This is a genomic window from Bifidobacterium sp. UTCIF-39 (assembly GCF_006408715.1).
Lineage (GTDB): Bacteria > Actinomycetota > Actinomycetes > Actinomycetales > Bifidobacteriaceae > Galliscardovia > Galliscardovia tissieri.
In genome coordinates, this window is the sequence record NZ_JEOG01000005.1 from 1 (window position 1) to 57,671 (window position 57,671).

47 protein-coding genes, 1 other RNA gene, 3 pseudogenes and 1 riboswitch (1 of these 52 running past the window's edge) are annotated in these 57,671 nt (G+C 61.0%); of the genes and pseudogenes, 37 read left to right on the plus strand and 14 right to left on the minus strand.

Annotation, left to right across the window (positions count from 1 at the left end; all coding sequences use genetic code 11):
- Together EP30_RS11055 and EP30_RS11060 are read right to left on the minus strand one after the other, a co-directional pair.
- Nucleotides 1–451 (minus strand): annotated as a pseudogene (locus EP30_RS11055) (phosphoesterase); the annotation flags it as partial.
- A 213-nt stretch (nucleotides 452–664) separates the two neighbouring features.
- On the minus strand, nucleotides 665–787 hold the full coding sequence (locus EP30_RS11060) for a hypothetical protein (protein WP_258185329.1): 123 nt from the start codon (nucleotides 785–787) through the stop codon (nucleotides 665–667).
- 597 nt (nucleotides 788–1,384) lie between these two features.
- Here EP30_RS11060 and EP30_RS02815 point away from each other — a divergent pair.
- Together EP30_RS02815 and EP30_RS11305 are read left to right on the plus strand one after the other, a co-directional pair.
- A complete protein-coding gene (locus EP30_RS02815; RefSeq protein WP_140555984.1) occupies nucleotides 1,385–1,963 on the plus strand; it encodes a hypothetical protein in 579 nt (192 codons plus the stop codon).
- Between the two features lie 321 nt (nucleotides 1,964–2,284).
- Nucleotides 2,285–2,395: pseudogene (locus EP30_RS11305) on the plus strand (lasso peptide biosynthesis protein); the annotation flags it as partial.
- 222 nt (nucleotides 2,396–2,617) lie between these two features.
- On the opposite strand, the gene EP30_RS02825 reads toward EP30_RS11305, so the two are convergent.
- The gene (locus EP30_RS02825; RefSeq protein ID WP_140556192.1) at nucleotides 2,618–3,466 is read right to left on the minus strand and encodes an aldo/keto reductase; all 849 of its coding nucleotides are present in this window, start codon (nucleotides 3,464–3,466) and stop codon (nucleotides 2,618–2,620) included.
- Between the two features lie 193 nt (nucleotides 3,467–3,659).
- On the opposite strand from EP30_RS02825, the gene hisD reads away from it, so the two are divergent.
- From hisD to priA, 6 genes are all read left to right on the plus strand, one after another.
- Nucleotides 3,660–5,057 carry a histidinol dehydrogenase gene (gene hisD / locus EP30_RS02830; protein WP_181160762.1) on the plus strand — a complete coding sequence of 466 codons (1,398 nt, stop codon included), beginning with the start codon at nucleotides 3,660–3,662 and terminating at the stop codon, nucleotides 5,055–5,057.
- The gene (locus EP30_RS02835) at nucleotides 5,054–6,208 is read left to right on the plus strand and encodes a histidinol-phosphate transaminase (protein ID WP_140555987.1); all 1,155 of its coding nucleotides are present in this window, start codon (nucleotides 5,054–5,056) and stop codon (nucleotides 6,206–6,208) included. The genes hisD and EP30_RS02835 overlap by 4 nt, the downstream gene beginning before the upstream one ends.
- Nucleotides 6,209–6,223: 15 nt before the next feature.
- Entirely contained in the window at nucleotides 6,224–6,826 is a 603-nt protein-coding gene (hisB, locus tag EP30_RS02840) for an imidazoleglycerol-phosphate dehydratase HisB (protein ID WP_094663355.1), read from the plus strand.
- The gene (locus EP30_RS02845) at nucleotides 6,823–7,449 is read left to right on the plus strand and encodes a hypothetical protein (RefSeq protein WP_140555989.1); all 627 of its coding nucleotides are present in this window, start codon (nucleotides 6,823–6,825) and stop codon (nucleotides 7,447–7,449) included. Before hisB ends, EP30_RS02845 begins: the two co-directional genes overlap by 4 nt.
- 78 nt (nucleotides 7,450–7,527) lie before the next feature.
- Nucleotides 7,528–8,172: an imidazole glycerol phosphate synthase subunit HisH gene (hisH, locus tag EP30_RS02850; protein WP_094663359.1), complete on the plus strand. Its 645-nt coding sequence runs from the start codon at nucleotides 7,528–7,530 to the stop codon at nucleotides 8,170–8,172.
- Nucleotides 8,173–8,212: 40 nt separating this feature from the next.
- The gene (priA, locus tag EP30_RS02855) at nucleotides 8,213–8,938 is read left to right on the plus strand and encodes a bifunctional 1-(5-phosphoribosyl)-5-((5-phosphoribosylamino)methylideneamino)imidazole-4-carboxamide isomerase/phosphoribosylanthranilate isomerase PriA (protein WP_094663361.1); all 726 of its coding nucleotides are present in this window, start codon (nucleotides 8,213–8,215) and stop codon (nucleotides 8,936–8,938) included.
- A gap of 160 nt (nucleotides 8,939–9,098) precedes the next feature.
- Here priA and EP30_RS02860 read toward each other — a convergent pair whose 3' ends face one another.
- Nucleotides 9,099–10,532, minus strand: coding sequence for a DUF2252 domain-containing protein (locus EP30_RS02860; protein ID WP_140555991.1), 1,434 nt, complete (start codon nucleotides 10,530–10,532; stop codon nucleotides 9,099–9,101).
- A gap of 224 nt (nucleotides 10,533–10,756) precedes the next feature.
- Here EP30_RS02860 and EP30_RS02865 point away from each other — a divergent pair, with 224 nt between their 5' ends.
- The 3 genes from EP30_RS02865 (at nucleotide 10,757) to EP30_RS02880 (ending at nucleotide 14,361) form a co-directional block, all read left to right on the plus strand.
- Nucleotides 10,757–11,518 carry an alpha/beta hydrolase gene (locus tag EP30_RS02865; protein WP_140555993.1) on the plus strand — a complete coding sequence of 254 codons (762 nt, stop codon included), beginning with the start codon at nucleotides 10,757–10,759 and terminating at the stop codon, nucleotides 11,516–11,518.
- 66 nt (nucleotides 11,519–11,584) lie between these two features.
- Nucleotides 11,585–12,922, plus strand: a complete 1,338-nt coding sequence (gene glnA / locus EP30_RS02870; protein WP_094663367.1) for a type I glutamate--ammonia ligase — start codon at nucleotides 11,585–11,587, stop codon at nucleotides 12,920–12,922.
- Between the two features lie 338 nt (nucleotides 12,923–13,260).
- On the plus strand, nucleotides 13,261–14,361 hold the full coding sequence (locus EP30_RS02880; RefSeq protein WP_181160763.1) for a formate/nitrite transporter family protein: 1,101 nt from the start codon (nucleotides 13,261–13,263) through the stop codon (nucleotides 14,359–14,361).
- A gap of 183 nt (nucleotides 14,362–14,544) precedes the next feature.
- Here the strand turns inward: EP30_RS02880 and hrpA are convergent, their stop codons facing one another.
- The gene (gene hrpA, locus EP30_RS02885; protein ID WP_140555997.1) at nucleotides 14,545–18,606 is read right to left on the minus strand and encodes an ATP-dependent RNA helicase HrpA; all 4,062 of its coding nucleotides are present in this window, start codon (nucleotides 18,604–18,606) and stop codon (nucleotides 14,545–14,547) included.
- Nucleotides 18,607–18,662: 56 nt separating this feature from the next.
- Nucleotides 18,663–19,286 (minus strand): class I SAM-dependent methyltransferase, encoded by a 624-nt coding sequence (locus EP30_RS02890; RefSeq protein ID WP_094663371.1) that lies wholly within the window; start codon nucleotides 19,284–19,286, stop codon nucleotides 18,663–18,665.
- Between the two features lie 276 nt (nucleotides 19,287–19,562).
- Between EP30_RS02890 and hflX the strand changes: the two genes are divergently transcribed.
- Both hflX and EP30_RS02900 read left to right on the plus strand, forming a co-directional pair.
- The gene (gene hflX / locus EP30_RS02895; protein ID WP_094663724.1) at nucleotides 19,563–21,035 is read left to right on the plus strand and encodes a GTPase HflX; all 1,473 of its coding nucleotides are present in this window, start codon (nucleotides 19,563–19,565) and stop codon (nucleotides 21,033–21,035) included.
- A gap of 220 nt (nucleotides 21,036–21,255) precedes the next feature.
- Nucleotides 21,256–22,218 carry an L-lactate dehydrogenase gene (locus tag EP30_RS02900; RefSeq protein ID WP_093960118.1) on the plus strand — a complete coding sequence of 321 codons (963 nt, stop codon included), beginning with the start codon at nucleotides 21,256–21,258 and terminating at the stop codon, nucleotides 22,216–22,218.
- 333 nt (nucleotides 22,219–22,551) lie between these two features.
- On the opposite strand, the gene lexA is transcribed toward EP30_RS02900, so the two are convergent.
- Nucleotides 22,552–23,283 carry a transcriptional repressor LexA gene (gene lexA, locus EP30_RS02905; protein ID WP_375137731.1) on the minus strand — a complete coding sequence of 244 codons (732 nt, stop codon included), beginning with the start codon at nucleotides 23,281–23,283 and terminating at the stop codon, nucleotides 22,552–22,554.
- Nucleotides 23,284–23,428: 145 nt separating this feature from the next.
- On the opposite strand from lexA, the gene EP30_RS02910 reads away from it, so the two are divergent.
- Both EP30_RS02910 and nrdR read left to right on the plus strand, forming a co-directional pair.
- Nucleotides 23,429–23,845 carry a LysM peptidoglycan-binding domain-containing protein gene (locus tag EP30_RS02910; protein ID WP_245819317.1) on the plus strand — a complete coding sequence of 139 codons (417 nt, stop codon included), beginning with the start codon at nucleotides 23,429–23,431 and terminating at the stop codon, nucleotides 23,843–23,845.
- 127 nt (nucleotides 23,846–23,972) lie between these two features.
- A complete protein-coding gene (gene nrdR / locus EP30_RS02915; RefSeq protein WP_094663373.1) occupies nucleotides 23,973–24,446 on the plus strand; it encodes a transcriptional regulator NrdR in 474 nt (157 codons plus the stop codon).
- Nucleotides 24,447–24,616: 170 nt separating this feature from the next.
- Here nrdR and serA read toward each other — a convergent pair whose 3' ends face one another.
- Together serA and EP30_RS02925 are read right to left on the minus strand one after the other, a co-directional pair.
- The gene (gene serA / locus EP30_RS02920) at nucleotides 24,617–25,813 is read right to left on the minus strand and encodes a phosphoglycerate dehydrogenase (protein ID WP_094663375.1); all 1,197 of its coding nucleotides are present in this window, start codon (nucleotides 25,811–25,813) and stop codon (nucleotides 24,617–24,619) included.
- Between the two features lie 9 nt (nucleotides 25,814–25,822).
- Nucleotides 25,823–28,102 (minus strand): AAA family ATPase, encoded by a 2,280-nt coding sequence (locus tag EP30_RS02925; protein WP_140555999.1) that lies wholly within the window; start codon nucleotides 28,100–28,102, stop codon nucleotides 25,823–25,825.
- A gap of 207 nt (nucleotides 28,103–28,309) precedes the next feature.
- Here EP30_RS02925 and mraZ point away from each other — a divergent pair, with 207 nt between their 5' ends.
- The 12 genes from mraZ (at nucleotide 28,310) to EP30_RS02985 (ending at nucleotide 42,867) form a co-directional block, all read left to right on the plus strand.
- Nucleotides 28,310–28,801, plus strand: a complete 492-nt coding sequence (gene mraZ, locus EP30_RS02930; RefSeq protein WP_094663379.1) for a division/cell wall cluster transcriptional repressor MraZ — start codon at nucleotides 28,310–28,312, stop codon at nucleotides 28,799–28,801.
- Nucleotides 28,802–28,806: 5 nt separating this feature from the next.
- Nucleotides 28,807–29,892 carry a 16S rRNA (cytosine(1402)-N(4))-methyltransferase RsmH gene (rsmH, locus tag EP30_RS02935; RefSeq protein WP_140556001.1) on the plus strand — a complete coding sequence of 362 codons (1,086 nt, stop codon included), beginning with the start codon at nucleotides 28,807–28,809 and terminating at the stop codon, nucleotides 29,890–29,892.
- Nucleotides 29,889–30,341 carry a hypothetical protein gene (locus EP30_RS02940; protein WP_140556003.1) on the plus strand — a complete coding sequence of 151 codons (453 nt, stop codon included), beginning with the start codon at nucleotides 29,889–29,891 and terminating at the stop codon, nucleotides 30,339–30,341. Before rsmH ends, EP30_RS02940 begins: the two co-directional genes overlap by 4 nt.
- Nucleotides 30,338–32,137 (plus strand): penicillin-binding protein 2, encoded by a 1,800-nt coding sequence (locus tag EP30_RS02945; protein ID WP_258185331.1) that lies wholly within the window; start codon nucleotides 30,338–30,340, stop codon nucleotides 32,135–32,137. Before EP30_RS02940 ends, EP30_RS02945 begins: the two co-directional genes overlap by 4 nt.
- Nucleotides 32,138–32,220: 83 nt before the next feature.
- Nucleotides 32,221–33,108, plus strand: coding sequence for a hypothetical protein (locus EP30_RS02950; RefSeq protein WP_094663385.1), 888 nt, complete (start codon nucleotides 32,221–32,223; stop codon nucleotides 33,106–33,108).
- Between the two features lie 99 nt (nucleotides 33,109–33,207).
- Entirely contained in the window at nucleotides 33,208–34,734 is a 1,527-nt protein-coding gene (gene murF, locus EP30_RS02955; RefSeq protein WP_140556005.1) for a UDP-N-acetylmuramoyl-tripeptide--D-alanyl-D-alanine ligase, read from the plus strand.
- Complete coding sequence (gene mraY / locus EP30_RS02960; RefSeq protein ID WP_140556007.1) at nucleotides 34,731–35,831, plus strand: phospho-N-acetylmuramoyl-pentapeptide-transferase; 1,101 nt, start codon at nucleotides 34,731–34,733, stop codon at nucleotides 35,829–35,831. Before murF ends, mraY begins: the two co-directional genes overlap by 4 nt.
- A gap of 205 nt (nucleotides 35,832–36,036) precedes the next feature.
- Nucleotides 36,037–37,434, plus strand: coding sequence for a UDP-N-acetylmuramoyl-L-alanine--D-glutamate ligase (murD, locus tag EP30_RS02965; RefSeq protein ID WP_258185347.1), 1,398 nt, complete (start codon nucleotides 36,037–36,039; stop codon nucleotides 37,432–37,434).
- On the plus strand, nucleotides 37,424–38,890 hold the full coding sequence (locus EP30_RS02970) for an FtsW/RodA/SpoVE family cell cycle protein (protein ID WP_181160764.1): 1,467 nt from the start codon (nucleotides 37,424–37,426) through the stop codon (nucleotides 38,888–38,890). Before murD ends, EP30_RS02970 begins: the two co-directional genes overlap by 11 nt.
- An 82-nt stretch (nucleotides 38,891–38,972) precedes the next feature.
- Nucleotides 38,973–40,148, plus strand: coding sequence for a glycosyltransferase (locus tag EP30_RS02975; protein ID WP_140556011.1), 1,176 nt, complete (start codon nucleotides 38,973–38,975; stop codon nucleotides 40,146–40,148).
- 122 nt (nucleotides 40,149–40,270) lie between these two features.
- On the plus strand, nucleotides 40,271–41,845 hold the full coding sequence (murC, locus tag EP30_RS02980; protein WP_140556013.1) for a UDP-N-acetylmuramate--L-alanine ligase: 1,575 nt from the start codon (nucleotides 40,271–40,273) through the stop codon (nucleotides 41,843–41,845).
- 17 nt (nucleotides 41,846–41,862) lie between these two features.
- A complete protein-coding gene (locus EP30_RS02985) occupies nucleotides 41,863–42,867 on the plus strand; it encodes a cell division protein FtsQ/DivIB (RefSeq protein ID WP_140556016.1) in 1,005 nt (334 codons plus the stop codon).
- A 77-nt stretch (nucleotides 42,868–42,944) separates the two neighbouring features.
- Here the strand turns inward: EP30_RS02985 and dtd are convergent, their stop codons facing one another.
- The 5 genes from dtd to EP30_RS03010 form a co-directional block, all read right to left on the minus strand.
- Nucleotides 42,945–43,418 carry a D-aminoacyl-tRNA deacylase gene (gene dtd, locus EP30_RS02990; RefSeq protein WP_140556203.1) on the minus strand — a complete coding sequence of 158 codons (474 nt, stop codon included), beginning with the start codon at nucleotides 43,416–43,418 and terminating at the stop codon, nucleotides 42,945–42,947.
- A 219-nt stretch (nucleotides 43,419–43,637) separates the two neighbouring features.
- Nucleotides 43,638–45,020, minus strand: a complete 1,383-nt coding sequence (locus tag EP30_RS02995) for a sugar porter family MFS transporter (protein WP_094663399.1) — start codon at nucleotides 45,018–45,020, stop codon at nucleotides 43,638–43,640.
- A gap of 266 nt (nucleotides 45,021–45,286) precedes the next feature.
- Nucleotides 45,287–45,683, minus strand: a transfer-messenger RNA (tmRNA) gene (ssrA, locus tag EP30_RS03000).
- A gap of 149 nt (nucleotides 45,684–45,832) precedes the next feature.
- Entirely contained in the window at nucleotides 45,833–46,747 is a 915-nt protein-coding gene (locus EP30_RS03005) for a carbohydrate kinase (RefSeq protein WP_140556018.1), read from the minus strand.
- A 104-nt stretch (nucleotides 46,748–46,851) separates the two neighbouring features.
- Complete coding sequence (locus EP30_RS03010) at nucleotides 46,852–48,063, minus strand: ROK family transcriptional regulator (RefSeq protein WP_140556020.1); 1,212 nt, start codon at nucleotides 48,061–48,063, stop codon at nucleotides 46,852–46,854.
- A gap of 316 nt (nucleotides 48,064–48,379) precedes the next feature.
- On the opposite strand from EP30_RS03010, the gene EP30_RS03015 reads away from it, so the two are divergent.
- From EP30_RS03015 to yidC, 10 genes and pseudogenes are all read left to right on the plus strand, one after another.
- Complete coding sequence (locus EP30_RS03015) at nucleotides 48,380–49,303, plus strand: NAD kinase (protein ID WP_140556022.1); 924 nt, start codon at nucleotides 48,380–48,382, stop codon at nucleotides 49,301–49,303.
- On the plus strand, nucleotides 49,303–51,009 hold the full coding sequence (recN, locus tag EP30_RS03020) for a DNA repair protein RecN (protein WP_140556024.1): 1,707 nt from the start codon (nucleotides 49,303–49,305) through the stop codon (nucleotides 51,007–51,009). Before EP30_RS03015 ends, recN begins: the two co-directional genes overlap by 1 nt.
- A 43-nt stretch (nucleotides 51,010–51,052) precedes the next feature.
- Nucleotides 51,053–51,195, plus strand: a riboswitch (TPP riboswitch).
- The gene (gene thiD, locus EP30_RS03025) at nucleotides 51,188–52,012 is read left to right on the plus strand and encodes a bifunctional hydroxymethylpyrimidine kinase/phosphomethylpyrimidine kinase (RefSeq protein WP_219846786.1); all 825 of its coding nucleotides are present in this window, start codon (nucleotides 51,188–51,190) and stop codon (nucleotides 52,010–52,012) included. Its footprint overlaps the riboswitch before it by 8 nt.
- 15 nt (nucleotides 52,013–52,027) lie before the next feature.
- A complete protein-coding gene (locus EP30_RS03030; RefSeq protein WP_258185332.1) occupies nucleotides 52,028–52,708 on the plus strand; it encodes an HAD family phosphatase in 681 nt (226 codons plus the stop codon).
- 89 nt (nucleotides 52,709–52,797) lie between these two features.
- A complete protein-coding gene (gene tenA, locus EP30_RS03035; protein ID WP_140556026.1) occupies nucleotides 52,798–53,508 on the plus strand; it encodes a thiaminase II in 711 nt (236 codons plus the stop codon).
- Nucleotides 53,509–53,717: 209 nt separating this feature from the next.
- Nucleotides 53,718–54,701 (plus strand): D-isomer specific 2-hydroxyacid dehydrogenase family protein, encoded by a 984-nt coding sequence (locus EP30_RS03040; RefSeq protein ID WP_140556029.1) that lies wholly within the window; start codon nucleotides 53,718–53,720, stop codon nucleotides 54,699–54,701.
- A 208-nt stretch (nucleotides 54,702–54,909) separates the two neighbouring features.
- Nucleotides 54,910–55,299 (plus strand): GntR family transcriptional regulator, encoded by a 390-nt coding sequence (locus EP30_RS03045; RefSeq protein WP_140556031.1) that lies wholly within the window; start codon nucleotides 54,910–54,912, stop codon nucleotides 55,297–55,299.
- Nucleotides 55,296–55,583, plus strand: a pseudogene (locus tag EP30_RS11270) (ATP-binding cassette domain-containing protein); the annotation flags it as partial. The gene EP30_RS03045 and the pseudogene EP30_RS11270, both read left to right, overlap by 4 nt.
- 498 nt (nucleotides 55,584–56,081) lie before the next feature.
- Nucleotides 56,082–56,561, plus strand: a complete 480-nt coding sequence (locus EP30_RS03055) for a hypothetical protein (protein ID WP_140556035.1) — start codon at nucleotides 56,082–56,084, stop codon at nucleotides 56,559–56,561.
- A gap of 204 nt (nucleotides 56,562–56,765) precedes the next feature.
- On the plus strand, nucleotides 56,766–57,671 hold the 5' portion of the coding sequence (yidC, locus tag EP30_RS03060) for a membrane protein insertase YidC (RefSeq protein ID WP_258185333.1). The gene runs 72 nt beyond the window's last position; only the first 906 of its 978 coding nucleotides appear in the window; the start codon lies at nucleotides 56,766–56,768; the stop codon falls past the right edge of the window.

Sequence of the window (57,671 nt, forward strand, 5' to 3'; positions counted from 1 at the left end):
TATCGTCTCCGAATGCGATGGCTGTGGTATCGTTCTCCTCGATCGATTCGAACAGATTACGGGCCGGAGTGTTATCCATCCACCAATCGTCATGGTTGCCGATCGCCGCATGCAGATGCCGACAGTGCAGTTGCCGCAGACAGTCCTTCAGATGCCCGACCGACGTACGGAATCCGATGTCGCCGAGAATCCATAGTTCATCATCCGGTCCGACTAGACTGTTGATGTTGTCGACGATCGCCAAGTCATGCGCGTCGGTGTCGGCCGCCTTGCGAAAGTTCGTGCGGGAATCATCAAGAATGGTTCGCCTTACCCACTCCTGTGCCTCCGCCAGTCCGTGAGTGTGCAGGATCTCTTTATAGTGCGTTCGATCAGGATCGAACCGTGTGTACCCGCGCAGGGCCGATACCAGAGGGTGGCCAAAATGCGTGTCCGTGGTGAAATACTTCATTGTGGTTCCTTTGTTGATTGTTATGAATTGATGATGTTCGATTCGGGGGGGGCGACCGGCGCGGTGATGGCCGGCGGAACACCAGTGTGCTATGGGTGCATCGAGCCAAACTGGGTGCATCGAGTCAAACGCTGATCGATGGTGGTGGAGTGCCGACGATTTGGTGCGGAACTACCGCCAACGTTAGAACATCGCCGAAAAGAAGATCAGAGATCAAAGTGCAGGAAACGGCACTGCATGTTTCAGCGTACGTTCAAGTGTCGGCAGCAGACCCTTCTGCTGTCGACGATTCTGCTGACGATATCCATCGCCCTTGAACGCAAGACTGTAAACCATGATGGGGCCACCATAGGCCCCGATGGAGAGTCCTGTCAAATTCGACCGTGCGGGTCACCCTGAAGGCAAGTGGTACCCGCTGCGCACTTGGTGGACAGCCTGACCCGAACTGCCCTTGCCCCCTCCCCGTCCCACCGTCCTTAGTGTGATCACACTACCGAAGATGATTGCCACAAAACGTTGCAATTTCAACACCCTCATTTTTTAGTGTGATCACGCTAAGGAGAGGCGGTGGTCGGAATGTGGGATGGTGGTCACATTCCGGATGAATTGCGGAAGAATTGGATTGCCGCCTGCTATACTAATGTCGGTTGATCGACGTCATCTGCGTTGGTGTGCGCGCGGAACCAGTCGACGATTCCGCTAATGATGTCCATCGTCCTTGAACGCAATAGTATGAACCATGATGGTGCCACCGTGCCACCATAGGCTTCGACGGAGAATCCCGCCAAATTCGACCGTGCGGGGTGCCACGACGACAAAACGGTCTGATTGATCCGAGTCCGAAACGTATCGCAAACAGTTGCGATATATCGTCGGAATCGTGTGTTCTTGCCGGAAGCTGTCCTCTGAAGATGGCAATATGCCGCGAGATGCTTGACCGGGGATTTGTTGGTCTCTATACTTGAAATATCGGCAACAATGCCGATGATATTCAAAGGAGAATATTATGTGTGGGTATCTCAGGAAGGCCGTAGCCAGTGTGGTGTCGGTTGTTTCCTGTTCTTCGGATTTGCCGGCATCGCAAATGCGAAGGATATGACAGGGGCGACCGCAGCAACTGTTCATGTGCAGGATTTCGGCAATTTGCCGTCTGCCGCAGAGGTTCAGAAGATTCAGGCCGCACTGCCTAATGGCGGATACGAGTATATCGGATCAATTGATGGATTCGATATCTACGCTCAGAAGGATCCTCAAGGCGAGTCATCTCTCCGGGCGTTGCCTGAAGGATGGACTCCTGATAATGGTGATGAGCCTCAAGCATATGGTGCTTGTACCGTCGCGGTCACTGCCGCCGTGTTTGGGCTAGGAGCTGCCGTGATCGGCCTTGCTGCTACAGCAGGCGGCTTGTGGGTGGCCGGTGTTTTCCTATCGCCTCAGGTGTTAGGACTTCTCGCAGGAGCGATGGGAAGCTATTCTGCAGTAGAAGCGATAATCGCAGAATTTGTTTGCTGATGCTTGGATGTGGTTCTGGGATTATTCTCAGAGCCACATAGTTTTATCTATTAAGGAGAAGACAAATGTGGGTATTGTTCCGTGTCGGTGAGGTGGCGTTAGCAATCGGTCTGATTTTAACGGTTATTACGTTGGTCTCAAAAGAAAGTGACCGCACGCAGATTTTTCGAATTGCCACTTTTATGTGTTACCTCACAGCAGGCGTTTTTATGTTAATAAGTCAACTTTTATCTTAATGCAATGTCTAAAACCATAATTGACATCTGTAGATGTCAATCTTGTGTGAAACTGTGTCATTTTTTTTAATCCGTCACTTGGTGTACCGGATTTGTAGTTGATCCTTTCCAGGCTCATGCTTGGGTCGAAGTGAGCGGACAACCTGTTGACGAAGATGAGGATATTGGGAAATATACCCTTGTTAAGAAAATCTAATACTTTTCTTATTGACATTATATTGGTAATTTGATTTATTGTTTCCCAATTAGATTGTAGTTTCAGCTTGCTAACATTGAAAAATATAAAACTCTTATGAAAGAGCTTTCCGTAGTGAAGCAGAATATGCTTCAATGAAGATTTCTATTAAATTAGGGGAGGGGGATAGGTCGTGTTCCCCTTGAGTTACGCTTATCCCCCGATTCGGAGTTGTTTGCGGAACTAGTCCTCCTCGTGCCAGTGCGGGTTCTGGCCGAAGGTGTAGCCTTCCGGATTATCCATCGCGGCGATGTCGCGCATGTCCTGATCGTCGAGTTCGAATCCGGTCAGATCGAGATTGGCGCGCTGGCGTTCGCGGTTCATCGACTTCGGGATCGCCACATCGCCCAGCTGCACGTGCCAGCGCAGGATCACGGCCACGGGGGAGACGCCGTGCTTCTCGGCGATGCGGACGATGTCCGGGTCGCGCAGCATCTGGTTGGCGCGGCCCAGCGGACTCCACGCCTCGGTGATGATGCCATGTGCGTCGTCGTAGGCGCGCTGCTCGTTCTGCTGGAAGAACGGATGCAGTTCCACCTGGTTGACGGAAGGTGTGACGCCCGTGGCGCGGATCAGCAGATCGATGTGGCCAGGCAGGAAGTTGCTGACGCCGATATGCTTTACGATGCCCTGCCGCTGCGCGTCGACCAGCGCCTGCCATGCCTCCACGAACTGGCCCTGTGACGGGTTCGGCCAGTGGATGAGATACAGATCGATGTAGTCGAGACCCATGCGTGCCACCGACTCCTCGATCGTGGCACGGGCCTGATCGTACTGATGATGACGTCCCGGTAGCTTCGACGTGACGATGATGTCCTCGCGCGGCACGTCGGATTCGCGGATCGCCTTGCCGACCACACCCTCGTTCTCATAGTTGAACGCCGAGTCGACCAGGCGATAGCCCACTTCGAGCGCCGACTTGATCGCGTCAACGCCCACGAAGCCGTTGACCTTGTACGTACCGAATCCGATGGCGGGAAGTTCCAGTCCGTCATGCGCCTTGCGTACGGGAATGGCCGGTGGTTCCATCAATGCCATGATCGCTCCTTAACTAATAGCGGTGACCTGCGGCGTGCCGATTTGTGTATCGGTACACCTCCGCTCTCCACTGTACGCCTGCCGATGATGCATTCCACGAACGGCGAACAGCGATGCCTCTCCGAACTGTGAGACAGACGGCGAAAAGCGGCGGGTTTCGTCACAGCCGGTTTCTACCATCAGGAACATGGCAGAGAATATTATGCGAATCATCGACCTTCGTGGTCAGAACCTGTCCCGTGCCGAACTGCTGGCCGCGATGCCGCGTGCCGCCATGGGCACATCCGAGGCCACCGATCTGGTGCGCCCTATCCTCGAGGACGTCAAGGAGCGCGGCGCGGCCGCCCTGCGTGACTTCGAGGAGAAGTTCGATCACGTGCGTCCCGCCAACCTGCGTGTGCCCAAGGAGGCCATGCAGGAGGCCGTCAAGACGCTTGATCCCGAAGTACGTGCCGCTATCGAGGAATCCGTGCGCCGCGCCCGCGCCGTGGCTGCCAATCAGGTCCCGAAGGACTTCCACACCGATCTCGCCCCCGGTGCCCGCGTGGCCGAACGCTGGATCCCGATCCAGCGTGTGGGCCTGTACGTGCCCGGCGGCAAGGCCGTCTACCCGAGCTCGGTGATCATGAACGCCGTGCCGGCACAGGCCGCTGGCGTCGAATCGCTCGCCATCGCCACCCCGCCGGCACGCGACAACAACGAGGGTCTGCCGAACAAGACCATCCTCGCCACCTGCGCCATCCTCGGCGTGGATGAGGTGTACGCCGTCGGCGGCGCCCAGGCCATCGCCATGTTCGCCTACGGTGCCAAGGGCTCCGAGCCGCAGGACGGCGACGTGCTGTGCGATCCGGTCGATAAGATCACCGGTCCGGGCAACATCTTCGTGGCCACCGCCAAGTCCCTCGTCTCCGCGTTCGTGGGCATCGACGCGGTCGCCGGCCCCACCGAGATCGGCATCATCGCCGACAAGGACGCCAACCCGAGCCTGCTGGCCGCCGATCTCATCGGTCAGGCCGAGCACGACGAGCTCGCCGGTTCCGTGCTGTTCACCGACTCCGAGGAGCTTGCCGCCAAGGTGCAGGAGAGCCTCAACTACCGCGTGCCTCGCACCGAACACGCCGAACGCGTGCACACGTCCCTGTCCGGCACCCAGTCCGCCATCGTGCTCACCGACGGACTCGACCAGTCCATCGACGCCGCCAACGCGTACGCCGCCGAACACCTCGAGATCCAGACCGCCAACGCGGACGAGGTCGTCAAGCGCATCAAGAACGCCGGTGCCATCTTCCGCGGACCGTACTCGCCGGTCCCGCTGGGCGACTATATGTCCGGCTCCAACCACGTGCTGCCCACCGGCGGCACCGCCCGCTTCGCCGCCGGCCTCGGCGTGCACACGTTCATGAAGCCGGTCGAGGTCATTGAATACGACGAGGAGGGCCTCAAGGAGCTTGCCGCGCGCATCAACGCCTTCGCCGTCTCCGAGGATCTGCCTGCCCACGGCGAATGCGTGCTCAGCCGCTTCGTCAAGGACCCGTACGACAAGGCGACCCTGGACGCTCAGGAAAAGGAGGCCGGCCTCAAATGAGCATTCCGGCAAACCTGCCACTGCGCAACGATCTCAAAGGGGAGGAGCCATATGGCGCTCCCCAGCTCGACGTTCCCGTCTGCCTCAACGTGAACGAGAACCCGTATCCGCCGGCACCGGACGTGGTCGACACCATCGCCGAACGCGTCCGTGAGATCGCCCCCACGCTCAACCGCTACCCGGACCGCGAGCACATCGCCCTGCGCAGGGCCTTCAGCGACTATCTCGTCAAGGAATCCGGCACCCGACTCGCCGTCGAACAGCTGTGGGCCGCCAACGGATCCAACGAGATCATGCTGCAGCTCTTCCAGGCGTTCGGCGGTCCCGGCCGCAAGGCGCTGAGCTTCACGCCCACCTATTCCATGTACCCGGAGTACGCGCGCGACACCTTCACCGAATGGGTCACCGTGCCGCGCAACGACGACTTCACCATCAACATGGACGCCGCCATCGAGGCGATCAAGACCGTCAAGCCCGCCATGGTGCTCGTCACCAGCCCCAACAACCCCACCGGCACGCCGTTGCCGATGGACCAGACCAAGGCCCTGCTTGCCGCATGCGAGCAGGCCGACGTCGACGGCGCGGACGAAGGCGTGCACCCGATCCTCGTGGTGGACGAGGCCTACGTGGAATTCCGCACGCCCGGCGTGCCCTCCGCCGTCAGCCTGGTCAACGAGCACCCGAATCTGGCCGTCAGCCGCACCATGAGCAAGGCGTTCGCCTACGCCGGTGCACGCGTCGGCTATATCGCCGCCGATCAGGGCATCATCGACTCCATGCGCATCGTGCGCATGCCGTACCACCTGAGTGCCGTCACCCAGGCCGCCGCCCTCGCCGCCCTTGAACACACCGACGAACAGCTCAGCACGGTCGCGCATCTGCGCGAGACCCGCGAGGCCACCGCCGAATGGCTCTCGTCGCTCACCTACAAGGGAAGCAACATCACCGTGGCACACTCGGAATCGAACTTCGTGTACTTCGGCACGTTCGACGACCGTGATTTCATCTTCAACGAGCTGCTCAAGCGCGGCGTCCTCATCCGCGACGTCGGCCCCGAAGGCTGGCTGCGCGTGTGCATGGGCACCGACGAGGAGATGGCCACGTTCCGCAGTGCGTTCCTGGAAGTGCTCGAATTGGCCCAGAAGGCCTGAAAGGAGTCACCAATCATGGCAAGAACCGCCACGATCAAGCGCGAGACCAGCGAATCCTGCATTGAACTGTCGCTGAATCTCGACGGCACGGGAAAGACGAACATCGACACCTCCGTGCCCTTCTACAACCACATGATGACCGCGCTCGGCAAGCACTCGCTCATCGACCTTGACATCAAGGCGCATGGCGACACCGACATCGATGTGCATCACACCGTCGAGGACACGGCCATCGTCTTCGGCGAGGCCCTGAAGCAGGCCCTCGGCGACAAGCGTGGCATTCGTCGTTTCGCCGACGCCACCGTGCCGCTCGACGAGGCCCTGGCCAAGGCCGTGATCGACATCTCCGGCCGTCCGTACGCCGTATGCACCGGCGAACCGGAAGGCTTTGAATACGCGATGATCGGTGGTCACTTCACCGGATCCATGGTCCGTCACGTCATGGAATCCATCGCATTCCACGCCGGACTGTGCCTGCACCTGCAGCTGATCGCCGGACGCGATCCGCACCACATCGCCGAAGCCGAATTCAAGGCCGTGGCCCGCGCGCTGCGCTTCGCCATCGAACCTGATCCGCGCATCCAGGGTCTGATCCCCAGCACCAAGGGGTCGCTATGACCGACAACAACGCCGACAAGAACAATGACCGCGATCCCGATTCGCTCAGCGAGGAAGAGATCAACGCCGCGTTGGCCGGATTCGAAGACGAACTCAACGATCTGGACAGCGGCCTTGGCAACTTCGACGACGAGCTTCAGGGGTTGCTGGGCAACAAGGCCAAGGCCGCGGTGCTCATCACCCAGCTGAGCGCTCCCGACCTGCTCGCCGCGTTCTGCCAGCTTTCCGACATCTCCGCGCACTGCGTGGGATCGGATCAGGGAGCCGTCGCCGTGCTGCGCAACGTGGACGGTGACGGTCCCGAGTCGGCGGCACGTGACCTGACCACCGTGGTCTCCGGACTGTCGGTGGTGCTGGCCGTCAACCGTGCCGACAAACTCGAAGCCACCTTGTGGGTGAACGGCAAACCGGGCAACAAGTTCGCGCCTCCCGTGCTGTTCATGTCCACGCCGTCGTTCGTGGAGGATCTGCTGATCGGCACGAGCAATATCGACGACGTTCGCGCCGCCGGATACCAGATCGCCGATTCCGGCGACTACGATCGTGCAGCCGCTCTGCAGGTGATCGCCAAGCATACGAAGTTCGGCCGCGGCGGTTCCACCCGGAACTCCAGCGTGAAGTGACGTTCCGCGCCTGTCTCGTACGAGCTCGCAATATGACGAACCGTGCGAGACGGGCCCGGCTAATCAGAAAGGCTTGAAATGACATCGGTAGTTGTCTTCGACTACGGATTCGGCAATGTCCGTTCCATGGTGCGCGCCCTGGCGAATCTCGACATCGACGTGACCCTGACCAGCGATTATCGACAGGCCATGGAGGCCGATGGTCTCGTGGTGCCCGGCGTGGGCGCGTTTGCGGCTTGCGTGGAGGGACTGAAGACCGTGGGCGGCGATCGCGTGGTGCATGAACGGCTCGAAGCCGGGCGTCCTGTGCTGGGCGTGTGCGTGGGCCTACAGGTCATGTTCGAAAGCGGAGTCGAAGGAGGAACGCCCGCCGACGGCCTCGGTTACGTCGGGGGAGTGGTGGAACCGCTTGACGCCGACGTGGTGCCGCACATGGGTTGGAACACCGTGGACGCCGCCGAGGGATCGACGCTGCTGCACGGTCTGGAGCATGAGCGTTTCTACTTCGTGCATTCCTACGCCGTGTCCCACCCCACACCGGATGGAAAGAATGCGTCCGTGATCGCCGGCGACCCCGACACCAAGTTCACATGGTGCGAATACGGTCGCAGCCGTTTCGTTGCGGCAGTGGAGAAAGGGGCGCTCAGCGCCACCCAGTTCCACCCCGAAAAGTCGGCCGATGCCGGGGCGCAGCTGCTGCGCAATTGGATCGCCACGTTCTGATTGACGATCGTGATCGTCTGATCATCTGAAAGGAAAAACCATGCTTACCCTTCTTCCCGCCGTCGATGTGCGTGACGGCAAGGCCGTGCGTCTGCGCCAGGGCGAATCCGGCTCGGAAACCGATTACGGCAGCCCGCTTGAAGCCGCCCGCACCTGGGTCGAATCCGGTGCGAAGTGGATTCACCTGGTGGATCTCGACGCCGCGTTCGGCACCGGTGACAACCGCGCGCAGCTGCGCGGCATCGTCGGCGAACTCGGCGACAAGGTGAACATCGAAATGAGCGGCGGCGTACGCGACGACGCCTCGCTCGACGCCGCCCTCGACGCGGGTGCCGCCCGCGTGAACATCGGCACCGCCGCACTCGAAAACCCCGAATGGACCGCCGAAGTCATCAAGAAGTACGGCGACCGCGTGGCCGTTGGACTTGACGTGCGCGGCCACACGCTGGCCGCCCGCGGCTGGGTCAAGGAAGGCGGCGACCTGTTCGAGACCATGAAGTTCCTCGACTCGGTCGGATGCTCCCGCTACGTGGTCACCGACGTGGCCCGCGACGGCATGATGAGCGGCCCGAACATCGACCTGCTGCGCGAGGTGGCCGAACGCACCGACGCCAAGGTGACCGCATCCGGCGGCATCTCCAGCCTCGACGATCTGCGCGCCATCAAGACGCTTGACGGACTGGGCGTGGACTCCGCCATCCTCGGCAAGTCCCTCTACGCCCGTGCCTTCACGCTGGAGGAGGCCCTCGAGGTCGCCAACGCCTAGTACATAACCGTACATAACCAGAAAACCGGATATACGAAACCGGGGTGGATGCGTGCTTCATGCAGGCATCCACCCCGGTTCATTCCCCGGATGGATCAGACCGGATTCGGAAACCGGTCTGCCGCGACTCCGTTATCGCATTGCTTTTGCGGCTTGTACGCTACTTCGCACAGGGCAGATGACCGGACCTGATCTGGTCCATGAACACCTTGTAGTCCTCTTCGTTCTGATCGGCGTACTGCTTGGCGAACGTGATGATCGCATCATCGAAGTTCGTCTCCTCGCCCATATAGCCATCGATGGCGATGGCGTCGCCGGTACGGGCATGCGCGTGCGCCAGCGCCCAGGCGCTCATGCGCGCGGTGTTGATGATGCCCTCCTTGCCGGCATTGTCCAGATCGATGGAACCCTTGCCATTCCACAACTGGCGTACGTAATAGTCCTTCCGAAGGCCATCACGCGTGGTCATGCTCGTCCAGCCGAGCAGCACATCGGCCGTGGTCTGGATCAGCTTCTGCCCCTGCACCACGCGCTCGCCGTGCGTCGCATATCGACTGACACCGACGAAGCGTTCCAGCACCGAGGCCTCCGCCTCCTTGATCTGCAGCACCAGGGCGTCGTCCACATCGCGACCGCTGAGCAGCAGCACCCATACGCGTGTGCCCACACTGCCCACGCCGACCACCTTGCGCGCCGCATCATGATAACGATGATAGGAATTCAGCACTCGCAGACGGTCATGATACAGGTTCTCGCGATATCCCTCGAACAGCGTCTTGATCGTTTCGTCGAGAGGGCCTTCGTGATCGTATCCCGTGAGCTTGTCGATCGGCACGAGTTCCGGTGGCATCCAGCGGAACTTCGGCTCACCGTTCCTCATATAGGCGAATTTCTGCGCGGCATGGTTGGAATCCTTGGCCACCGCCTTGACCACCGTACGGCGCAGCGTCTTGCTGGGCATGCCGTTGCGTTCGAAGTCCTGAATCGTTCTGGCCACGTCCAGATGCGCGTACCAGATATCGAGATTGTCCATCTGTGAGAATTCGTGAATCGCCTCATGATAGGCGCGAATGCATTCGGACACCGCACGCTTCCTTGTGTCGGTGTCGAATCCTCGATCTCGCGCGCAGATCTCGACGCTGGTGACCAGACGCTTCACATCCCACTCCCACGGGCCGGGCAGGGTCTCGTCGAAATCGTTCACGTCGAACACCAGATGCTGCGTGGGGGACATGAAGATGCCGAAGTTCGCGATATGCGCATCGCCCACGCACTGGACGGGGATGCCGCTGATCGGCGTCTTTACCAGATCAGAGGCCATGATCAACGCGGTGCCGCGATAGAACGTGAACGGCGAGACGCTCATTCGCGCATACCGCAACGGGATCAATTCCTGCACACGGGCTGCCGACTGCTCCTCCAGCAGTGCGATCTTTTCCTCACGACCGGGAACCACCGTCCATGCGGCATGCGATGAGCGCGGAGCGTTGCTACGGGCAGTCAGACCGGCGGCTCGCCGGTCCTCAGGGTTGTCGGCCTGTTGCCAGTCCAGGACTATCGGCGGTCGTGTCTGTGTGCCTGTCGAATCGGCCATTGCGGTACTATCCCCAATCTTCAACATCGAAACAGCGAAACAATTCCCCCACTACAATACGCGTCTGAACGGCATGATAATGACGGTTCGACGATCACTCCGGATTTTTCACGCCGATTACCCCGAATTTGCCCCTGATTCATCTTGTGATGTGATGAAACTCATAGTTGTTCTGATGAACAACGGCCGTTTTCCGCATCTCACGCTCGATATAGTGAATTGGTATGAGCGAAGAGCACAATGAAGTCAACGGTATGATCGGACGGGAGTCGACGGTGGTCCCTGGACGGTTCGGCGATCCGTTCGTCATCGACGACAGGCATGTACTGGTATCACGCGGTGACGGCAGAACGGTCCGGTCCCGTCCGCTGTTTCTCTGCCTGCACGGCTGGGGCGCCAACGAGGAGGACGCCGAGGACCTGATCCAGATGGTCACGCCGCTCAGCGATTACGTATCGCTGCGCGGACCGTACACGCTTGAGGAGCCCAAGGGCACATACATTCCCGGTGCCTACGCGTGGTTCCACGACAACATTCTCAGCGGCGACGATCTTGACTACGACGTCTATGCCGCGGCCAAGGCCATCGACGACTGGGTGACCACGCATGTGCCCGCCGATCGTGACGTCGTGCCATTCGGCTTTTCGCAGGGCGGCACGATCGCCGTGCACCTGCTGCGTCTCCACCCCGAACGCTATCGGGCCGCGGTCTCGTTCTCCGGCTATCTCGCCCCCGGACGCGTGCCAGGCACGGCTCCGGCCGACGATCGCCTTATCGAACTCGACCGTCCCGTGTACTACTGCTACGGCAAAAAGGAGTCCGTCGTCCCCAAATACGAACTCTACGCCTGCGCCGCATGGCTTGAGGAACATACGTGGCTCAACACCAAGAGCTACCGTGGTCTCGATCACGCGGTGAACCTCGACGAGTTCAACGACATCCGCGAATGGCTGATCACCAACGATCTCGCCTCCGGCGTCATGTGACGAAAAGCGACACGCGTGACGTTCTGTTAACGAGTCGCGAAACAAACCCGTGAAACCATGTCCGTTATGGACAGACAGCAAGAGTTTGCTTTGCGCACGGTCGAGGAACGCGACGTGCGCTTTATTCGTTTGTGGTTCACCGACGTTCTCGGTACCCTCAAATCAGTGGCCATCGCCCCCGCTGAACTCGAGGCCGCGTTCGAGGAAGGGCTTGGCTTCGACGGATCGGCCATCGAGGGTCTCACCCGTGTTTCCGAAGACGACATGATCGTCAAACCCGACCCTTCCACATTCCAGATCCTGCCCTGGCGTGGCGGTCCGCAGGGTACCGCCCGCATGTTCTGTGATGTGCTCACCCCCGAAGGCGAGCCCAGCATGGGCGATCCGCGCTACGTGCTCAAGCGCACCCTCGCCAAGGCCAAGGAAAAAGGCTTTACCTTCTACATCCACCCTGAGATCGAGTTCTACCTGTTCGAGCAGCAGGACGACTGGTCGCAGGCTCCCAAGCCCGTCGATGAAGGCGGCTATTTCGATCATGTGCCGCGCAGCCCCGGCATGGACTTCCGCCGCGCCACCGTGAACATGCTCGAACAGATGGGCATCTCCGTCGAGTATTCGCATCACGAGGCAGGCCCCGGCCAGAACGAGATCGATCTGCGCTATGCCGATGCGCTCACCATGGCCGACAACATCATGACCTTCCGCACCGTGGTCAAGGAGATCTCCCTTGAACGCGGTATCCACGCGAGCTTCATGCCCAAGCCGCTCGCCGACCACCCCGGTTCCGGCATGCACACGCACCTCAGCCTCTTCGAAGGCGACGCCAACGCCTTCTACGAGGCGGGCCAGGAGTTCAACATGTCGCTCACCGCCCGTCAGTTCGCCGCCGGTATTCTCCACCATGCGGCCGAAATCACCGCTGTGTGCGATCAGTTCGTCAACTCCTACAAGCGCCTTTGGGGCGGCAACGAGGCCCCCAGCTACATCTGCTGGGGCCACAACAACCGCTCCGCCCTCCTCCGCGTACCGCAGTACAAGCCCGGCAAGGGCAACTCCTCGCGTATGGAATTCCGCGCCCTCGACCCCGTCACCAACCCGTACCTCGCCTACTCGCTGCTCCTCGCCGCCGGCCTCGACGGCATCGAGAAGCAGATGACCCTTGGCGAGCCCACGAGCGACGACGTCTGGGAGCTCACCGACGAGGAACGTCAGGCCATGGGCATCCAGCCCCTCCCGGACTCCCTGGACACCGCCCTCAAGATCATGTCCAAGTCCGACTTCGTCGCCGACGTACTGGGCGAGCACGTCTTCCGCTACTTCCTGCGCAACAAGCGCAAGGAGTGGGACGACTACCGTATGCAGGTCACGCCCTATGAGCTGAAGCGGTATCTGCCCCGCCTGTAGCGTCTAGAGCAACCGGCCGAAAACTGTCCGGAAGCTGATCAGAAACTGCCCAACGCGTGCGGTATCGGTGCCGCAGAAGATGAAGGCGTACGCCGGTACGTCGATTCTTCTACAGTGCCGATAACGCTCCGTTGGGCAGTTTCTGTATGGGGTGTGGACGATAGATGGATTAGGGCTTTCGTGAATATATCGACCGTGTATAGCCTATATGCATAACCGGTAACTGTGGTGAACATCACGGCACCGGAAGTGGCACGGGGATGGTGTTCAGGCCTAGGGTGGATATGTTGCATAAGGAAGAAAAAACCCATTCACCTATGAGGATAGAGAGTCCCACCATGTCTTCTGATCAGACACCGGAAATCCAGGCACCGGCACAGCCGGCTCCGACCACCACTCCGGAAGCGGCCACCGCTGCGGCTGCTGCCGCCGCTACCGCCGCTGCCGCTGCAGCCACCGCGGCGGCCACCGCAGCCGACGCGGCGAACAGCGCCGCCACCACAGCGGCCACCGCCAGCGCGGCAAGCAGCACACCCCAGCCCGCCTCATCGCCACTGACCGCAGCCCCGAAACTCGACCCGCTGTTCCCCGGTAACATCTTCGTCAGCACCGTACTCGACGCGCTCAACAGCAAGAAGACCATGACCGGTAATCTGGTGAGCAAGTACATGCAGCGTGCCATCATGGCAGGCCTGTTCGTCGGCATCTTCTTCACCGCGTTCTTCACGGTCTCCGCCACATTCGCCGCCGCCGGCCCAGGCATGGCTCTGGCCGGCAAGGTGCTGGGCGCATGCACGTTCGGATGGGCGCTCGTGCTCATCTACTACACGAACTCGGAACTGCTCACCTCGAACATGATGATCGTGTCGATCGGCGTCTACCATCATCGCATCGGCGCACTGCGAAGCCTGTACATCCTCGGTCTGTGCCTGATCGGCAACCTGATCGGCGGATTCATCGTTGCGGTCCTCATGCGCGGATCAACCATCATCAGCGGTGACATCTTCACGGTCATGTCCACCGCCGTCGCCACCAAGACCGGATATCTGACGCAGGGATTGCCCGGCATCATCGACCTGTTCGTCCGTGGCATCTTCTGCAACTTCTGCATCAACATCGCCATGCTCATGTGCTACAACGGCAAGCTTGTCAACGACTTCACCAAGTGCATCATCATGATGGTCGCCGTGTTCGTGTTCGCCTACCTCGGATTCGAGCACTCCGTGGCCGACTCCGTGCTGTTCCTCATCATGGGACTGTTCGGCGTGGGCGATCCACTCATGGAGGTCGCCACAATCATCGTTGTGATACTCGGCAACTTCGTGGGCGGCGGTCTGCTCATCGGCATCAACTTCGCCGTGATGAACGACCAGCACCACCACGGTCATGGTCATGGCTTCGGTCACGGTCACGATCTCCACAACATCGGACGCCGCTGAGCCAGACCGTCATCCACGTGGAAGACCACGGTTCGTCGTTTTCGATGTCGTTGTCCACGTCGATCGAATAACGAACGGCCCTTTTCCAAGACCGCGTACCGACTACGCGTATCACGGAAAAGGGCCGTTCTCATACCCGTGCCGGGCATCTCATGCCAACCGACGGCCCCAATCGCTACCGCACTACTGCAGCGCCTTGGTGATGCGCTTGAGGCTCACCGGCTTGGGCGTGCCAAGCTCCTGCGCCCACAGGGACACATAAAACTCCTCAAGCATCCAGCGCGCATCGGTGGCCTTGCCCATCATCTCGTCATGACGGGGGCCGGCCGGCTGCTTACGCGCCTTGTCCAGCGCCTTGTCCACCAGCTGTTTCGCCTCGTCGGCCTGCCACGCCCAGTTCACATCACGCGACTTGTCTACCTTCGCCTTGTCCAGACGCAACAGATCCGCATGCAGATACCGTTCCATGGAACGCAACGCGTCCGGCGGCACACTGCCGATGAATCCCGGACACACCAGCGTGGCGATATGCTCGCGAATCGACTGCAGCACGGACAGCAACGGCAATGACGCCGGGCCCGACACCGCCTTGTCCACTTCGGCGTACCGACGCAGAATCGCGATCACATCGCGGGCCACCTGATAGACCGTATCCTCATACACCTGCATCACATCGCTCACCGCATCCGCCAGCTGCGCATCATCACGGACCGATCCCACATTCGGCAGCAGCCGTTTGACGGCGGCCAACTGCAGATCCTCCACAAGATCAGCCGTGGACGAATACGGGGCGGACGCCAGCATCAACGACTCAGAGCCCAGCCAACGCGAGGACACGCGCTCGGACGGCAGTCGCAACGCATCCAGCGCCGCGCTCCACAGCATCGACGACCGTGACACCGTGGTCGCACCCGCCTTGTGCAGCAGATTTGCCGACTGCACCACCTTGCCCTGATCGGCCGCGGCAGTGGCCTGCTTCCTCACCGTGGCACGCGCCGACTCCGCGGCCTCGGCCGCGAACCGCTGCTGCAGCTCCAGCAACGACTTGCCGGTGGCGATCACCTGCATGCGCTGCGAACGTCCGCGGCGCCCATGGCCGCCACGCCCACGACGATCCGGTATTGGCTTCTCCACGGCGAACGTCATCTTCAGATGCTTCGGCAGACGCTCCCACTGCTCGTCACCGAACACCTCGGGATGCAGCTGCGCGCCCACCACATGAATCGCCGCCTGCGTGAACACGTGTGCGAAATCAGGCCATGCCGGCACGCCGGTCGTCTCATCCACCGGAGCGGGGGAGGGATGACCCTGTTCGCCGGAACCCGGCAGCGCATCATACCGATCGTCGATCCACGCGCGGATCGCACGAGCCGTATCCGGAGCCGGCACGAACTGCACGCGCAACGCCTTGGGCAGCGACTTGATCGTCGTGACGATCAGCTCATCCAACAGGCCCGGCACGGTCCACGTGAACTGTTCCGGACTGATGCGCGACAGGAACTTCAACGGCACATGCACGGTCACGCCGTCATTGTCCGCGTTCGGATCATACACGTACGTGAGCTTCAGATCGATCGGCGTGCCATCCGAGCCGAGCGTATGCCAGCGATCCGGATAATCATCCAGACTCACCTCCTCGGCGGTCTGCAGACGCTCCACCTTCGACGGATCGAAATCCAGCAGCGTCGGATCCTCATCATGATGATGACGCCACCACGACCCAAGCTTCGCCATCGACGTGATATCCGCAGGCAGACGGGCATCATAGAAATCAACCAGATCCTCATCCGTCACACGATCCGCCATATGACGGGTACGACTCGACTCCTCGTCGGCGGCCTCCAGAACATCACGATTGTTGTCGATGAAATCGTCATACGGGAAGCGCTGCTGCACGTCACCGCCCACCAGACCCTCACGGATCAGGAAACCACGCGCCTCCACCGGATTGATCGACCCCCACAGCACCGTACGATCCTGCACGATCGGCAGGCCATACAGCAGCACCTTCGCGCTCGCCACCGCGGCGCCCTTCGACGCCGACCAGTGTGGTTCGGCATACGTGGTACGCGTCAGATTGCCAGCCAGCGGCTCCGCCCACGCCGGATCGATCGCTGCGGACGACCGCGCCCACAGACGTGACGTCTCCACCAATTCGGCCGCCATCACCCACTGGGGCGTCGACTTCGCCACCGCGGACGCGGGGAACAGCGCGAACCGGGTGCCACGCGAACCGAGATACTCGTTCCGCGACTGCTTCTGCGCACGCTTCATGGCCTTCGCACGAGCCGCACCATGCAAGCCGGCGAAATCCGACGCCTTCGGCTCACGGATCTGCTGCATGCCGATACTCGACAACAGGCCCGACAGCATGGCCTTATGAATGCCATCCGCATCCCACGAACAATTCAGCGAATGCGCCGCCTGCTGGTTGATCGGCAGCTGCCGTACCTCCAGCGGAGGACGCGACGACGGCTGCGGTTCACCCACATTAAACTTGAACTCGCGGCACATCTGCTCAAGCTGACGATACAGATCCTTCCACTGACGCATACGCGGGAAGCTCATGAACTCGGTCTTGCACAGTCGGCGCAACGCCGAATTCGACGGATCACCCTCCGCCTGGAAGAACCGATCCCAGATGTTCAGCGCCGTCAGAAAATCACTCGACGGATCCGCATACCGGTTATGAACGCGGTCCGCGTCCTCCCGCTTGTCCTCCGGGCGCTCACGCGGGTCCTGAAGGCTCAGGAACGCCACCACCACCAGAATCGCGGCCAGCGTGTTCGGCGTATCATTCGACGCCTGCACCACCATGCGCGCCAGACGCACATCGATCGGCAACCGCGCCAGCTGACGGCCGATGCGGGTAAGACGCGCGTCGCCCTGCTTGCGGGAGATGGCCCGCAGTTCCACCAGATCATTGAAGCCATTGGCCACCGACTTGGTATCCGGCGGATCGATGAACCCGAAGTTCGTCACATCCGATGCGGTATGCGCCACGCCCACCGACAGCATGTGCAACACCACTGACGCCAACGCCGTACGGAGGATCTCCGGCTCGGTGAACCGGGGACGCGTCTCATAATCCGTTCGCTCATACAGACGAATGGCAATGCCATCCGCGATACGACCGCATCGACCGGCACGCTGGTCCGCGCTCGCCTGGCTGATCGGCTCGATCGGCAGACGCTGCACCTTCGCAGCCTTCGAATACCGGGAGATACGCGCCATACCCGGGTCCACCACATAGCGGATACCCGGCACCGTCAACGACGTCTCAGCCACGTTCGTCGCCAGCACAATGCGCTGATGGGCATGGGCCTCGAACACGCGATGCTGCTCCTTCGACGACAGCCTGGCGAACAACGGCAGGATCTCGATCGCATCCGGTCGGCGCATATCAACCGCACGCTGGCCGAAATGACGACGCAACGCCGTCTCGAACTCATGGATGTCGCGCTCGCCCGCGGCAAACACCAGAATGTCACGAGGGCCACGCTCATGCGAGGAATGAATCACCAGCTCGGCGCAGGCGCGGGCCACCGCCGTGGGCATATCCATATCCGCATCATCGGACTCCTCGCCGGGCAGCACATCCTCGAATCCAGGCACATGACGCATCAATGCGGGAGCCGAACCCAGCGGCTCGTACACGATCTGCACCGGATACGTGCGGCCCGACACCTCGATCACCGGCACATCTGTATGCAGCACCTTCGCAAAATGCTCCTGGAACTTCACCGAGTCGATGGTCGCCGACGTGATGATCAGCTTCAGATCACGACGTTTCGGCAACAACGCCGTCAGATAGCCAAGGAGAAAGTCGATGTTCAGACTGCGCTCATGCGCCTCATCGATGATGATCGTATCGTAGGCCGACAGCTTCGGATCCCGCTGGATCTGCGCCAGCAGAATACCATCGGTCACCACGCGCAACCGGGTCTTCGGCGAGGACTCATCCGTGAACCGCACCTGAAAGCCGACCTCGTCGCCCAGACGCACCTGCATCTCCGACGCGATGCGCTCGGCCACGGTACGCGCGGCGATACGCCTCGGCTGCGTGTGCACGATCTGATGGCCATGACTGCCCCGGCCCATTTCCAGCAGTATCTTCGGCAACTGCGTGGTCTTGCCCGAACCCGTCTGACCGGAGACGATAACCACCTGATGGCAACGAACCGCCTCGGCGATCTCGTCCTTCGCGGCACTGACCGGCAGTTCGGCTGGATATTCGAATTTCACTTGACCCTATTCCCTTATCAATCCCTTATTCAAGTAACCACGACATTCCGCAGCGTCTACGCGCGCAGCACCTCGATGACACGATATCCCTTGGAGGATGCGTATTTGCCCACAGTGAACCCATCGCCCAACTGATCGGCCAGCCACGGGATCAACGAATCCGAACCCAGATTGCGCTGCACCACCAGATACGCCTCGCCGCCATGATTCAGCCGAGGCAGATACGTCATCAGCAGCTCATGCAGTGCCTCCTTGCCGATACGGATCGGGGGATTCGACCAGATCACATCGAAACCGGCATCGGACGGAAACTCCTCCGCAAACGCATCCGGCGTCACCGCATGCACGTTCTCGCATCCATTGCGCTTCGCATTGCCCGCGGTCAACTCCAGCGCGCGCTCATTCACATCGACAGCCCACACCGTGGATTCAGGCGACTCCAAAGCCAGAGACAAAGTAATTGGACCCCAGCCGCAACCCAGATCCAGAAACACGCCATGCTCCGGCGGCTCCGGTGCATGCCTGAGCAGCACCGACGTGCCCAGATCCAAACGGGAACCGGAAAACACGCCATGACTCGTCTCCACAACGACCTCGCGTCCACGAAGCGTCACCTGCAATTCACGACGAACATCCTGCGACGACGGCGTCGAGGAAAAATACTGCTCATTATCTGCCATGCCACTTACTCCTTGATTGCTTCCTGCCTGCGTCCACGGCCGCGGACCCATCCGTATCGATCACGCCGACAATTGCCCGCATCGACTGTTCGGCGACTGTTCGGCGACTGTCCGGTCGCACCAACGCCCCATGTCTTCTCACATGATGATAATAAGAAGCCGGAATAGAGCGTACAACGAGAGGTGCCAGTGGCCAACAGCGAAATAAACGGCAGAGAACAGCAAACGGAATACCACGATCAGGGGGAGGTCTCGGAACGATTCGCCGGGACGGCCATGGCGGATCGATCGACGGCAGGCACGCCGGATGTGCTGGCCGAACATTCCGAAGTACTGCAGGACACGACTAGGGACGCGTTCGGGCCGGGCAGTGAGGAATGGGCGGAACGCGAATCCCGCAATCAGCTCAAACACGTGGTCGGACTCGGCGAACTGCAGGACGTTACCGAAGTCGAATACCGACAGGTGCGTCTTGAACGCGTCGTACTCGTCGGCGTATGGTCCAGTCTGGAAACCACGCAGGCCAAAGCCGAGGAATCCCTGCGAGAGCTTGCCGCGCTCGCCGAAACCGCCGGCGCGCAGGTGATGGATGGCCTGCTGCAGCACAGATTGCGTCCCGATTCCGCCACCTATGTGGGCTCCGGCAAGGCCAAGGAGATCGCCGGCATCGTCGCCCAGCTCGACGCCGACACCATCGTTGTCGACGCCGATCTGCCGCCATCGCAGCGACGTGGCCTTGAGGACGTGGCCAAGGTGAAAGTGGTCGATCGCACCGCCGTGATTCTCGACATCTTCGCCCAGCACGCTACCAGCCGTGAAGGCAAGGCGCAGGTGGAGCTCGCCCAGCTTGAATACATGCTGCCCCGACTGCGCGGCTGGGGTGGATCGTTGTCCCGACAGGCCGGTGGACAGGCCGCCGGCCAGGCAGGCGGCATCGGCTCCCGAGGCCCCGGCGAAACCCAGATCGAAATGGACCGTCGCGTGATCCGTACGCGCATGGCCCGACTGCGGCGGCAGATCGCCCAGATGGCACCAGCCCGTGAGGTCAAGCGCGGCTCCCGGCGTCGTCACGAACTCCCGTCCGTGGCAGTGGTCGGCTACACCAACGCCGGCAAATCCTCGCTGACCAACCGTCTTACCGGATCTGCCGAGCTGGTCGAGAACGCACTGTTCGCCACCCTTGACACTGCGGTCCGTCGTGCCCGCTCGGTCAATGGCCGCCACTATACGTTCGTCGACACTGTCGGATTCGTCCGCCGTCTGCCCACGCAGCTTATCGAGGCGTTCAAATCCACGCTGGAAGAAGTGGGGGAGTCCGACGTCATCCTCCACGTCGTCGACGGATCCCATCCCGATCCCTTCTCCCAGATCGACGCCGTCAACGACGTTCTCGCCGACATTCCCGGTGCCGAGGATATTCCCCGTATTCTCGCGTTCAACAAGATCGACATGATCGACGATGTGGCCCGCGAACGTCTGCGCCAGCTCGAGCCCACCGCGTATCTCGTCTCAGCGGCCACCGGAGAAGGAGTCGACGCCCTCCGCGACGCCGTCGAGGCGCTTCTCCCCGTCCCTGACGTTCACGTCAGCGCACTGCTTCCCTACGATGCCGGTTCGCTCGTCTCCGAAGTCCGCGAACGCGGTATGGTCGACCATATCGACTACCGGCCCGACGGCGTATACGTCGAGGCCGATGTCGACAGGCGGCTCGCCTCCCGCATCGTGGATCGTGCCATCGACGACGAGTGAAGTGACGACGAGTGATGTTCCCAGTCCTGTTCGCGAGCAATTCCCGCCCCGACTCCCGATGTTGCAATCCCGCGCATGTTCGCGCTAACGGCATGATGTCGCGGCTTCGGGATTTGCGGGCATAACCGTGGCAACAATAGTCAGATGGTGACGTTATAGTAATCTCGAAGTTGGCTTGATTTGCCGATGTTTGGAGTTATTCAAAGAGAGGTGCCTTCTAATGGCAGAATCAACGATTCGTCCCACAAAGCTTGCGATCATTGGTGCCGGTGCCGTCGGTTCCACCATGGCCTTCGCCGCTGCTCAGCGCGGCATCGCCCGTGAGATCGTGCTGGAAGATATCGCCGCCAAGCGTGTCGAGGCTGAGGTGCTGGACATGCAGCACGGTTCGAGCTTCTATCCCACCGTCTCCATCAGCGGATCCGACGATGTCGAGATCTGCCGTGACGCAGACGTCGTCGTCATCACCGCCGGTGCCCGCCAGAAGCCCGGTCAGTCCCGTCTTGACCTCGCCGGCGCCACCATCAACATCATGAAGTCCATCATCCCCGGTGTCGTCAACGTGGCCCCCAACGCCATCTACATGCTCGTCACCAACCCCGTTGACATCGTCACCCACGTGTCCATGAAGCTCTCCGGCCTCCCCGCCAACCAGATCTTCGGTTCCGGCACCAACCTGGACTCCGCCCGTCTTCGCTTCCTCATCGCCCAGCAGACCGGCGTCAACGTCAAGAACGTCCACGCCTACATCGCCGGCGAGCACGGTGACTCCGAAGTCCCGCTCTGGGCCTCTGCCACCATCGGTGGCGTCCCCATGTGCGACTGGACCCCGCTCCCCGGCCACGAGCCCCTCGATGCCGCCAAGCGTGAGGAGATCCACCAGGAAGTCAAGAACGCCGCCTACCGCATCATCGAAGGCAAGGGCGCCACCAACTACGCCATCGCTATGTCCGGTGTCGACATCATCGAATCCATCCTCAAGGATTCCAACCGCATCCTCCCCGTCTCCTCCCTCCTCCACGACTTCCACGGCATCTCCGATGTCTGCATGTCCGTCCCCTCCGTCCTCAACCGTCAGGGCGTCAACACCCGCATCAACACCCCGCTCTCCGATCGTGAGCTCGCGGCCCTCAAGCGCTCTGCCGAGACGCTGAAGCAGACCGCCGCCCAGTTCGGCTTCTGATAAAAAACCGCCCCACGGAGTGTCATCTTCGTTGCAGAGAACTTGACGTACCTTTGTACGCCTGCGTTCTCTGTGTCTTGATGACACACTCGTGGGGCGGTTTTTTTGTGATCCGTCCCTATGGAGTGTCGTCTGTGTTGCGGAGGATCTGACGTACCTTTGTATGCGTTCTCTGCGTCTTGATGACACACTCGTGGGGCGGTTTTGTGGTTGAGGTCCCACGGGGTGTCATCTTCGTTGCAGAGAATGTAACGTTTGTACGTTTTTCGATTCCTGCGTTGGGTGGCACTCGCGTGGGGCGGATTGTTATGTGTGGTATGGCCTTGCAAGGTGTTAGATCTTGCGGAGGACTGTAACCACCTTACCCATGACCGTGGCGTTGGTGCCGTCAATGGGCGTGTATGCAGGATTATGCGGAATCAGCCAGATGTGGCCCTTGTCCTTGCGGAACGTCTTCACCGTGGCCTCTCCATCAAGCAGGGCGGCAACGATATCACCGTTCTCTGCCGTATGCTGTGAACGCACCACTACGAAATCCCCATCGCAGATGGCGGCATCCACCATGGAATCGCCATGGACCTCCAGCATGAACAGATTGCCATCTCCAGTCAAGCGCTTCGGCAGACGCATCACATCTTCAACATGCTGTTCGGCGGTAATGGGCACGCCGGCCGCTATACGTCCCACCAGCGGCACATCGCGGGACTGGGCAAGGGATTCCTCCCGCTCCTCAATGGCCTCCTGACTCGGGAAACGAACGATTGCTGATCCGTTCGGAGTTCGTTCGATCGTATCGCCATCCCAATCAGCCAGCAGCTCGATGGCACGACCCTTGTTCGCATTGATGCGAATATAGCCTTTTGACTCAAGGGCGTGAAGCTGGTGCTTCACTGACGAAGGGCTCTTCAGTCCAACGCTTTCGCCGATTTCACGAAACGAAGGGGCGAAACCCTTCTGAAGAATATGCTCGCGAATCGCCTCCAGCACACGTCGTTGCCTGTCGGTGAGATCCTCCCCGCCGAATACGGGACCGCCATCTTCCGGCGAAAAGGGTATGGTACGCACGTCGGACTCCTTTCAGTTGGTTCAACTGTACATCGAAATGTTCGAAATGCAAAACAGATGTTCTATGTCCGCTTGCATCGGTCGTACACATGTGGCACAATTGCAACTAACGTTCGATAGAACGTGTGTTCGAGAAAGGTGTGTCATGACGGATATGCATTTCACATTGGAGGCAAAGGGCCCGAATTCCAAGGCTTTGAGACGTCGGATGTCGCAGAAGGCGATAATGTCTTCGGTTGCGACGAATGTTCGATCGACCGCTGGTGATGTTCGATCGATCATGGCTTCCTGGGCACGCGTGGTGGTTGGCGTGCTGGCCATTGTCATATGCTGCCTGATGGTTTTGGCGCTGAACGGGCCGAGCAATGCGGACTCCAACGCCGAACCCATGGAAGTCACCAGCTATACCGTGGCTCCGGGAGATACCTTGTGGTCCTACGCCGAGCGGATCACGCCGAGAGGTGGGGATGTAAGCGAGACGGTGGATGAACTGAAACGGATCAATCATCTTGATACGTCGTCGCTGCGGGTGGGGCAGCGCATTGTGGTTCCGGTGCGATGACATGTCCTGCAACGATGAGGCGTCCATAGCGGCGGTAGCCGTCCGTAATGAGGACACGCAGTTCGATTTCGTCGATGGTTTGTGCAAGACACGCGGGTGGTGCGCCCCAACGTTTACTCTTGATGGTATGCATTGTCCTTTCTGTAAGAACCCGGATACCAAGGTCGTCGATACCCGTGTGGGGGAGGATGGCTACTCCATTCGACGTCGACGCGAATGCCCGAAATGTTCGCGTCGCTTTACCACAGTGGAAACAGCCACATTGATGGTGATCAAACGATCGGGGAACGTTGAACCGTTCAACCGTGACAAGGTGATCACCGGAGTGCGCAAGGCGTGCCAGGGGCGGCCCATCAAGGAAGAGGATCTCAAGCAGCTGGGCCAGAGAGTCGAAGAGGATCTTCGCGCCCGCGGACTTGCTCAGGTGCCTTCCGATGAAGTCGGCCGGGCGATACTCGGTCCGTTGCGTGATCTGGATGAAGTCGCCTATATGCGTTTTGCAAGCGTGTATCAGGAATTCAACAATCTCGAAGATTTCGAACGAGCAATCAAGGAACTGCGCGATCAGGAATCGAAGGAAGGGAACGAGTCCCACGACTGAATGAGGAACCGACAGATCGGTTGGCTGATATGGAATGAGCTTCACCGTGAAGCCCATAGTTCGTGAAAGTTCCGTTATCGCGATACGTGTAGATATACATGAAGGGTGTCCCCGGGCAGAGGGGGACACCCTTCATGTTGGTTGTCTCGCAAGGAACGAAATACGCGAATCTACAGCACGCGTACGCGAATCGTGCCCTGCAGATTCCGGAGCTTCTCCAGCGACTCGTCGCTCGGGCGGCTGGACACATCGGTGACTACGTAACCGAGCTCGTCCTCGGTGGCCAACGCCTGTGCGGTGATGTTGATGTTCTCCGCACCGAGTACATGATTCACATTGGCCAGTACGCCGGGCAGGTTGTCGTGCAGGTGGGCGATACGCACAGCACCCTGGCAGGGATTCATGTTCAACGTCGGCATATTGACCGACAGCGAAGTGACGCCATTGCTCCAGTAGTCAAGCAGCTTATGCGACACGAAGTGGCCGATGGCCTCCTGCGCCTCCAGCGTGGATCCGCCGATATGCGGGGTGAGGATTACGTTGTCCTCCTCGCTCAGCGGGGTGGAGAACGCATCGCCCGACTTCTTCGGCTCCACCGGGAACACATCCACTGCGGCACCGGCGATATGACCGGAGTCCATATGGCTCTTCAGCGCATCCAGATCGGCGACGAATCCACGGGACAGGTTGATGAATACCGCACCCGGCTTCATGCGGGCGAACTGAGCCTCACCGAAGAAATTGGTGTTCGACTTGCGGCCATCAACATGCAACGTCACCGCGTCGGACTGCTCCAGCAGCTCATCGAGGGTCTCCATACGCTCGGCATTGCCCAGCGCCAGCTTCTCCTCGATGTCGTAGAACACCACATGCATGCCCAGAGCCTCGGCGAGGACGGACACCTGCGAGCCGATGTTGCCATAGCCGATGATGCCCAGCGTCTTGCCGCGAACCTCGTGGGAACCGGCAGCGGACTTGTCCCACACGCCGCCACGCACATGATGCGAGTGGGCGGGCAGGCGGCGCATCAGCGAGATGATGTCCGAGATGACCAGCTCAACCACGGAGCGGGTGTTTGAATAGGGAGCATTGAACACGGCGATACCGTGCTTGCCCGCATACTTCAGATCCACCTGGTTGGTACCGATGGAGAAGCATCCCACGGCGGTCAGATTCGGCCTGGCGGCAAGCACCTTCTCGGTGACGCTCGTCTTGGAGCGAACACCGAGAAGATCCACACCATCAAGCGCTGCGATGAGTTCGTCCTCATCCATGGCACCTTTCGTGGTCACCACTTCGAAGCCGTGCTGTCGAAGATTCTCGGAAGCGAACGGATGAATGTTCTCGAGTAATAAGGCTTTAGGCATACAGCTACCCTACATCGGCAGGTGGTCCGCGTCATCCTGCGTCCGCACGATGACCAATTTCTGAGTCGGACGGGTCATCGCCACGTACAGATCGGACGCGGCGACCTGACGGGCCGGCGCATTGTCCTCGATCAGACCGGGCTGTACCACCACGACGGCGTCGAACTCGAGTCCCTTGACATCCTGCGGCGTACACAGGCTCACCTGCGAGTCCCATACCTTCTGACGACGCAGAATCTGGGCGCGATCCTCACCCAGACGCTGGCTGACAGACGACCACACGCGTTCGCCCAGAGCCGTGATAATTTCGGGGTCTGCGATCACGGCGATGCGTCCGGTGCCATCGGCGGACACGAACCGGGTGGCCAGATCAGCCGCGTAGTCGGCAGCCGTGTTCAGCATGTCATCGTCATCCTGGACCACGATGCGTTCCACGGAGTCCTTGATCTTACGAACCGCCTTGACGGTGGAGATATACAGTCCCTCCTGCTCGGCGAATCGGGAGGCCAGATCGGAGACCTCCTGAGGATTGCGGTAGTCGATGGTCAGCTCATTGAGATCCCAGCCATCCTGACCGAACAGCTTGTCAAGCGTGCGCTGCCAGGAACGGGAGCCGGCCAATGCCGACGTCTGCGCCACGTCGCCCACGATGGTGAACGAACGCGATGGACAACGGCGCATCAGCATACGCCAATCCATGGGGGTGAGCTCCTGTGCCTCGTCCACCACGATATGCCCGTAGGTCCATTCGCGCTGTCCGGCGGCCTTCTGCGCGGCGGTGCTGTCATCCAGCCCGTTGATCTGATCGAGCAGCATGTCCGACGTGACGATGCCCGAACCGATGCCGGCCTGTGCAAGCGTGTCTTTGGCGAACTGTTCATCCTGCATACGCTGCGCGTCCTTTCGTGCACGGGCGTCGTACTCACGAGGGTCATCGCCGAGCAGTTCGAGCGCCTCGTCGAGCAGTGGGATGTCGGACGGCGTCAGCGGCGATCCCTTGGGACGGAACAACTCGTGCAGATCGTCATCGCGCAGCCAAGGAGCGTATCGGTGCAGTTTGTTCGGCTTGGCCCACATATCCTCAAGCAGCCACTGTGCGGTCATGGGCAACCATGCCAGATTGAGGGTCCTGCGTACCTGATCGTCCATACGCAGCATGGAATGAGCGGACGCCAGTTCGGAACGGTCGGGATCATAGTCCAACAGCTCCGCGTAGCGGGTCACCATGGAGTGCAGCATCGACTCGACGAAGGTTTCGCGGGCCTTGTTATGCGGCTGTCGGGTACGCTTGGCGTCGTTCTGCGCCGCAATGATATCCGTGGATCGCATTGGCACTTTGATGCCATTGACACGGACGACCGGCAGATCCTTCGGAACGCGGATACGCGCCGAGACGGCATTGGCGATGACGGCGGCCATACGACGATCCCCCTTGAGCGCCGCCGCCCGTGGTGATTCGACGCCTGTGGCCTGAATACCCGGGATCAGATTGGCGATGGTCCGGGAGACCACGCCGGTCTCGCCCAGCGACGGGAGCACCTGATCGATGTAGTGCAGGAACGACGCGCTGGGGCCGACCACCAGCACGCCGGAACGCTGCAGCTTGTTGCGATGCGTATACAGCAGATAGGCCGCCCTATGCAGCGCCACTGCCGTCTTGCCGGTGCCGGGCCCGCCCTGCACGACCACCGCACGGTTCAACGGCGTGCGGATGATGCGATCCTGTTCCGCCTGAATGGTGGCCACGATGTCGGTCATCTTGCCGGTGCGACGGGAGCTGAGCGAAGCCAGCAGAGCACCTTCGCCGGTCAGCGTGCCGGAGGCGGACGCCTCGCTCACCTGTTCCGAGTGCACGTCGAGCACCTCGTCCTCGATGCCTACGACCTCTCGGAATCGCAGCGTGATATGACGACGCATCACGATATCGCCCCGATGGGCCGGTGTCGCCTCGTAGAACGGGCGGGCGGCCTCGGCTCGCCAGTCGATGAGGATGGGATTGTAGTCGGCGTCCGACAGGCCGATGCGTCCGATGTAATGACGAACGCCATTCTCCTCGTCAAGCCTGCCGAACACCAGACGATCCTCCACCGAGCGCAACTGGGTGAGACGATTCTCGTACATGGTGGCGAAGGAATCGCGTTCGGCCCGCTGGGTGGGGGAGCCGTGCGCTCCCGTAGCCCTGACCTTGTCGAGACTGTCCTTGGTCTGCTTGCGCATCTCATCAAGGCGTCCGTAGACACGATCGACCGTCTGCTGCTCGTCGTGCAGCTGCGAGGAATAGTTGGACATGAAAAGATCGCTCCTTGGCGGGGCCGGAAAGTTCGGCATTTCACTATACTCGCAGGCCTCTAAAACCCGATGGATTTCCTCGGATGCATGCATTTGTGGCGTTATTGGGGCGGAAAAACCTATAGTGGGGAAGATTGGGGATAAGTGGGGTAAAGTGGTGAACTGTTGGTCGCGACTCATGGCAAACGGGGCAAGGAGGTGCGCGCGATGGTCGACAGCGAACCAGCGGCCGCGCCGGCAGAGGCTCCTCCAGAGCTTCCGCCCCTGCTGCTGGGCACCTATACCCCGAAGATCGACGCCAAGGGAAGGCTCGCCCTCCCCGCAAAGCTTCGTAGCCAGCTTGGCCGCGGATTGGTCATGGCGAGGGGACAGGAACGCTGCATCTATCTGCTGCCCTACAGCGAATTTCGAAGGGTTGCCGCGCAGATCCAGCGCACATCGCTGGGCAACAAGGCGGCACGTGACTACTTGCGCGTGTTCCTGTCGGGGGCCGTCGATCAGGAACCCGACAAACAGGGCAGAGTGGTGATCCCGCCCATGTTGCGCGACTATGCGGGTCTGGGAACCGATGTCGTCGTCATCGGCGTCGGCACTCGTGCGGAGATATGGAACAGGGACGCTTGGGAGACATACCTGACCGAGCAGGAACAGGGCTATGCGGACATAGCCGATGACGTACTACCGGCAATGGAGTTCTAACACACATGGATATCACAGCGATTCACCAACCGGTGCTGCTGGACGACTGCGTGCGTCTGGTGACCGAGGCCGCAACAGTGCCTGGATCGGTCATCGTCGACTGCACGCTTGGACTTGCGGGCCATTCCACGGCGTTTCTCAAAGCCGCCCCGAACGCCAGACTCATCGGTATCGACCGGGATGAGGAGGCGCTCGCCCTCGCCACTCGTCGTATGCAGGACGAGGGCCTGTCGGATCGGTTCACGCCGGTTCACGCCGCCTTCGATGCGTTCGCCGACGTGCTGGCCGATCAGGGGATCGATCGCGTGCACGCCGTGTTCATGGATCTGGGATTGTCGAGTCTGCAGATCGACGAAACCGAACGCGGATTCTCCTATTCGCACGATGCGCCACTGGATATGCGCATGGACGCCACGCAGGGGATGACCGCCGAACGTGTGCTGGCCGAATACACCATGGATCATCTGCGGTGGATCTTCCGCGAATATGGCGAGGAGCGCTTCGCCGGCCCGATCGCGAAGGCCATCGTGACCGACCGTGAACGCGAACCGTTACGCACCTCGGCACAGTTGAACGCACTGGTCGATCGGGTGGTGCCCAAGGCCCACAGGCCCGCGGGCAATCCGGCCAAGCGGGTGTTCCAAGCATTGCGCATCGAGGTGAATGGCGAGCTGGACAAGCTGGCGTCGACCCTGCCTCAGGCCGCATTGCATCTCGCCGTCGGCGGTCGACTGGTCGTCGAATCGTATCATTCGCTGGAGGATAAGACCGTCAAGCGGTTCATGTCCAACGGTCTGAAGATCGACGTGCCTGCCGGCATGCCGGTGATTCCGGATGATGCGCAGCCGTTCTTCCGGGACCTGACACATGGCGCGATCAAGGCCGACGAGCAGGAGATCGCGAATAATCCGAGATCGGCCTCCGTCCGCCTGAGGGGAGTGGAGCTCACCCGTGAGCTTCCGGCACGATGGGCGTCCAGTTTCGCGTCGGGCGAGCATCGCTTCAGTTATAGGGAGCCGTCGAAATCGCAGGGCCGCATGCGAAACGGAACCGGCAAGGGCTTTGGAAAGGCAAGGAGGGGCCGAAGATGAGCGCATCTCCAAGGGTTGCGCGTTCCCGTTCCAAGGCGCAGGAGCGCAGCACCCGTCCGACCACATCCACCCGGGACCGGCTTCAAGTGACCACGTCGTCGAAAACCACAACGTTCTCCAATCGCATGCGTGGGCTGATGGGCGGTGTGCATCCCCGCCGTATGCGGTTGTTCCATTTCGTGGTGGCATTGGTGTTCCTCGGTGCGAGTCTTATCGGATCATTGGTGCTGCGCACGCAGATGATCGAGGACTCGTTCGCCATCACCGACACCCAGCAGTCCATCGGCCGACTTACCCAGGACATTCAGGAGAAGCAGACCGAACTTGATGGCCTTGAGGCGTCCCTGCCTTCCAAGGCGCAGAAGCTGGGTATGGTTCCCGGCTCCGATGCGCTGACCATCGACCTGAACGACCACGCCGCATCCAGTGACGGGAAGGGATCCAAGTGAGCCGCAAAGTCCGTCGTACGCGTGGCGACATCTTCCGCAGACGATCCCTGGCCGTTGGCATCATTCTCGCGTTCATAGCCTCGATGTGCGTGGTGAAGCTGTCATACATGCAGTTGTTCGCTGCTGGATCGGTAGCCCAGGCCGCCACGGCCAGCCGTACGGTTACCAAGACCGTCAAGGCGCAGCGTGGCACGATCGTCGACACGAACAACGTGGTCCTGGCCCAAAGCGTGGAACGGTATACCATTTACGCCGATCAGGTGGCCGCAGCCGACTTCACCCCCGTGGACTGCAACGGCACGAACGAGAGCACCTGCCATTCGATCGATGGCAAGAACGTGAACGCCACGGGTCCTGCCGCCGTGGCTAAGCTGCTGGCACCGGTGCTCGATATGAACACCATGGAACTCGGTGGCAAGCTCGTGGGCACGAACCGCTACGTGGTATTGAAGAAGAACGTGGTTCCCGAGGTGATGAGGGCCATTCAGAATCTGCACCTGACCGGCGTCATCGGCGCCGAGCTGACATCCGATCGGCAGTATTCCGACGATGGCGGGCTGCTTGGCACCATTCTCGGCGGTGTCGATAGCACAGGGACCGGTGTCGCCGGCATCGAGAAGATGGCCAACAAGTCATTGGTCGGCAAGGACGGCTCCACCAGCTATCAGCGCGGAGCCCGGGGTCAGCAGATCCCCGGCACGGTGACCGAGTCCGTTGACCCGGTCGATGGCGGCACCGTCAAGCTCACCATCGATTGGGACGTGCAATGGTACGTCAAGAAGGCGTTGAAGGATGCTCAGGCGAAGACCAATGCCGAATGGGGCATCGCCGTGGTGCAGGAGGTGAAAACCGGCAAGATCCGCGCGATCGCCGACACCGATGACTACGTGGCCGGCACCGACGAGGCGAAGATGAACGCGTCGAAGGCCGTGACCGCGGTGTTCGAGCCGGGATCCACGGGCAAGCTCATCACCGCGGCGGGCCTGCTGCAGGAGGGCATCCACAAGCCCACCGACCAGTTCCAGGTGCCCTATCAGATCCAGCTCGACGGACAGACCTATCACGATTCGCATGAACACGGCGTGCAGAACCTCACGCTTGCCGGCATCCTCAAGGAGTCGTCCAACGTGGGCACCGTCATGGCATCGACGAACTACGGCCTCGACAAGCGATACGAGTACATCACCGAGTTCGGCATCGGACAGAGCACGGGACTGAACTTCCCCGGCGAATCCAACGGCCAGATCGTCTCCTCGTACAAGGACTGGGACAAGCGCACTCGAAACACCGTGCTGTTCGGTCAGGGCTATTCCGCGTCGGCGTTGCAGATGACCAACGTGGTGGCCACGATCGCCAACAAGGGTGTGCGCAACGGGCAGTCGATCATCGAATCGTCCACCGACGCCCAGGGCAATGACACCACGCCCGCGACCAGCAAGTCGCAACGCGTGGTCGACGAGAACGTGGCATCCGAACTGATGAACATGATGGAGTCCATGGCCGAGCAGTACAAGTCCGTCATCAACGTCCAGGGCTATCGTCTGGCGGGCAAGTCCGGTACCGCGCAGGTGGCCGATTCCTCCGGTGCGCTCAACAGCATCATCGGCGACTTCATCGCCGCCATCCCGGCCAATGACCCGCAGTATGTGATCACCGTCGCACTCAAGGACCCGGAAGGCACCTACGGTGGCACTACGGCAGGTCCTGTGGTGGGTACGATTGGTGAATTCCTTATGCAGAAGTACGAGGTCCCGGCCTCGCCCGAGCGGACCGATGCTATTCCTACTGAATGGTGATCCGGCCGTGGTCGACAAGCAGGACTCGCAATTGCAGGCCGACGGTATTTCGGCCGGAGACAACCGACGCCAAGGGGTAACAGATGAGCGCACTAAGTGAAGCAAGCACGGAACATCTCACCATCGCCGATCTTCGCGAGCGATATGGTTTGACCACCAATGCGAAATTCGCGGGCAAGGTCACCGTCACCTCCATCGCCGACGATCTGAAGTCGGTGATGCCGGGTGCGTTGTTCATTCCGGGACCGCAGGATCTCAACGCCGATGCCGTGGCACAGGCCGAGGAACAGGGGGCGTATGCGGTCCTTCTGCCGACGTCCGTGCAGGATGATGGCCTGGAGGGCAGCATCCCCGTGCTGTACGGCGACCTGAGCGCCGAGGAGATGGGACGTCTCGCCTCCGATATGGCAGGCCATCCCTCGAACTCCGTGGCGGTGTTCCTGGTCGCTGGCGACGACGCCGTGGAACAGGGAGCGGATCTTGCCGAGCTGCTGCATGTGCTTGGCAATCCCGTCGGTCAGATCGGATACCGTCATTCGGTGTCGCTGGAACGTCATCTGGTGGAGGAGTATCCGTTAAGCGCAATCGATGTGCAGCGCATCCTGGCGGTGTTCGTGGAGGACGGCGCGTCCGCGGTGGTGATCGGCGCGGACGACCGCACACTCAGCCCCGGTGCGCTGGAGTCCGTGATCACCGATGTGTGTGCGCTTGACGAACCGGGAATCGGTGACGAGGACGCGATCCGTCCATCGCTGAAGGAGACGCTGGAACGGTACGGTGCAAAGCTGCGTGAAAGAACCCATATCGCACATCGAACCGTGGAAAGCGACGACATGGCCCACCATTACGATGGACAGCTCGACCCGGCTTCGAGCGGAAGACTGTCGCTGGCCATCGCCATGGTGATGAAGGCCGGCGTGCGCAAGGGCAACATCAAGAGCGCCCTGCGTGTGTCGAAGGAAATGAGCTGACGCGTCGGAACATTCCCGTACGCGGAACAATACGGATGCGTTCGCAAGAACGGTTCGTAGAACACAAGAGACAGGAACCACGGAAGAGGTAAACAACCCATGATGGTCATGACAGTTGAGGAAGCGGCGCTGGCGGTAGACGGCAGACTGCGTGTGCGGGATGCCGATCAGGCCGGGAATCCGATCGGCTCGGTGGTGACCGACTCCCGTCAGGCCGGTAAGGGAGCCCTGTTCGTGGCCATTGCCGGCGAACATGTGGACGGTCATGACTTCGTGGCCAAGGCGGGACAGACGGGCGCGGCAGCGGCTTTGGTGGACCATGAGATCGCCGACGCCGATGTGCCGCAGATCATCGTCGATGACACTGTCAAGGCATTGGGCCTGCTCGCCAAGGCCAGCATCGAGCGTCGCCGTGCCGCTGGCACGCCGTTCACCGTGATCGGCATCACCGGGTCGGTGGGCAAGACCACCACCAAGGATCTGCTCAAGGCCTTGCTGTCGTCGCAGGCACCGACCGTGGCACCCGTGGGATCGTTCAACAACGACATCGGCATGCCGATCACCGCGCTGCAGGTGGATGAGCATACCCGGTATCTGGTGTCGGAGATGGGCGCGAACCATCTGGGGGAGATCGCCTACCTGACGTCTCTGGTCCGACCGGACATCGCGGTGGTGCTCAAGGTGGGCGTCGCCCATCTGGGCGAATTCGGCTCCGTGGAGAACATTCAGAAGGCGAAGAGCGAAATCGTGCGTGCGCTGGATGCCAATGGTCTGGCGGTACTCAACGCCGATGACGACCACGTGACACCGATGGCCAGGATCGTGGACGATCGGGTACTGTGGTTCGGCATGGGTGACGGCGCCGAGTCGAAGGCCTCGGATGTGCGCATGAATGGTCTTGACCGAGCCACGTTCACGCTTGCCCTGCCCGGTCAGGATCCGATCGAGGTGAATCTGGCCATCCCGGGACGTCACAATGTGATGAACGCGCTGGCGGCGGCCACGGTCGCCTGGCATCTGGGCATGTCCGCCACGGATATCGCCGGCGTGTTGGCGCGACAGTCCACCATCAGCCCTCACCGTATGGCTGTGTCCACGCTCAGCCGTGGTGGAGCGGACTTCACCGTGATCGACGACTCCTTCAACGCGAACCCCGATTCCATGAAGGCCGGACTCGACGGTCTGCATGGCTGGACGGGCGACAGTGCCGACTCCAATGACAGGCCGTACCGTGTGGCCGTGCTCGGATCCATGCTTGAGCTGGGCGGAGACGAGGCCGGCCTGCACCGGGGCATCGGCGCGTACGCCGCCGAACTCGGCATCGATGCTGTGATCGCCGTGGGCAGCGACCATGACCGGAATCTCGACTCGCTCGCAGCCGACATCATCGATGGCGTGAAGTCCGCCGACAACGCCCCGTTCGCGGAGCTGGTGCACAATGTGGACGACGCGGATCGCACTGTGATCGATCTCGCCATCAGGCATCCCCATGCCGTGGTGCTGCTCAAGGGTTCGCATGCCTCGGGACTGAGCGCGCTCGCCACGCGTTGGGAGCGCAACGATGATCTGCCATCCAAGCACAACGCCGATGGCCACGAAACCACGAAGAATGGAGAAGCACTGTGATTTCGCTCCTTATCGGTCTGGGGGTGTCCCTCATCGTTACGCTGGTGGGCACGCCGATGCTCATCAAGCTGGTGCACAAACTGCATTACGGCCAGTACATCCGTCAGGACGGTCCGCAGTCCCATCTCATCAAACGTGGCACGCCCACGCTGGGCGGCGTGGTCATCAATCTCGCCATCGTGTTGGGTTGGGCGGCTTCGGCGCTGTACCGGTACATCGCGTACCATGACGTACCGAGTTGGACGGCGTTGCTGGTGCTGTTCGCCATGCTTTCCATGGGTCTGCTGGGCTTCATCGACGATTTCGCCAAGGTGCGCAAGAAGCAGAACGAGGGACTGTCGGTGGGCGGCAAGTTCTTCGGGCAGTTTGTGTTCGCCACTATGTTCGCCATTCTTGCGTTGATGATGCCCACCAAGAACGGATTCCCGAGCGCGCAGGCCGGCATTTCGTTCATCGAGCATCGAATCATCTCGTTCGAGTTCGCCGGGCGTGTGGTCGCCATCGTGCTGTTCGTGATCTGGGTGAACTTCCTGATGACGGCGTGGACGAACGCGTTCAATCTCACCGACGGCCTTGATGGTCTGGCATCCGGCAGCTCCATGGTCGCGTTCATCGGCTACGCGCTGATCGCCTACTGGGAGAGCTACCATCTCAAGGGCGCCGGGCATTCCGGCTTCGCCTACTCCGTGTCCGATCCGCAGGATCTGGCCATTCTGGCCGCGTGCGCGGTGGCCGCCTGCTTCGGCTTCCTGTGGTACAACACCAATCCGGCCAAGATCTTCATGGGAGACACGGGTTCGCTGGCATTGGGCGGTCTGTTCGCCGCGTTGTCGATCACCACGCATACCGAGGTGCTCGCCGTGGTGCTCGGAGGTCTGTTCGTGATGGAGACCTGCTCCGATGTGATTCAGGTGGGATATTTCAAGATGACGCACAAGCGCGTGTTCAAGATGGCCCCCATCCATCACCACTTCGAATTATGCGGATGGCAGGAGAACACCGTTGTGGTGCGCTTCTGGATGATCGAGATGCTGTTCGTGCTGGTCGGTCTGGTGCTGTTCTACTCCAACTGGCTGGTCGGCTCAGGACTGTTCTGATCCTGCCGATCGTTGCGGGCCGCATCACGGAAGGTGCGGCCCGTCGTTTTCTTCGTTTTTCTTTTTCCCGGCCCACCGGCCGACGGTGCGATGCCGTTCCGTATCGCGTTCTGTATTGGTGGGCTACTAGCCTGACGATGGTATGAATAATCCTAAAAGGAGGGGTCCGTTGACCAAGGTAGAGGATTTTCAGGGCAAGACCGTGATGGTGGCCGGACTGGGTGTATCCGGCGTGAGCGCGTGCGAGCGACTCAGGGATGCGGGAGCCACGGTGCTCGCATACGATGAGCGCAAGCCCGACGCCGATCTGCATAAGTTCGAGGACATCGACTTCGATGCACTGGATGCCATCGTCACCTCGCCGGTATTCGCGCCGTCCACACCATTCCTTGCCGAGGCGGCCAGGCGCGGCATCGACACGATGAGTGAGGTCGAACTCGCCTGGCGTCTGCGCGTACCCTCCACCTCCACCGGCAAGCCGGCGTCATGGGTGGGTATCACTGGTACCAACGGCAAGACGTCGACCACGGAAATGACCTCCGAGGTGTTGCGTGCCGCCCGTCTCAAGGCCCCTGCCGTGGGCAACATCGGCACGCCGGTCTCCTCAGCTTCGGTGGATCCCGCCAACGATGCGCTCGTGGTGGAACTCAGCTCGTTCCAGATGCACTACACCGATTCCCTTGAACTCGATTGCGCGGCGATCACCAATCTTGCCGACGATCATCTCGACTGGCATGGCGGATTCGAGAACTACGCCGCCGACAAGGCGAAGGTGTACCGGGGCGTCAAGCGCGCACTCGTCTACAATGCCGACGACGCCCGGGTGACGGCGTTGGCCGAGGTCGCCCATCCCGCCGAGGGATGCCGCAGGGTCGGCTTCACTCTGGGGGCACCCGCCGCGGGACAGATCGGCGTCGAGGACGGCTGGATTGTGGACCGCAGTGGTCTGCGTGACGAGGACGCGGCCGAACGCATGGCCCGGGTGCTTGACTTCACGCACCTGTGTGAGCCGGATGGTACTGTCTACCCGCATCTGCTGGCCGACGCCCTGTGCGCGTTGGCGCTGTCCCTGGGCATGGGCGTGCCCGCGGCGACAGCCATCGGCGCGCTCAAGCAGTTCGCTCCCGGTGGCCATCGCATCGCCAAGGTCGCCGAAGCCAAGGTGCCCGGTGGCAGCATCCGATTCGTCGACGATTCCAAGGCGACCAATGCGCACGCCGCTCACGCCTCGCTGTCCAGCTTCGCCCCCGGTTCCGTCGTCTGGATCGCCGGGGGGTTGGCCAAGAGCTCCCGTTTCGAGGATCTGGTGACCGATCAGGCGCATACGATGAGCGCCGCCGTGATCATCGGCGTGGATCAGAAGCCCATGCTGGAAGCGTTCGCGGCCAAGGCCCCCGAGATCCCGCTGACCGTGATCGATCCCGAACCCCGCGACACGGTGATGGATCGTGCCGTCGAAGCCGCTGGATCCTATGCCAAGGCCGGTAGCGTGGTGCTGATGGCCCCTGCCTGTGCGTCCATGGACCAGTTCAAGTCGTATGCCGATCGCGGCGATCGTTTCGCCAAGGCCGCGCGGCAGTGGGTGGCTGCGCATGGCGAATAAGCCGACCGGAAAGCCCGTCCGCACCTCCCGATCGGGAGGTGCTTCCTCCGGGAAGAAGGCGGTGACCGTCCGATCCCGATCCTCGCTGGGCCGCGACCCTGTCCGCCTCGGCCCCGACGATTCCGACGACTCGGATCTCAAGGGTCTCGACAAGGCCGTGGCCTTGGTCACCAACGGTTCTCCGGTGTCCAAGGGCAGCATCGACGGCAGTTCGACGAAACCAGTCGACTACAGCGGCATCCGCTGTCTGCTCAATCCTGTGTGGTGCTACTACGGGTTCATCATCTCCGTAACAGGACTCACCCTGTTCGGGTTGCTCATGGTGTTTTCCAGTTCCGCCGTCGATATGCTTGCCAAAAGCATGCCGACCTGGTCCGAGCTGCTTTCGCAGACGGCATTCGCCGTTCTGGGATGTGTGATCGGTTTCATCCTTTCCAAGATTCCGGTGAAAGTGTTCCGCAAACTGTCGAAGATCGCCATAATCTTTGGCATAGTGGGCCAGCTGGCCACCATGATCCCCGGCATCGGATCCGAAGCCGGCGGCAACATCGGATGGGTCGATCTCGGCGTGGTTCGTTTCCAGCCCGCTGAGATCCTCAAATGGGTGCTGATCATTTGGATGCCGGCGTCTCTGCTCGCGTCACGGGCAACGGCTAAACGAACGGTCAAACGCAAGCCGTTGCTGTCGTTCAATTCGCCGCCATGGATGAGGAAGATCGGACGGATCGTGGAGCGCTTCGTTCCACGCCAGTACTGGGCCCCGATCTTTGGATTCACGCTTGCCTTCCTTGCGGTGCTTGTCGGCCGTGATCTTGGCACCGGCATGATCGTGGTGCTCATCGGCGCGGTGGTGCTGCTGGTGGGAGGATTCCCGCTGCGCATGTTCGTGGTGCTTGGCGGGATAGGTGCGGCTGGCATCGTGCTCGCGTTCGTCACCGGAAGCTCAAACCGTATGAGTCGTATCATGGCGACATACGGTGAATGCTCGACCGCGGACCTGACCGGTGTGTGCTATCAGTCGATTCATGGCACCTATGCGTTGGCCTCGGGCGGGCTGACCGGCGTGGGATTGGGCAACTCGCGCGAAAAGTGGAACTACCTGCCCGCCGCACACAATGATTTCATCTTCGCCGTGATCGGTGAGGAACTCGGATTCCTCGGCGCATGTGCGGTAATCCTTGGATTCGTGATCATGGGCTGGTGCATGATCAATATCGCGGTGCGTCATCAGGACGCCTATGCCCGTATGGTGATCATGGCGTTCACCGTATGGCTGGTGGGACAGGCGCTGGTCAACATCGCCGTCGTTGTGGGACTGCTGCCGGTCATGGGTCTGCCGATGCCGTTCATATCGTCGGGTGGCACGGCGATGATCATGTGTCTGGCCGCTGCGGGAACAGTGGTCAGCATGGCTCGATCACAGACCGAGATCAAGGCCGCGGTATCGCACATATGATCCGTTCTGTCATCTGCCGACGTGATTCGGCGTCCGACTCGGACATCCGATGTTGACCGCCGCGGGCGCTATGCTCGTAACCATGTCTGATCGAGTAAGCATCGTGCTCGCCGGTGGCGGCACCGCAGGTCATGTCAATCCGCTGCTGAGCATCGCATCCGAAATCCGCAGAATCCGTCCGGACGCATCAATCAGCGTCATCGGCACCGAGGTCGGTCTGGAGAAGCGGCTCGTTCCCGCCGCCGGTTTCGAGATGGACACCATCGAGAAGGTGCCGTTCCCGCGTTCGATCAATGCAGACGCCTTCAAGTTCCCGATGCGATGGATTCGCGAGACCGGCCGTGTCCGGCGCATCCTCACCGAACGGCACGCCGACGTGCTTGTCGGCGTAGGTGGCTACGCGTCTGCTCCCGCATACTATACAGCCCACAAGATGGGTATTCCCGTGGTGATTCACGAGCAGAACGCTCGAGCCGGCATGGCGAACAAGCTCGGCAGCCGTTGGGCCGATTTCATCGGCACCGTCTACGACAACACCGGTCTGACGGCACGCCCCGGAGCGGTCATCGAACGTGTGGGCCTGCCGCTGCGTCCCGCCATCGCACAGGTCGCCGAAGCCATGGAACAGGATCGTGCCGCGGCCCGCGTCGCCGGAGCGACGGCACTCGGTCTCGACCCGACACGGCCCATCGTGCTGGTCACCGGAGGCTCCCTGGGCGCGCAAAGCCTCAACATCGCTGTGTCGAACACCGCCCGGGAGCTGCTGGACGTCACCCAGGTCATTCACCTGACCGGCAAGGGCAAGATCAGCCAGGTACGCAAGCTCGTCGAAGCCTCCGCCGGAGCGGACGTACTCTGCGGCATCGGACCGGACAGCGCCGGTCGGGGGGACTACCACGCCGCCGAATACCTCGAACGCATCGATCAGGCCTTCGCCTGCGCTGATCTTGTCATCTGCCGTTCCGGTGCCGGCACCGTGGCTGAAATCGCGGCTCTGGGACTTCCCGCCGTATACGTGCCGCTGCCCATCGGCAACGGCGAGCAGCGCTACAACGCCGAACCGGTGGTGGAGGCGGGCGGCGGCTTCCTGGTGCTCGATGCCGACTTCACCAGCGAATGGGTATCCGGACACGTTCCCGCACTGCTCGCTGATGGCGACAGGCTCAGCGATCTGGCCAAGTCCGCGTGGACCTACGGCATCCGCGACGCCGCCCACACCATGGCCGAACGCGTGCTCGATTTCGTCGACAAACGATAACAATGAACAACAATGAACGATGCGATGAGAGACGCGGATATCGCCCCGAACCCGACTGGGCAATATCCCGTCCTCGTCGATAATGGAATGAGTTTGCTTCCGCGTCATAAGGAGAATCTTTCGTGACTGATCACGCTTCCGACAACACCATCGTGCTTGAACCCACCAGCCGGCCGCCGCACGCCGACTCGCTGCGCGTGCAGGATCTCGGTCGAACCCATTTCATCGGCATTGGTGGCGCCGGCATGAGCGTGCTGGCGGAGATCCTGCATGAGCGGGGCGTTGACGTGCAGGGATCGGACCGCGAACTCGGCCCCAAGGCCGAACGTCTGCGCACCCTTGGACTCACGGTGATGATCGGCCAGAAGGCGGAAAACGTGCAGGGCGTGGACACCGTGGTCTGGTCGAGTGCCATCAAACCGGACAATCCGGAGATCGTGGCCGCCGTGGAACAGGGCGCGCGACTCATGCATCGCAGTGACATCCTCGCCCTGCTTATGCGAGATTCGCGTGCGGTGACCGTGGCGGGAGCGCACGGCAAGACCACCACCAGTGCGATGATCGCCCACATTCTCGTCAACGCGGGTACCGGCGAACTGGCCGACCCCAGCTACGCCATCGGTGGCTCCATTCAGGGACCCAACGGCACGATCGACGGCGGCCATGCCGGCAAGGGAGGCGTTCTGGTGGCCGAAGCCGACGAATCCGACGGCAGCTTCGCCAAATACCATCCCGAAATCGCAGTGATCACCAACGTGGAGGCGGAACACCTCGATCACTACGGCACTGCGGACAACTATCGTCAGGCGTTCGTCGACCATTCCCACCACGCCACGGGCCATGTGGTGCTGTGTGCGGATGACGAGGGCGCGCTCGCCGTCCTGCGTGCGATGAGCCCGGAGTCCGCGGCGAAGGCCGTCGCCTATTCGACGCATACCGTCGACGAGATCGGCGACATCAACGGAGCGTCGTTCGCGCATATCGACCATGAGGCCGAGGCCTCCGCGGACGACACCTCCGATGCCGTGGAATCCTTCGTTCTGCATATGCCAGCTGGTCTTGGAGGAACCGACGCCGATGCCGTGGACATCACCGTCGGACTGCGCATCCCGGGCATTCACAACGCCCGTAATGCCTCCGCCGCCATCACCGCGGCCACGCTGCTGGGCATGGACCCGCATGACGCCGCACGTGCCGCAGGCACCTTCCGTGGAGCCGCGCGCCGATTCGAGATCCGTGGCGAACGCGCCGGCGTGACCATTGTGGACGATTACGCGCACCATCCCACCGAGATCGCGGCAATGCTTGACGCGGCCCGTCGTCGTTTCCCGGAGTCCACAGTGCGCGTGCTGTTCCAGCCGCATCTGTTCTCCCGCACCATGTTCTTCGCGTCCGACTTCGCCCACGCATTGGCCAAGGCCGACGATGTGATCGTCACGGGAATCTTCCCCGCGCGTGAGAAGCAGGCCGACTATCCGCAGATCGGGCCGCAGACGGTCGTTGACGCCGCCGAAGGCATCGAGCATGATCCCGAGTCGTGGATTCAGGCAGTACCGGACATGTGCCAGGCCGCCAAGATGCTTGCCATGCGATCCCATCCCGGCGATGTGATCTTCACCGTCGGTGCCGGCGACATCACCAATATGGCCGAAGTGCTGCTGAGCGTGCTTGAGGCTCGTTCCGCGGGTACCCGCTGAACCAAGGTCGGGTGATCATGGCCGGACGTGTCGTCTCCTCGTCGGATTCGTCCCAGAGAGGAAACGGGAAGCAGACCTCGGACCGTGCGGGTGCTCACGGGTCCGTCGCAAAGCGTACGCCTCGCGAGGCAAGCGGCGTGGCCCGTTCCGGGGCGGGAGTCCGTAGCAAGGACGGTGATTTCGTCGACGCGCGTACCATGAAACCACGCAAATCGGTGTCCGAGCGACTTGACAGCCCGGATTTCGGCGGCCCGGGCCTGTTCGCCCGTCCCAAGGTGGTGAATTTTCCCGAACGTCTCAAGGAACGCCGGCAGGCACACCGTCGGGAGATGGCCGTACGCATCGCCATCGTGGTGGCCGTGATCGCCGCAGTGGTGGCGCTTATCTGGGGGCTGCTGTTCTCCCCGTTGCTGAGACTGCATACCGACCAGATCACGGTCGGCGGCACGAACACGTGGGTGTCGGCCAGCGAAGTGGCCGATATCGCCTATGCCCAGCAGGGCAAGTCCCTGCTGCTGGTCGACACCGACGGCATGGAGGAGAAGATCAGCGATCTACCGGGAGTGACCTCGGCCAAGGCGGTGAAACGGTATCCGCATGGCCTTGACGTTACGGTGAAGGCCGAGATCCCCGCGGCAGTGCTGCAGGTTTCCGAATCGGACTACACGGCGGTCGACAGGGAGGGGCGTGTGCTCAACGCGGTGAACGCCTCGGTGAAGGGCATCCCCGTGATCGAGGTGAAGGATGCCAAGAAGAGTCTGGACAACAAGGCCGTCAAGCAGGCGTTGCAGGTGCTCGGCTCCTTGGATGAGCCCATGCGTCAGAAGATCACCAAGGTGGAGGCCAAGACGCAGGACTCAATCACCACCACGCTCGACGACGGCTACACGATCATCTGGGGCAACTCGTCGCAGATGAAACTGAAGAAGGCCGTGGTGGACACGCTGTTGTCGAAACCCGATCAGCTTGAGGGGGCAAAGACCATCAATGTGGCGGCGCCAGACAAGGCCACCATCAAATAGGAGTGGACTGGTCGAGGGGCGGCCGCAGCGGTGTACAGGCGACTGCGGCCAGCGGCTGGAGAGACTGCTGAGCCTGTTCAGTGCATGAGCTCATCGGTGTCGTAGTTGATCGTCACCGGTCCGTCATTGGTCAGACTCACCTGCATATGCGCGCCGAAACGGCCTTCCTTGACGGTCAGTCCGTAGGAGGCAAGTTCACGGTTGAAATCGTGCCAGACCTGTTCGGCGTGATGAGGCTCTCCAGCCCCGGTGAATCCGGGACGGTTGCCGCGGCGCACATCGGCGAACAACGTGAATTGCGAGATGGACAGTACGGAGCCGCCAACATCGAGAATCGACTTGTTCATCTTGCCGTTGCCGTCCTCGAATACGCGAAGATGAGCGATCTTGCGGGCCAGCCATGCCACCTGATCGGGGCCGTCCGTGTCGGCGACGCCGACCAACAGCATGAATCCCCGATCGATCGACTGTGGAATGAAGGGCTCCTCGTCATCGGACTCGGGAATGACATCCACCGCGGCCCGACTTACTTTCTGCACTACGATACGCATGCCAGTCAGTGTATGCCGTGCCATGCGACATGCATTCGGAGGACGTGGGGCCGGTTCGGTTGTCCGACACGACGGTCGTCCGGATGATATGCCAAGGGCCGGTGGACGCTGATCGGCGCGTTCACCGGCCCTTGCTTATTGACGACTATCGTTGCAATGCTGACGATACTGCCGTCGTCGTTGCGATTGTGGTCTGATTCCGCAGACCCTATCTGGACCTTACTTGGAACGAGACACGAGCTCGGCCTCGATCTCCTCAAGCGACTTGCCCTTGGTCTCGGGGAGGCACTTCGCGACGAACGGGATGGACAGCACGGCGAACGCGGCGAAGATGGCGAACGGGCCGCCCACGTTGTTGTGGAACGCGGCAAGAAGCATCAGGAAGAACTGGGAGACAATGAAATTACCGATCCAGTTCGCGGCTGAGCCGATCGAGGTGCCGATGCCACGCACGGACAGCGGGAAGATCTCGCCGATCATCACCCAAGCCAGCGGGCCCCACGATACGGCGAAACCGAGGATGTAGATGGCGATCAGCACCATGGTCGGGATGGCGGCATGGCTGACATCGCCGAGGAAGTTGAGCAGGGCGAGCGCGACCAGCGACACGGCCATGACGATGGATCCGAAGAACAGCACGGTCTTGCGGTTGAAACGATCCATGAAGATCGTTGCGACGATGGTGGAGACGAAGTTGACCACGCCGATGCCCACCGACACCCAGATCGCCTGATCAGCCGGGAAGCCGAAGCCCTTGATGAACACCTGGGGCAGGAAGTAGATCACCGAGTTGATGCCCACCAGCTGCTGGAACAGCATGATGCCGATGGCGGCGATGATGGCCGGACGGGCGGTGGTGAACAGCTCCTTGACACTGCCCTGCTTCTGCTGCTGTGCGCCTTCGGCACCGGCGACGCGCTTGATCTCATCCAGTTCGGCGGTGACTTCGGTGGCGTCCATGTCTTTGCGGATCAGCTGCAATACCTTGAAGGCGTTGCGCATATCGCCCTGCTTGACTAGATAACGGGGGGACTCAGGCAACAGGATGCCGCCGATCAGCAGCAATGCGGACGGAATAAGTGCGGAACCGAGCATCCAACGCCAGTCGCTGAAGCCGAGCAGGTTGTGGTTGAGGAAGCTGAGGTTCGACACATAGGCCAGCAGAATGCCGAACGTGACCATGAGCTGGAACAGCGTGGACAGGGATCCGCGGTGTTCCTTGGGGGCGAGCTCGGCCAGGTAGGCCGGCGTAAGAGCGGATGCGGCACCTACGGCCAGACCCAGCAGAATACGGGCGAGCACCATCCACACGAAGCCGGTCGCCGTGGCCGACAGGCCGGAACCCAGCAGGAACAGAATCGCGGAGACGATGAGCAGCTTCTTGCGGCCGTACTTATCGGACAGACCGCCGATGGTGAGTGCACCGATCATCGATCCGATCAGCACCGACGAGGTAATGAATCCGGTCTGCGCCGCATTCAGCGAGAACTCGGATTCGATCAGTGGCGAGGCACCGGAGATGATGCCGGTATCGAATCCGAACAGCATGCCTCCCAGCGCTCCGAATATGAAGATGAACGTGTTATTAAGTGGGAATCGCATCGAATCTCCTTTGTCTCGGTCCTTCCACTTCCGCTGTTCCGATCCGGCGAACCGACCGGAAAACAAAAAAAGACCTGAGACACGGCTTTGCGCCGTGCCTCAGGTCTTGCCTCGTTTTACCAAGTAGCAACCCTGCTGATCAAAACAACTGATTTGGAGCATAGACGCAAAATGAACATTTGGCAAACCGGATGATTCCGCATGGTTTTAAACCGCTGAAATTGCAACAAAAAAGCCATCCAGATGGTGTGTCTGGATGGCTTTGCTTGTGGAGTCGCCGGGAATTGAACCCGGGTCCGATGACCGTACCCTCAGTCTTCTACGTGCGTAGTCTGCTGGCCAGGTGGCTATCTGTCTGCCCCCGCCTGTGTCGCAGACAACTGGCGGCGGGCATAGTCACAGCAAAAGTCCCTGAAGCGCCCTGTGACGCAATGCTTCAGGCAAGTCTCCTAATGACGCTCAGCATCTCCCCGGAAACATGGGAGAGTGAACGGAGCGGCTGCTCGCTGGTTAATTCTGGCGCGAAGCTCAGGCAGCGAGAGCGAACTCAGTGCGGTTAGATTTAGCACTTATTCTTTGCGGGAGGACATTAACGAGTGGACCCCCGCGTTCTCGGCACGCTTCCCTGTGACGAACAGGTCACCGTCGAAACCGATCGACCCCGATATTGAATTATCAATCAACTGCCGACATACAAAGCCGGACATTTCAATATACCGTTGAAATGTCCGGCTTGTCAACAAGGAGTGTCGCTCATGGTGAAATTCCCGATGGAACATCGGCCAAGGTGAGCGAAACGGGGAAGGAGAGGATCACTCGGCCTTCTGCTTCGCCTCATACTCGGCGATGTAGTCGGGCATGACCTCCGGGTACTCCGGCCAGGCACCGGCCTGGGTGCACACGTATGCGGCGGTGTTCACGGCGGCGCGGTGGGCCTCCTGCAGGGACTTGCCGAGCAGGATGTTGATGGTGAACGCGCCGGAGAAGGAGTCGCCGGCACCGATGGTGTCGGACACCTCCACGCGCGGCGTGGGCAGGGTGGAGATCTCGCCGTTCTTGGCGAGGATGGTGCTGAAGTCGGCGCCGGCGGTCAGGATCACGTAATCGAGATCGAAGTTGTCCATGAACCACTTGCAGGCTTCCTCGTCGGTGCCGGTGATGCCGAACATCGGGCGCAGCAGCACGAGCTCGTCATCGTTCAGCTTGAACACGGTGGCGTCGGCCAGCTGCTCTTCGATGAGCTCCTTGGAGTAGTGGTCGCCGCGGATGTTGATGTCGTAGTAGCGCAGCGTTTCGGGACGGCTCATCTTGAGCAGCTTCATGATGGTGTCATGGGACTCCGGCATGCGGCAGGCGAGGGAGCCGTAGCAGATGGCGTCGGCCTTGCGCACCAGGTCGATGAGGTCCTGGGTCAGCGCGATGTGGTCCCAGGCCACGTCCTTGACGATGGTCCACTCGGGGATGCCGTTCTCCAGCTTCACGTCGGCGCGGCCGGTGGGGTAGGCGTTGCGCTGCAGGATGGACTTGATACCGGTCTTCTCCACCGCGGCCAGCAGCTCATCGCCGAGCTCGTCCTGGCCGATGGCGCTGATCGAGTAGCCGTCGGCGCCGTTCTTGGTGGCGTGGTAGATGAAGTTGACGGGGGCGCCGCCTGCGCGCTTGCCTTCGGGAATCATGTCCCACAGGATCTCGCCAAGGCTCAGGACGATCGGCTTTTTGTCGGTCATTGGTTTTCCTTTCTCTGGCATCTCGTCCACGAGATGGTCATATTGGTTGCTGTTGATCGGTTTTCGTTCGTGTCGGCGTCTGGTCGTTCGCGGCCCTTGCGGGGTCACATCCCTTCCGTCTGTTCGACAAATTCTGATGGGTGCTCGAGGAACTGCGCGGTGGCTACCGCGGCGGCGCCGTTGAGCGTGGCATCGACGGGCAGGTCGGACAGCATGATCTCGGTCGTCCGGTCCAGCACGGGGATGACACGCTGCGCCACGATGTCTCGCACCCGTTCCAGCATCGGCTCCCCGGCTTCCGCCATGATGTCGCCGATGATGATCTGCTTGGGGTTGAAGGCGTTGATGATGGTGACGCATCCGTATCCGATGTACGTGGACACGTCGCGGATCAGGGCGAGCGCTTCCGGATCGCCGTTGCGGGCGAGCGAGAATGCCGCCCGGCAGGCTTCGGCGTGGTTCATGTATTCGGAACCGGGGACGAGCCCGGATTCCGTGACCATTCCGTGGAAGGCGACCGCGGAACAGTAGTTTTCCAGACATCCGACGTTGCCGCATTCGCAGGGCTTGCCGGCGGCGTCGATGCTGATGTGCCCGATCTCGGTGGCCGCGCCAAGCTCTCCGTTGAGGAGTTCGCCGTGATCCATGAGCCCGAGTCCCACTCCTTCGCCGATCAGGTAGTAGCCGAGATTGCGAGAAGTGGCCTCCGGGTTGAACAGCGCCTGGGCGAGCGCGCCGGCGCGGGCGTCCTGCTCGATGAAGACGGGTACGCGGAATTCGGCGGAGAATTCCTCGATGAAGTTGACGTTTCGCCAGCCGAGCATGGAGGTGACCACGGCGGTGCGTCCTTCGTCGCGCAGGTAGGGGCCGGGTACGGCCATGCCGATGGCGACGATGGAGTCGTCCTTGTCCAGGATGGATCGGATGCGGGTTTTGATGTCGTCGCAGGTCTCGCGGATGGTGTCGTTACGGACCGGCGGCAGCGTCTGCATGGATTCGAGATTGCCGCCGAGGTCGAATACGCCGATCTGTGCGAGGGAGCGGGCGAATTTGACGGCGATCACGCGGTATTTCGACTCGTTGAGTTGCAGGCCGATGGACCGGCGTTTCTTGATGCCGTCGAGGTTGCCGGTCTCACTGACCACGCCCATGTCGATGAGCTGTGCCGTGATTTTGGTGATGGCCGCGGGGGTGAGGTCGAGCTTGCGGGCGATGTGCGCTCGGGAGCAGATGCCGTCGCGGTGCAGCAGCTGGATGATGCGGGAACGGTTCAGTTCGGCCATGGAGGCGTGCGTACTGCCGGGTGGTGCGATCATATGGCCTCCTTGACTTCGTCGTCGGCGGCAGGCGAACACGTTTCATGCGGTTCGTATTGTCGTCAATCGGTTGGATTTCGTATCGTGAATATATTAACATCGTTAATTAATTAAGCGCAAGCGCGACACGCGGATCGTCGTCGATTCGCGTGTATCATCGTAATCGAACGGACGTTCGACGACTGTCGGTGACACGGCTTGGAAACGAATGACGTTTTATCGTTTCGGTATGGGAGAATGTGACCACGGACGCATATCGCGCATCGCTGATCGCGTATGGGTCATGATTACGATTCCCCGCGAATAGGAGGGTGTGTTGCCAAGACAGAGAAACGCGGTCATTGTCACTCACAGGCAGCTGGCGACCACCGGCACCGAGGTCAAGGAGGTGGTGGAGCAGCTCAAGTCCGTCGGATTCGACGTGACGATCGTGGACAATCTCGAGGCTCCGCCGTTTGCGGCCGGTGAGGTGCAGACGTTCAACCCCGAAACGGAAATCGTGATCGTGCTTGGCGGTGACGGTACCATTCTGCGCGCTGCGGAGCTTGTCAAGGGCACCGACGTGCCGATCGTCGGCATCAATATGGGACATGTCGGCTTCCTTGCCGAATTCGAAAGCTTCCAGACCCAGGATGCCATCGCCAAGATCGCCGCCCGCGACTATTCGATCGACGAGCGTGTGATCGCATGGGTGGATGTGTGGGTGCCCGGAGCCACCGAACCCATGCATGACTGGGCGCTCAACGACGTGACGCTCGAACGTGCGGACCGGGGCAAGATGGTGGAGCTCAGCATCAGCGTGGACGATGTGGAAATGAGCTCCTTCGGATGCGACGGCGTGATCGTCTCCACGCCCACCGGGTCCACGGCGTACGCGTTCTCCGCAGGCGGACCGATCATCTGGCCGAATGTGGACGCTCTGCAGCTCGTGCCGCTCGCCGCGCATGCCCTGTTCTCCCGTCCGCTCGTCATCGGCTCCAAGTCGTCGTTCACGCTCGACATCTCCGCGGATTCTTCGAGCGAGGGGTGGATCTGCTGCGACGGACGCCGGCAGCGCAATCTGCCGCGGGGATCGCGCGTGGTGGTTCGGCAGTCGCCGAACTCGTTGCGTCTGGCGCGTCTGGTCGGCGTGCCGTTCACCAGCCGTCTTGTAGGCAAGTTCGATCTCCCCGTGATGGGATGGCGGGAGTCAGGCAAGAATCGCGGCTCGAAGGAGTCAAGGGAGGACAAGAGGCGGTAATGCTCGAAGAACTGGAGATCCGCTCACTTGGCCCCATCCGTCATGCAGTGGTGAATCCGGCTCGCGGCATGACCGCGATCACCGGCGAGACCGGTGCAGGAAAGTCCATGCTGCTGAACGCCCTCCGGCTGATCTCGGGAGGCGCCGTTCCCGCGCGCACCGTATCGGAGGGGGACCGGGAGGCATGGGCGCAGGGCGTATTCGATATCGCGCCGGGTGGGACCGTGGACGCCATCGCCCGAGACGCCGGTGCCGAACTCGGCGACGACGGATTGTTCCTGTCCCGTACCCTGCCCGCACAGGGACGTTCACGTGCCGTGCTTAACGGCAGAAGCGTGCCACGTGCCGTGCTTCGTGACCTGACCGACGAACTGATCGCCATCCACGGACAGGCCGACCAGCTGCGCATGGCATCTCCCGCCCGGCAGCGGGAATTCCTCGACTCATACGCCGACGACGCGGCCGAACTCGACGACTATCGTGCGGCATGGAAACGGCTCAACGATTGCGATGCCAAACTGCGCGCGATCGTCGAACAGGAGTCGGAGACCACACAGCGTGCCGACTATCTCCGTGAATCCATCGACCGCATTGACCGTACGGCCCCCCACGACGGTGAGGATGCGGAACTCAAGGCCATGCGCGATCGTATCGAGAACTCGGCCGCCATCATGCAAGGGGTCGGCGGGGCGCTCGCCGCGCTCGATCCGGGGCAGATGGGCGTGGATTCGGAGACCGGAGGAGCGATGGCCATGATCGAGCAGGCCGTGCACTCCCTGCAGTCCATCGGCATGAAGGGGACCTACGCCGAAACCGCGGAACGTCTGTCATCAGTGGAAACGGAACTGTCCGACATCGTCTTCACCCTTGGCGGCCTGCTGGAACAGGAGGACGGCGAAGGCGATCTCGATCAGATCAACGGACGCATCCACGAGCTCGACGAACTCGCCAGACGGTGGGGACCCACCCTCGCCGATGTCATCGCCTGGAGGGAAAAGGCCGGGTACGAGCTGGAGGACCTCGATGCATCCCCCGAACGCGTGGCGAAGCTCACCCGCGAACGGGATGAAGCCCACGCCGCCGCGCTCGAGGCCGCCGAGAGGCTGGGGAAGCGACGCCGCGACGCGGCGGCCGAACTCGCCGATCATGTAACGAAGGAACTCGAATCGTTGGCTATGGCCGGAGCCCGACTCGACATCGAAGTGGACCGGCGTGACGGACTCGACGCGCACGGCGGCGACGACATCCGTTTTCTGTTCACCGCGTTTCCGGGAGCGCCGAGTCTGCCGATGGGCAAGAGCGCGTCCGGCGGCGAGCTCAGTCGACTCATGCTGGCGTTGGAGCTGTCCGCGGCGCAGAAGGGGTTCTCGTCCGTGTCCGGTCAGGACATGACGTTCGTATTCGATGAAGTGGACGCCGGCGTGGGCGGACGTACGGCCGCCGAGCTCGGACGACGTCTGGCGCGACTCGCCGAGAACGCGCAGGTGATCGTCGTCACGCATCTGGCGCAGGTGGCCGCTTGGGCCGACGCGCAATTCGTGGTATCCAAGCGCGCCGACGAATCCGATGCCGATGCGGTACGTACCACTGTGGACGAGGTGCGTGGCGAAGCCCGTGAACGTGAGATCGCCCGCATGCTCGACGGCGGCGAGACCGATACATCGCTGACGCATGCGCGGGAGCTGCTCGACGCCTGTCATTCGTGATGGCCGAATCGGGATGTCGGCTCCCGCGGATAGCGTGGATGCCGTCAAGTTGCAGGGGAACCCGACTCGGCGCCGACGATGCGTATTCGCATGCGGCGCGCGGTGGAACGGGTTGAGAAAGGCATGACGCCTGACCCTTTGAACCTGTTGGTTAACACCATCGTAGGGAGGAACGATTATGAGCGTACTGACGCCCGTGCTGTCCATCGCAGGATCCGACTGTTCCGGAGGTGCCGGAATTCAGGCCGATCTCAAGACCATGAGCGCCAACGGCTGCTTCGCCATGTCCGTGATCACGTCCGTCGTCGCCGAGAACACCGCCCGCGTGATCTCCGTGCTCGACGTGGATCCGAAGATCATCGCCGATCAGATCGACGCCGTGTTCGAGGACATCCGTCCAAAGGCCGTGAAGATCGGCATGCTCGATAATCCGGACATCATGCAGGTCGTGGCCGACAAGCTCGTCGAGTATCAGGCCGAAAACGTGGTCATCGACCCGGTCATGTACGCCAAGAACGGTGCTCCGCTCATGGACCCCAACTGCATCGACTCGCTGATCAGGATCGTGATCCCGCACGCCGACGTGCTGACGCCGAACATTCCCGAGGCCGAATGCATCTCCGGACTGAAGATCACGGATCTTGAAGGCCAGAAGGCCGCGGCGAAGGCCATTCAGGAGATGGGTTGCACGTCCGCGCTCGTCAAGGGCGGCCACGCCACGGGCGACGCCATCGACGTGCTGTACGACGGCAAGAACTTCTATGAGTTCTCCGCCAAGCGCATCAACACCAAGAACACGCACGGAACCGGCTGCACGTACTCGTCGGCCATCGCCGCCAATCTTGCGCTCGGCCATCCGTTCCACGAGGCCATCGATCGTGCCAAGAAGTACGTGACCATGGCCATCGAGCATTCGCTGGAGCTCGGCAACGGCAACGGTCCCACCAATCATTTCTGGGATCTGTACGCACACGGCCTTGCCGGTTTCGATGCCAATGCCTGATTCCCTGATTTCGCCGTGCCGTCCGGCAACTCGTCCGGCAACGCGAGTGCGGGCAAGGCCGCCATCTTCGACCTCGATGGCACGCTGCTCGATTCAATGCACGTGTGGACCGACGTGGACAACGAATTCCTCCACGGCCGAGGACTCGACGTGCCCGCCGACTATGCCGAATCCATCGCCCACCTGTCGTTCGAAGGGTGCGCGGAGTACACGATTCGCCGGTTCGGTCTGCCGGACAGCCCACAGGATCTCATGGACGAATGGAACCGCATGGCGTTCGACGCCTATGCCACCACCGTGCCGCTCAAGCCGCATGCGGAGGAGTACCTGCGCCACCTCAAGTCGTCCGGTGCCAAGCTCGCCGTGGCCACCAGCCTGCCGCCACGGTTCCGTGAGGCAGTCCTTCGTCGACTCGGCATCTACGATCTGTTCGACGCGTTCAGCAGCGTGGATGATGTGAACAACGTCGGCAAGGACCGGCCCGACGTGTACCTGCATGCCGCGGCCCAGATTGGCGTGGTACCGACCTGCTGCACGGTATTCGAGGACATTCTTGTGGGCATCCGCGTGGCCAAATCCGTCGGCATGCGTGCATGGGCCATGTACGACGCCTCATCGAAAACCCAGTGGCGGCAGATCACCGCCATCGCCGATGGCGTCATGCACGACTTTTCCGACGCGCCGCTGATCCTCTAGACCACCGACCTTCCTTACTCATATTTTCTACGGCCATTCAGACCGATGTTTGCCGATTTGCCGATTTCACATCCCGAAAGGAACCCAACATGCCCCTTACCCGATTCCTTCCCGATCACCCCTTCGCCGAACGCCTCTACAAGGCCGCCGAACCCGTATGGGAGGAGGGCGTCGACCAGCCGTTCCTCCGCGAGCTCGGCGACGGCACACTCGACCGTGAGAAGTTCGTGTTCTACATGCTGCAGGACTATCTGTATCTCAATGACTACGTGAACGTGCATGCGCTCGCCTTCGCCAAGTGCGACGATCCGGCCATCCGCACGCATCTGTCGAACGCCATCGCCGGTGCCTCGAACGAGACCGAGCACGTGCACGACTTCTTCCGCGACACGTTCGGCATCACCCGTCAGCAGATGGACGACGCCCGTCAGTCGGCGTTTGCTCGCGCCTACACGTCGAATATGATCGCCATCGCACACACCAGGCCGCTGGTCGACGTGCTTGTGGCGCTGCTGCCGTGCGCCTGGGTGTATGCCGACTACGGCACGCGCATCGCGGCACGCATCGGCGATGCAATCGAGACGAACCCGTATCGCGCATGGATCGACATGTACAAGACCGACGAATTCTGGCAGTCCGCCGTCTGGTTGCTCGACGACATCGAAAAGCTGTCCGTCGGACTGAGTGAGGACCACAAGCGCACGCTCACCGAACAGTTCGTGGTGGGCGTGGAACACGAATACATGTTCTGGGACAGCGCCTACCGTCTCCAGCAGCGCTGGAAGCCCGAGTGGAAGTAGAACGAAACACTGAATCTGGGTCTATCCATGTCATGAAGAGCCGCAATACGCCCTGCTCATGATACGGATAGACCCAGATCCCACATTGGTGTTGGGCTGGTGCGTGTCGCGCTCGCTAAGATGGCAGACGAATCTCGCCCGACGCGGTCCAATAGGCAAGGTGACCGTGCGGTTCGGGCGTCAATGATGTCAGTCAAGGAGAAATGAACATGAAGATAGCCGCCTTCGAGGTGCGCGACGACGAGCGCAGATCGTTCGCCGATGAAGCAAACCGGGTCGGTGTGGCCGTTGAGCTGCATAGCGAATGCCTCGGTCCCGACAACATCGGTCTGGTTGCCGGTTGCGACGGCGTCAGCACTCTCGGCCAGAGCCATATCGACGCCGCCATGATCGACGCGCTTGCCGATGCCGGGGTCAAGGTGGTGGCCACCCGCACGATCGGGTACAACCACATCGATCTCAATGCGGCCAGACGGCGTGGCGTCATGGTGCTCAACGCCGACTATGCGCCGAACGGTGTGGCCGAATACACGGTGATGTTCATCTTGCTCGTGTTGCGCAACTACAAGCCGGCGCTGTGGCGCGGTCAGGTCTACGACTTCTCGCTTGGGGGATTGCAGGGGCGTGAACTGCGCAATCTCACCGTCGGTGTGATGGGCATCGGTCGCATCGGCGCGACGGTGATCCAATGCCTGACCGGATTCGGCTGTCGCATTCTCGCCTATGACCCGCATCCGAAGGCCGCCGTCGCGGAGCACGCCGAATACGTTGATCTAGAGACCCTGTACGCGCAGAGCGATGTGATCACGCTGCACATGCCGCTGCTCGATTCCACGTTCCATATCATCAACCGTGAGACGATCTCCCGGATGAAGGACGGCGTGGTGCTGATCAACTGCGCCCGTGGCGAGCTCATGGATCTTGACGCGCTGATCGACAACATCGAGGCCAAGAAGATCGGCGGACTCGGCCTTGACACCGTGGAGACCGAGGGCGAGCTGATCCATCGCGATCGCCGTACCGACATCCTCACCAACCGAGGCATCGCCTACCTGCGTCAGTTCCCGAACGTGGTGATGACGCAGCATATGGCGTTCTACACCGACGCCGCCGTGCGCAGCATGGTCTCCTGTTCCGTCGATGGCATTCGCGCCGTGCTGGAGACCGGGGAATTCCGCACCCGCATTGCGTAGCGTGTGTGATGTGTGATGTGCTACGCGTGACGAGTGACGCGTGGTGAGATGCGATCCCTTCCTGCATGATCTGCGGGGAGGGATCGTTCGTAGGGGGCGGATCGGACGGCCTGCTCAACTGTTATGTCTCCGAGTTGAACAGTTACCATAACTGTGATACTGTTATATGCAACAGTTACACAGTGTAATGGTACAGAAAGGGGTATCGATGAAGCTGATCATCTCATCGGTGTCCGGAGAACCCATCTACGAGCAAATCAAACGACAGATTCGTGATGCGGTGCTCAACGGCGAACTCAAACCCGGTGAAGCACTGCCGTCCCTGCGAAAGCTGGCCAAGGAACTGCGTGTATCCGTACTCACCGTCACCAGAGCGTATGGCGAACTGGCCGATGAGGGTGTGGTGCGCAATATTCAGGGCAAGGGCAGCTTTGTCATGGATCGCGGCAACGAGGTCATACGGGAAGCCTTGGAAACGCAAATCAAGGCCAATCTCGCCGAGGTCTGCACCGCGGCGCATGCGGCGGGAATGCCGGTCTCCGATCTGCATGATCTGCTCGATGATGTGTACGACGACATCACTAAGGAGCAATCATGACCGACCGTTCCCTCGACTCCGGTCCAATGGCGCTGTCCGTAACCGGAGCGGCCAAACACTACGCCTCGGGTTTCACCCTGAACGACGTCACCTTCGATCTGCCTGCGGGGTATGTCATGGGACTGATCGGCCCCAATGGAGCCGGTAAATCCACGCTCATCAAACTCATTCTCAACATGATCCGCCGCGATGCCGGAACCATCGAGTCGTTCGGCCGGGACTCCGTCCGGGACGAGGAGGCGTTCAAGGCCGATCTCGGCGTGGTCTTCGATTCGTCGTTCCTGCTGCTCAACATGGCCATCATCATCTTCGATATGGCGATCAGTGGGGTGATCATGGCGCTGTTCGGCGCGGGAATCACCGTCTCCGAGGTGGTCTTCGCCGCGTTGTACTCGATGCTGATCTTCGCGCTGCTTTCCGCGCTGCTGGTACCGGTGCTCTATCGATTCGGGTTCGGCAAGGGGATCCGTGTGCTCATGGTCGGTGCGTTCGCAGTGTTCCTTGTCCTCGGCGTGCTGATGGGACTTGCGGTCTCGTCAGCGGACCTGCGACGCTGGCTCAACGGTCTTCTCGAGATCGTCGCGGGGGCGGTCCGCGCGATCGCCGACTCTCCCTTCCCTGGTCTGGGCGCGTTGATCGCGGTGGCGGTGTGCGCCGCGTCGATCGCCATCTCGCACCGAGTATCCCGACGGATCTGGAACGGTCATGAAATGTGATCGAAGATCCCGGCTCCTCCATCGTATAATGATCGTAGTTGTGTAATTCTTCCGAAGGGACTTACGATGTTCAACGGCATACCGCTCGCCATGCGGGTGGAGTATGCCGTTGTTCTTGTTCCGATGCTGGTGCTGCTGATTCCGGTGGCCGCGTCGATGATCGTGCGATCCCGGATCGAAGGCTCGCTGCTGCGCGTGCGCAGTCGCGGAATGGTGGCTGTAGGGGTGGCATCCTGTGCTTCCACGTTGGGTCTTGTGGCTGGCGCGCTGATACTTGGTATTCCGGATATGGCCGTTATGCCGACTACTTCCAATATGGCGATGTGCTACGGGGCGGCAGCGGCGTTCTGTGCGCTTATGGTCGTGGCATTGCCGGCCTTCGCGGCGGCCGTTCCCGCAACGGTGGGTGCGCTGCTGCACCGTCTTGCCGGTCTTCCCGCCGTATTGCACTGTGACCGGCATGTGGTGGATTCGTCACGATCGTGGTCCCGCCCGCAATGGGTGCCGCGCTGGGCCCGCTTCTCGCTTCCTGATGTTCGAATCTGAACGGTTTTCGTTCGCATATTGCGTCGTTCCAATATTCGCCGTTTCGTATTCGAAATCGTATTCGTCATATTCGTTGTAGCGAATCCATCCACACTGCTATGAGTGCCATCATGACGCATATTCATGATGCACATGACTGTTTCACGTGAACAATATTCATGACAGTGTTTCACGATGGATTCGCCATATCATCAGGAAGTCATCATGTCCATCGTCAATACCATGCTTCAGCCCCTGGAATGGCTGATCGCACAACTACTCATTCTCGGCCACCGAATGCTCACCGCCATTGGCATGCCCGACGGTGCGGGCCTCGCCTGGTGCCTTGCCATCATGGGACTGGTCCTTGTCATCCGCATCTGTCTGCTGCCGTTGTTTGTGCGGCAGATACAGTCCATGCGGCGTATGCAGGCCATCCAGCCGCAGCTCCAGCGCATTCAGCGCAAATACGCCGGGCGCAAGGATCCGCGCTCGCAGGAGGCGCTGCAACGCGAAACCATGGCGCTCTATCGCCGGGAGGGCGCGAATCCCATGGGATCGTGTCTGCCGGCACTTGTGCAGATGCCGGTGCTGTGCTCGCTGTTCTCCATGCTGCAACGACTGTCGAGAATTGCCGATGGAACATCGCCTGCGATCGGCGGTATCGACCGCCCGATTGCCGTCGATATCGAAGCGTCGCGATTCCTTGGCGTTCGCGTCGCCGATACGTTCATGTCCGTCGACGGGGTTTCGGAACGATTGGCCATCGGCGCGATTGTCGCGGTGATGTGTGCGGCGCTGGTCATCATGCAATGGCTGCTGACCCATCGCAATACATCCCGTACGATCATGGAGTCGCCACAGTTCCGTATGCAGCAAACGATGGTGTTCGTATTTCCCGTGATTTATATCTTCTCCGGAGTGACGTTGCCGTTCGGCGTACTGCTGTATTGGGTCACCAACAATCTATGGAATCTCATGCAGACCGTTGCACAACTGCGCTGGTTCCCGAATCCCGGATCGGTCGCCGATGAACGGAAGTCCGTACGTGACCACGCGCGGGAGAACCGGCGTCGCCGTGCCGCCGGCATGCCGTCACTTGAGGAGGAAGCCGTCGAGGCGGCGCGAAGG

What these genes read in the sequence shown, in the direction of transcription:
- tenA (WP_140556026.1), top strand. Translation starts at nt 52,798, where the DNA reads ATGCCCCTTACCCGATTCCTTCCCGATCACCCCTTCGCCGAACGCCTC.
- EP30_RS02890 (WP_094663371.1), bottom strand. Translation starts at nt 19,286, where the DNA reads ATGGCAGATAATGAGCAGTATTTTTCCTCGACGCCGTCGTCGCAGGAT.
- recN (WP_140556024.1), top strand. Translation starts at nt 49,303, where the DNA reads ATGCTCGAAGAACTGGAGATCCGCTCACTTGGCCCCATCCGTCATGCA.
- dtd (WP_140556203.1), bottom strand. Translation starts at nt 43,418, where the DNA reads ATGCGTATCGTAGTGCAGAAAGTAAGTCGGGCCGCGGTGGATGTCATT.
- EP30_RS03045 (WP_140556031.1), top strand. Translation starts at nt 54,910, where the DNA reads ATGAAGCTGATCATCTCATCGGTGTCCGGAGAACCCATCTACGAGCAA.
- hisB (WP_094663355.1), top strand. Translation starts at nt 6,224, where the DNA reads ATGGCAAGAACCGCCACGATCAAGCGCGAGACCAGCGAATCCTGCATT.
- EP30_RS02950 (WP_094663385.1), top strand. Translation starts at nt 32,221, where the DNA reads ATGAGCGCACTAAGTGAAGCAAGCACGGAACATCTCACCATCGCCGAT.
- EP30_RS02995 (WP_094663399.1), bottom strand. Translation starts at nt 45,020, where the DNA reads ATGCGATTCCCACTTAATAACACGTTCATCTTCATATTCGGAGCGCTG.
- EP30_RS02835 (WP_140555987.1), top strand. Translation starts at nt 5,054, where the DNA reads ATGAGCATTCCGGCAAACCTGCCACTGCGCAACGATCTCAAAGGGGAG.
- priA (WP_094663361.1), top strand. Translation starts at nt 8,213, where the DNA reads ATGCTTACCCTTCTTCCCGCCGTCGATGTGCGTGACGGCAAGGCCGTG.
- murF (WP_140556005.1), top strand. Translation starts at nt 33,208, where the DNA reads ATGATGGTCATGACAGTTGAGGAAGCGGCGCTGGCGGTAGACGGCAGA.
- serA (WP_094663375.1), bottom strand. Translation starts at nt 25,813, where the DNA reads ATGCCTAAAGCCTTATTACTCGAGAACATTCATCCGTTCGCTTCCGAG.
- hisD (WP_181160762.1), top strand. Translation starts at nt 3,660, where the DNA reads ATGGCAGAGAATATTATGCGAATCATCGACCTTCGTGGTCAGAACCTG.
- EP30_RS03010 (WP_140556020.1), bottom strand. Translation starts at nt 48,063, where the DNA reads ATGATCGCACCACCCGGCAGTACGCACGCCTCCATGGCCGAACTGAAC.
- EP30_RS03055 (WP_140556035.1), top strand. Translation starts at nt 56,082, where the DNA reads ATGTTCAACGGCATACCGCTCGCCATGCGGGTGGAGTATGCCGTTGTT.
- mraZ (WP_094663379.1), top strand. Translation starts at nt 28,310, where the DNA reads ATGGTCGACAGCGAACCAGCGGCCGCGCCGGCAGAGGCTCCTCCAGAG.
- hisH (WP_094663359.1), top strand. Translation starts at nt 7,528, where the DNA reads ATGACATCGGTAGTTGTCTTCGACTACGGATTCGGCAATGTCCGTTCC.
- thiD (WP_219846786.1), top strand. Translation starts at nt 51,188, where the DNA reads ATGAGCGTACTGACGCCCGTGCTGTCCATCGCAGGATCCGACTGTTCC.
- hflX (WP_094663724.1), top strand. Translation starts at nt 19,563, where the DNA reads ATGGCGGATCGATCGACGGCAGGCACGCCGGATGTGCTGGCCGAACAT.
- nrdR (WP_094663373.1), top strand. Translation starts at nt 23,973, where the DNA reads ATGCATTGTCCTTTCTGTAAGAACCCGGATACCAAGGTCGTCGATACC.
- EP30_RS02900 (WP_093960118.1), top strand. Translation starts at nt 21,256, where the DNA reads ATGGCAGAATCAACGATTCGTCCCACAAAGCTTGCGATCATTGGTGCC.
- rsmH (WP_140556001.1), top strand. Translation starts at nt 28,807, where the DNA reads ATGGATATCACAGCGATTCACCAACCGGTGCTGCTGGACGACTGCGTG.
- EP30_RS02985 (WP_140556016.1), top strand. Translation starts at nt 41,863, where the DNA reads ATGGCCGGACGTGTCGTCTCCTCGTCGGATTCGTCCCAGAGAGGAAAC.
- EP30_RS02880 (WP_181160763.1), top strand. Translation starts at nt 13,261, where the DNA reads ATGTCTTCTGATCAGACACCGGAAATCCAGGCACCGGCACAGCCGGCT.
- EP30_RS11060 (WP_258185329.1), bottom strand. Translation starts at nt 787, where the DNA reads ATGGTTTACAGTCTTGCGTTCAAGGGCGATGGATATCGTCAGCAGAAT.
- EP30_RS02910 (WP_245819317.1), top strand. Translation starts at nt 23,429, where the DNA reads ATGACGGATATGCATTTCACATTGGAGGCAAAGGGCCCGAATTCCAAG.
- EP30_RS02860 (WP_140555991.1), bottom strand. Translation starts at nt 10,532, where the DNA reads ATGGCCGATTCGACAGGCACACAGACACGACCGCCGATAGTCCTGGAC.
- EP30_RS02970 (WP_181160764.1), top strand. Translation starts at nt 37,424, where the DNA reads ATGGCGAATAAGCCGACCGGAAAGCCCGTCCGCACCTCCCGATCGGGA.
- EP30_RS02925 (WP_140555999.1), bottom strand. Translation starts at nt 28,102, where the DNA reads ATGTCCAACTATTCCTCGCAGCTGCACGACGAGCAGCAGACGGTCGAT.
- EP30_RS03005 (WP_140556018.1), bottom strand. Translation starts at nt 46,747, where the DNA reads ATGACCGACAAAAAGCCGATCGTCCTGAGCCTTGGCGAGATCCTGTGG.
- murD (WP_258185347.1), top strand. Translation starts at nt 36,037, where the DNA reads ATGGTGGCCGGACTGGGTGTATCCGGCGTGAGCGCGTGCGAGCGACTC.
- EP30_RS03040 (WP_140556029.1), top strand. Translation starts at nt 53,718, where the DNA reads ATGAAGATAGCCGCCTTCGAGGTGCGCGACGACGAGCGCAGATCGTTC.
- EP30_RS02865 (WP_140555993.1), top strand. Translation starts at nt 10,757, where the DNA reads ATGAGCGAAGAGCACAATGAAGTCAACGGTATGATCGGACGGGAGTCG.
- EP30_RS02940 (WP_140556003.1), top strand. Translation starts at nt 29,889, where the DNA reads ATGAGCGCATCTCCAAGGGTTGCGCGTTCCCGTTCCAAGGCGCAGGAG.
- glnA (WP_094663367.1), top strand. Translation starts at nt 11,585, where the DNA reads ATGGACAGACAGCAAGAGTTTGCTTTGCGCACGGTCGAGGAACGCGAC.
- EP30_RS02845 (WP_140555989.1), top strand. Translation starts at nt 6,823, where the DNA reads ATGACCGACAACAACGCCGACAAGAACAATGACCGCGATCCCGATTCG.
- EP30_RS02975 (WP_140556011.1), top strand. Translation starts at nt 38,973, where the DNA reads ATGTCTGATCGAGTAAGCATCGTGCTCGCCGGTGGCGGCACCGCAGGT.